This is a genomic window from Lentzea kentuckyensis (assembly GCF_002150765.1).
Taxonomy (GTDB): Bacteria; Actinomycetota; Actinomycetes; order Mycobacteriales; family Pseudonocardiaceae; genus Lentzea; species Lentzea kentuckyensis.
This window is the reverse complement of record NZ_MUYM01000002.1, coordinates 1-43,876: the sequence shown is the minus strand read 5'-3', so window position 1 is coordinate 43,876 and position 43,876 is coordinate 1. Positions and strand designations below refer to the sequence as shown.

Here is a 43,876-nt window from a genome sequence, read left to right as displayed (position 1 = left end):
GTCGCGGAAGTCCGTCCCTCCGGACCCGACAAAACGCCACCTTTCCGGGACGCGCCACTAGGCTGGGCGGCATGCCGGACCGACTGTCAGCGCTGGACGCCTCGTTCCTGTACCTGGAGGACTCCACGACGCCGATGCACGTCGGCGGCGTCGCCGTGTTCCGCCGGCCCAAGGCCGGCTTCGACTACGACAAGCTCGTCGACCTCATCGAGCAACGCCTCAGCCTCGTGCCGCGCTACCGGCAGAAGGTCGTGCACGTCCCCGGCCGCATCGCGCGCCCGGTCTGGGTCGACGACCCGGACTTCGACGTCACCTACCACGTGCGCCGCAGCGCCCTGCCCAAGCCGGGCAACCAGACGCAGCTGCACGACCTGATCGCGCGGCTGATGTCGCGACCGCTGGACCACTCCCGCCCGCTGTGGGAGATCTACCTGGTCGAGGGCCTCGACAAGAACCAGTCCGCGGTCATCACCAAGACCCACCAGGCCATGATCGACGGCATCGGGTCGCTGGAGATCGGCCAGGTCATGCTGGACGTGTCACCGTCGCCGCGGACGAACGTCGAGAACCTCTGGATGCCGCAGCCGGAGCCCAGTTCGCTGCAGCTCGTGGCCGACGCCGTCACCGACATCGTGCAGCGTCCCGGCGAGCTCGTGGAGAACGTCCGCAGCGCCGCACTCGACACCGTCAACACGGTCGAGAAGGTCTTCAACGCGTTCGGCGTGCTCGCCTCGGCCGTCCGCACCGCCGCGACGCCCGCGCCCGGCACACCACTGAACGTCCGCATCACCTCGCCCCAGCGCCGGTTCGCCGTCGCGCGCGCCCAGCTCGACGACCTGCGCGCCATCCGCAAGACCCACGGCGGCACGGTCAACGACGTGGTGCTCGCCGCGTTGAGCGGCGCGATGAGGAACTGGCTGCTCAGCCGTGGCGAGAACGTCACCGGCAGCACCACGATCCGGGCGATGGCACCGCTGAGCGTGCGCGACGCCGACCCGGACTCCGGCAACAACGTCAGCGCGTACCTGGTGGACCTCCCGGTCGGCGAACCGAACCCGGTCGTGCGGCTGCATCACGTGAGCCACGCGATGCGCGCGCACAAGGAATCCGGCCAGTCCGTCGCCGCCGACGCACTGGTGAAGGTCTCCGGCTTCGCACCGCCCACGCTGCACGCACTGGGCGCGCGCGCCGCGTCGTCGTTCTCGCGCCGCCTGTTCAACGTGATTGTCACGAACGTTCCCGGCCCGCAGGTGCCTTTGTACGCGGCAGGGGCGAGAATGACCGAGATCTTCCCGGTCGTCCCGCTCGCCAAGAACCAGGCGCTGGCCATCGGGGTGACGTCGTACGACGGCGGTGTTTACTTCGGGCTGAACGGCGACCGCGACGCCATGTCCGATGTGGACGTTCTCGCGACCATGGTCGAGGAGTCGGTGGAGGAACTGATGGGGACGGCGAGCGCCTGATGAGGGTCTACATCCCGGCCACCGTGCCGATGCTGCGCACGTTCGTGGACAGCGGCGAACTGACCCCGATCGGAGGCACGGCCTTCGCGCTGACCCCGGCGCTGCGCGAGTCCTACGCGGCCGGTGACACCGAAGAGCTGGAGTACGCCGCGATGCTGGACGCCGCACGGGCGTCCCTGCGGCTGCTGGCGGGCGACGAGAAGGCCGAACCGCGCCGCGCGGTGATCGCCGTCGACATGGACGACGTGACGCTGCGTCCGGACCTCGACTTCTCGGTGGTGAAGGTCGCCGGCACGTTCACGCTCAAGGACGTCGCGTCCGTGCACCTCGACACGGCCGAGGCGGAGGAGGACGTGCGCGCGGCCGCGGACGTCGTGGACGCCGCGGACCTGGGCGATCCGGACGCGGAGTTCGCGCTGGGCAGCGCGGAGGACCACGAACTGGCCTGGTACGCGGCACAGGAACTCGCGTTCGTGCTCGAACTCCTCTAGCCCCCGCATCAAAGGCCCCGCACAACACCCCGTCCCGCCCCTGTTGCCGGTGGGCACGCGGGGACCCTTCGTGCGCTCGGAGAGAACGAAAGCTCCCCGCGTGCACAAAAATGGGGCTGATGGGGTACCTGTGAGTGGATGGGCACCCCTAGTCGCGACGCTGGTCGAAGACCTCGGGCAGCTGCGTGAAACCGGCTGCCCGGTAGGTCGCGACGGCGCCCACGTTCGAGCTCGGCGTGCAGACGAGTGCGCTCGACGAGCCGAGCTCCCGCAAAGCGCGAGCGGCGGCGATGGTGATCGCCTTGCCGTACCCGCGACCGCGGTGGTCCCTGTGCACTCCCATCGGTTCGAGCAGTCCGGGCCTGCCAGGACCGGCTGACCACACCGTCACCGCCGCGGCCGCGTCGTCGCCCTCGAACGCGACCAGGCACCGGGCGTCGGCGTACGGCGATCCGGTGGCCATCGCGTGCCAGCGTTCGTCGATGAACGTCGACTTCTCGAACGACGCCCGGATCACCGCGGCGTGCAGGTGCGCCCGCTCCGGCCCGATCACCTCGATCCGCACGCCGGGATCCGGCACCGGCTCCGCGAGGTCGAGGCGCAGCGGCGTCCACGGCTCGTCGGACTGCCATCCCCGTTCGAACATCAGCTCCTGAAACCGCGTGCCTCTGGGAGATTCGACGTAGACCGTCCCCGCGGGCAGCACGCCGCGCTCGGGGTCCGTGATGTCCTCGACCAGCTGCCGGGCGAGTTCCTCGTCGTGGCGGGCATCCGGCGCGATCGTGAACCGCAACAGGTTCGGGCCGTCCAGCAGTCCGACGGCGAGCGTCCGCCCGTTCCGGCGCCAGGTCCGCACGGCCGCGGCCGTCGCTTCGGCACCGAACCGGCAGAACCAGCCGACATCTCCCGGATGCAGCTGGAAAGGCGAGCCGTCGTGCTGCCACTCCCGCAGCACGCGCACGGCTTCGTCCAACCCGGTGACATCCGGAGTTCCCAGCATCACATGCCTTCCGCGGGCTCCCAGAGCTCGATCCGGTTCCCCTCCGGATCGACGCACCACCCGAACCGCCCGAACTCCGAGTCCTCGGTGTCCGGCAGCACCTCGACCCCGCGCGCCCGCAGCTTCGCCATCAACGACGGCAGGTCGTCGACGCGCAGGTTCAGCATGGTGCGCTGGTGGGGTTCGCCGATGTACTCCGTGTCCTGAGCGAACAACGCCATCGTCGTCGTGCCCGGCCGATCGGAGGTCGCGGTGTCGAGCCAGTGGAAGGTGACAGCGCCCTTTTCGCTCATCGGCACGCCGAGATTGTCGCGGTACCAGGCGGCCAGGCGCGCGGGATCTCGGGAACGCAGGAAAACCCCGCCGATGCCAGTCACCCGCGCCACCCGACGGACCCTACTACCGCGTGCCACGATGGGGGAATGGACGCCGTAACGTCTGCACCCGAACCGGTCAACGAGCCCGTGCACACATACGCTCCTGGTAGCGCCGAACGCGCGAGTCTCCAGCAACGCATCGCGGAACTCGAGGGAACCACCCACGAGTTGACGATGACCATCGGCGGTCAGCAGCGCATGGGCGGCGGCGACCGCATCGACGTGGTGCAGCCACACGATCACCGGCACGTGCTCGGGGTGACGGCGCAGGCCACCAACTCGGACGTCGCGGACGCCATGCGCGCGGCCCAGCACGCCGCGCCAGGCTGGCAGGAGCTGCCCTTCGACGAACGGGCCGCGGTGCTGCTGCGGGCGGCCGACCTGCTCGCCGGGCCGTGGCGCGACACGCTCAACGCCGCCACGATCCTCGGGCAGTCGAAGTCCGTTCAGCAGGCCGAGATCGACGCGGCGTGCGAGCTGATCGACTTTCTCCGGTTCAACGTCCACTTCGGCCGGCGGATCCTCGAAGAGCAGCCGGTCTCGTCCCAGGGCGTGTGGAACCGGATGGACCACCGGCCGCTGGACGGGTTCGTCGTGGCGATCACGCCGTTCAACTTCACCGCCATCGCCGGCAACCTGCCGCTGGCGCCCGCGTTGATGGGCAACACCGTGCTGTGGAAGCCGTCGCCGACACAGCAGCTGGCCGCGCACTTCACCATGCGGCTGCTCGAAGAGGCCGGGCTGCCGCCAGGCGTGATCAACCTCGTCACCGGCGACGGCCACGCGGTGAGCCAGGTGGCGTTGCGGGACAGGTTCTTCGCCGGTCTGCACTTCACCGGCTCCACGCGCACTTTCAAGGCGCTGTGGCAGACCATGGCGGGCAACCTCGACAACTACCGCGGTTACCCGCGTGTCGTCGGCGAGACCGGCGGCAAGGACTTCGTGCTGGCCCACGCCTCCGCCGACCCCAACGCGCTCGTCACCGGTCTCGTCCGCGGTGCTTTCGAGTACCAGGGCCAGAAGTGCAGTGCCGCCTCACGCGCGTACGTCGCGCGTTCGTTGTGGGACGGCGGGGTTCGCGAACGTCTGCTCGACGTCACGAAGTCGTTGTCCTACGGCGATGTCACGGACCTGTCGGCGTTCGGTGGCGCCGTGATCGACCATCGAGCGTTCGCCAAGCACGAGGAAGCACTGCTGATGGCGTCCGCGTCCACTTCGGTCGAAGTGCTGGCCGGCGGCTCGTGTGACGACTCGGTGGGCTACTTCGTCGACCCGACCGTGCTGCTCGGCACCGACCCGCACCACGACATCTTCACCACCGAGTACTTCGGCCCGATCCTCGCCGTGCACGTCTACGAGGACGCGGACTTCCCGAAGATCATGGAGACCATCGACACCTCCACCCCGTACGCGTTGACCGGCGCCGTCTTCGCGCGCGACCGCGTGGCCGTCGAACAGGCGCACAAAGCCCTGCGGTTCGCGGCGGGCAACTTCTACGTCAACGACAAGCCGACGGGCGCCGTGGTCGGGCAACAGCCGTTCGGCGGCTCGCGCGGTTCCGGCACCAACGACAAGGCGGGCTCGATCTACAACCTGCAGCGCTGGACCAGTCCGCGCGCCATCAAGGAAACCCTGGTACCGCCGACCGATCACAAGTACCCGCACATGGGTTAGCTATTTGCTCCAGCTGAAAACAACGGGTCGCCGGTCCGTTGAGTGGATCACAGACTGGCGTGGAAATCGCTACTTCGAAATCCTCGAACACGAGTCACCCACCAGATCGTGTTGGAGGAAAATCATGCGCAAAACCAGGCGAATCGTGATGGCGGCCATTGCCGGGTTGTTCGGGCTGAGCGCCATCGTGGCCACGACGTCGGCATCCGCCGCGCCCGCGCAGGAACAGGCTCAGGCGGTCGGATTCCTCATCCCGGCCGACATGAACAACCGATGTCTGACCGTCGCCCAGGGCAACACGGGCAACGGCGCCGGCGTGATGATGCTGGACTGCACCGGCTCGTCCGCGCAGAGGTGGAGCTGGTCCGGCGGGAACCTGAAGAGCGACGTCAGCGGGAAGTGCCTGGACGTGGCGTTCGGCAACGGTGACAACGGCGCCATGCTGAACATGTTCGACTGCAACGGCGACTGGAACGCGCAGCGCTGGTACTGGAACGGTGGTGAACTCCGCAACCGCATCAACAACAAGTGCCTGACCATTCCTGCTGCGAACTGGTGGCAGGGCGCGTCGGTGACGCTGTGGGACTGCGTCAACGGCCGTGACCAGAAGTGGCACACCTCGTAACTGATTTCCTGGTATCCGGCCGCGGAATTGTTTCCGCGGCCGGATCCCGGTCGTTCACGAGGAAGTCCGGGGTTTCCAGCCGGTGGTCTCGATGAGCTTCGTGCTCACCACCCGCTGCGACCGCGAGAACACCTCGAACGACGCGACGAACCTGCCCAGGAAGGCCGGCAGCCGCGTGATTCCCACGTCCCGCTTCAAGACCGGCGTCCCGACGTTGTAGATCCCGGGAGGCGCGTCCAGCACCGCGACGGCCGCTGCCGCCGCGTCACCGGGGTGCACGACCGACATCCAGCCGTCGCCGATGAGCACCGGCGGCGACTGCGCCTCGCCGCCGCTCAACAACCCGATGCGCAGGAACGTCCCGCCGGGATGCGCCAGGACGTTGTGCTGCGCCGTGACCGAGCTCGCGATGTGACCGACGGGCTTGAGCGGCGCGCTCTCGTCGAGCTCCCGGTCACCGCCGTCCGCGTAGACGAACGAGATGCCCTCCTGCACGATCCGCGCCACACCGGCCTTCGTCGCGGCCTCGACCAGCGCGGCACTGCCCTCGGCGCGGATGCGGTCGTTCTCCGCCCACGCGCTGGCCAGGACGGCCCTGGCGCTGAGCGGGATGCGGGTGGCGAGGTTGATGACGGCGTCGTAGCCGGTCAGCGCGGTGGCGAGCTGCCCGGCGTCGAACATCGAGGTCGTCCGCCGGTCCAGCACCCCGACCTCGTGTCCGGCCGCCCGCAGCAGCGGCACCGCTTCCCGTCCGAGCACACCCGTCGCACCGATCACGAACACGTTCATGACAGGTGGACGAGACAGCGCGTCAGGTTGTGACAAGCCTCTTGAACGCGCGCTGGGCCTTGCCCTGCGCGATCGAGGCGACCTGGTCGACGTTGCCGTTCCGCAGGTTGGCGATCACCTTGAACGACTCGGTCGCGTTGACCGCCACGAGCGTGGTGCACTCGACGACGCCGGAGCCGGTGCCACAGGACGACGCCGCCGAGTGGCCGTCGCCGACGAGCATCTCCATGGAGTTCTCCGGCCGCACGTAGGCGTCCCCGAACACGACCACGACGACCAGGTCCGTCTCGGCGCCCGTTCCCTCCCGGAACGCGCAGGACCGCGCCATGTCCGGGTACGGCTGCGGCGTGCCGGTCAACGGCGAGTCGAAGTCCGCGGCGGTCAGCATCAGGCACGGGTCCGCGATGAGCTTGCGCGGTGTGTCGATGCGCGGCGACGTCGTGGTGACCGTCGTCGTTGTAGTCGTCATCTCACTCGCGGTGCTCGGTGCGGACGTGACCGGTGCAGTGGCGCAGCCGCTGAGCACGAGCAGCAGCGGCAGCAAACGCTTCATGAGGCCCTCGGCATCCGGGCGAGCACGTCGGTGATCAGCGACTGGGTGTTGAGCAGCAACCGGGATTCTCTTCCGTCCTTCTGCCCCAACGACACCGTGAGGGAGTGCTCCGGTGCCACGGCAGCCCATGCGGTGCACACGAACTGTGCCGCGTCGCCGCCGCACGAGAACCACACGTTGTGGCCCTCGATCAGCCCTTGGTGGCCGTTGGGGTTTGCGGCTTTCTCCGCGTCGTAGGCACGCGGCAGCACGCCGACGAGCACGACGAGGTCCTCGGGGCCACCGGTGCCGAACGTGGCCGCACACGTGCCCGGGATCTGCGGGTAAGGCGCGGGCGGGACGGAGAACGGGCCGTACTTGTACTTCGTGAGGTCCTGCTCGGTGAAGAGCGCGCACGGGTCGACCGACGTGACGTTTCGCGGTGTGTCGATGCGCGGCGACGTCGTGGTGACCGTCGTCGTGGTCGTCGGCGCCGTTGGGCTGGTCGGGCTCGGCGATGTGGCTTGTGGCTGCGCGGTGCACGAGGCCAGGGCCACCACCAGCCCGAACGCCCCCAGAAGTCTGATCACGCCAGAAGTGTGACTGATGGGTGCAATCTCATTCGGCGTGGTCGTCCAGTCCGGCCTTGGAGGCCAGCAGCCGCCGCAGCGACGTCAGCCGGCCCGGCGCGTCCGGCACCAGTTCGTCCAGCATGCAGCCGGGATCCTCGGGCGCGCCCAGGTGGCCGCAGCCGGGCGGGCACTCCTCGGCAGCCTCGGCGAAGTCCGGGAACGCCTTCACGATGTCGTCCGGCGTGATGTGCGCGAGGCCGAACGAGCGGATGCCGGGCGTGTCCACGACCCAGCCGCCGCCGGGCAGGCGCAGCGCCACGGCCTGGGTCGAGGTGTGCCGGCCCTTGCCGACGCCGGACACCACGCCCACCGCGCGGTTCGCGTCCGGCACCAGTTTGTTGACCAGGGTGGACTTGCCGACGCCGGAGTGGCCGATCAGGCACGACACCGTGTCCGCCAGCCGCGCGCGCAGGACGGCGGGTTCTTCGTCGAACCGCGTGACGATCACCGGCACGTCGAGTTCGGTGTAGAGGGCCAGCAACGAGTCGGCGGACGCGAGGTCCGACTTCGTCAGGCACAGCACCGGTTCCAGGCCGCCGGCGTACGCGGCGACCAGGCACCGGTCGATGAAACCCGTGCGCGGCGGGGGATCGGCCAGCGCCACCACCATGATGAGCTGGGAGGCGTTCGCGACGACGACGCGTTCGAACGGATCGGTGTCGTCCGCGGTCCGGCGCAGCACCGAGGTCCGTTCCCCGACGCGCACGATGCGGGCCAGCGTGTCCGGCTGGCCCGACGTGTCACCGACGATGCCGACCTGGTCGCCCACCACCACGGGCGTGCGGCCCAGTTCGCGCGCACGCATCGCGGTGACGACGACACCGGACTCCAACGCGCACGTCCAGCGGCCGCGGTCCACGCCGATCACCATCGCGCTCTCGGCGTCGGCGTGTTCGGGCCGTCTCTTGCTGCGCGGCCGCGTCCCCTTGCCGGGGCGCACGCGCACGTCGGACTCGTCGAGCTTGCGCCAGTCCTGCTTGCTCACTTCTACGCGCCCCCGGTGAGCATGGCGTTCCACATCCCGGGGAAGTCGGGAATCGTCTTCGTCGTCGAACCGATGTCGTCGACCGAGACACCCGGCACCACCAGCCCGATGATCGCGCCCGCCGTCGCCATCCGGTGGTCGGCGTAGGCCTTCCACACGCCACCGCGCAACGGCGCCGGCTCGATGATCAGCCCGTCCTCGGTCTCGGAAGCGTTGCCGCCCAAGCCGTTGATCTCGTTCACCAGGGCCGCGATCCGGTCGGTCTCGTGGCCGCGGATGTGCGCGACACCGCGGATGACGGTCCGGCCCTCGGCCAGCGCCGCCAGCGCCGCCACCGTCGGCGTCAGCTCGCTCTCGTCGCGCAGGTCGATGTCCAAACCGGACAGTCGGGCCGGCCCGCGCACGGTCAGGCCGCGCTCGGTCACCTCGACCGTGCACCCCATGCGCTCCAGGATGCCGCGCACCGAGTCGCCGGGCTGGGTGGTCGAAGCGGGCCAGTGCGGAATCGTCACCTCGCCACCGGTCACCGCGGCCGCCGCCAGGAACACCGTCGCGTTCGACAGGTCCGGCTCCACGTGCCAGGTGCGGGCGGCGATCGGGCCGGGTTCGACGTGCCACAGGTTCGCCTCGGTCTCCACCCGCACGCCCACCGAACGCAGCGTCTGGACCGTCATGTCGATGTGCGGCAACGAAGGCACGGGCTTGCCGTCGTGCCGCACCGTCACGCCCTTCTCGTACCGGGCGGCGGACAGCAGCAGTCCGGAGACGAACTGCGACGAGCCCGAGGCGTCGATCGTCACCTCACCGCCGGCCAGCGATCCCGTGCCGCGCAACGTGAACGGCAGCGAGTCGCCCTCCACGTCCGCGCCCAGCGAACGCAACGCGTCCAGCACGGTCGCCATCGGCCGCGTGCGGGCGTGCGGGTCGCCGTCGAACCTGATCTCGCCGTCGGCCAGCGCGGCGGCGGGCGGCAGGAACCGCATGACCGTGCCCGCGAGACCGCAGTCGATGTCGGCCGGCCCGCGCAACGCACCGGGGGTCACGTCCCAGCCGCCGTCCTCCCGATCGGCGACGCCGACACCGAGAGACGACAGCGCGGCGGCCATCAGCACCGTGTCGCGGCTGCGCAACGGTGCGTGCACCGTGGAGGGTCCGTCGGCCAGCGCCGCGAGGACCAGAACGCGGTTCGTGATCGACTTCGAGCCGGGCACCGGCACCGTCGAGTGGACTGGACCGGGTGCGCTGGGGGCTGACCAGTGCTGAGTCATGGATGAATGATCCCGCATCGTCGGTGGCGTGGCTCGCACAGGTGTTCCCGACGTGCGACGATGACGACTTCGGAGGTGATCGGTTTTGTGCGGTAGGTACGCCTCCACCAAGGACCCGGCGCTGCTGGCGGCCGAGTTCGACGCGGTGGACGGAACCGGCGACGAGGCGCCAGGGGCGGACTACAACATCGCTCCCACCAAGCACGTCATGGCGGTGGTCGAGCGCAAACCAGAGGACGAAGAGCTGGAACGCAGCATCCGCGTCATGCGCTGGGGTCTCGTTCCGCACTGGGCCAAGGACCTCTCCGGCGCGGCCAAGATGATCAACGCCCGCGCCGAGAGCGTGCTGACCAAGCCGGCCTACAAGCAGTCCGCGATCAAGCGTCGCTGCATCCTGCCGGCCGAGGGCTGGTACGAATGGCAGCCTGCCGAGGGGCGCAAACAGCCGTACTTCATCACCCGCGGCGATGGCGCTTCCCTGGCCATGGCGGGCATCTGGTCCGTGTGGTGGAAGGACGACGTTCCGACCGTCACGTGCGCGGTGCTCACCACGGACGCCATCGGCGTGATGACCGAGGTGCACCACCGCATGCCGTTGCTGCTGCCTCAGGACCGCTGGTCGGCGTGGCTCGACCCGACGTCCCTCGACCCCAGCGAGCTGCTGACTCCTGATCCCTCGATCGTCGAGGCGCTCGAACTGCGCCCGGTGTCGACGGCGGTGAACAGTGTGAAGAACAACAACGCCTCGTTGATGGACCGCGTCTCGTTGACCGACGACGAGAAGCCCGCACCCATGTTGTTCGAGCAGTCGTGACGACGCTGTTGGTGGACACGCCGCACGGCCCCGCGCGGGCCTCACTGCACTGTGCCCACGAACCGCGGGCGGCACTGCTGCTGGGCCACGGCGCCGGTGGGGGCGTCGAGGCCCCCGATCTGGTCGCCGCGTGCCACGCCGCCAACTCCGTCGGCGTGCACGTGGCCCTGATCGAACAGCCCTACCGCGTCGCGGGCCGTCGTGCCCCCGCACCGGCCAACCAGCTCGACACCGCCTGGCTGTCCGTCGTCGACGACCTGGGCGAGCGCTGGTTCGACGGCCTGCCCCTGGTGTTCGGCGGCCGGTCGTCCGGCGCTCGGGTGGCCTGCCGCACGAGCGTCGAAGGCCAGGCCGTCGCGGTGCTGTGCCTGGCGTTCCCCGTGCACCCGCCGGGCAAGCCGGAGAAGTCCCGGATGGCGGAGCTGGACGGCGTCGAGGTCGCGACGCTGGTCGTGCAGGGCGAGAACGACCCGTTCGGCCAGCCGGGCCAGTCCAAGCACCGCGAGGTCGTGCTGCTCAAGGGAGATCACTCGCTGAAGGCGTCGGTGGCGGACGTCGGCAGGTTCGTCGGCGAATGGCTGGACCGGGTGCTGCGTCCGCTCGACTAGCGTCGCGTTCATGAGCGACTTCGACGAGCAGGGCCGTCCGGAACCGCCGCTGGACGGCGACGAGCTCGCCACCTTGACCGGGTTCCTGGAGTTCCAGCGCGCGACCCTCGCGTGGAAGACCGATGGCCTCACCGCCGAGCAGCTCAACCAGACCACCGCGAAGTCGTCGATGACGCTCGGCGGTCTGCTCAAGCACCTCGCGTACGTCGAGCAGCAGTGGTTCCACACCGTCCTGCACGACCGCAAGCCGTTGGAGCCGTGGGGAAGCGTCGACTGGAAGGCCGACAACGACTGGGATTGGCACTCGGCCGCCCAGGACACACCTGAGCAGCTGAGGGCCCTCTGGCAGGACGACGTCGAACGCGCCCGCAAGGCCGTCGAGGAAGCCCTCGAAACCGGCGACCTCGGTCAGCTCAGCAAGCGCGCCCCGTGGCCGGACGGCAAAAAGGTGAGCCTGCGCTGGATCCTGACCCACATGGTCGAGGAGTACTCGCGGCACAACGGCCACGCCGATCTGATCCGCGAGGCGATCGACGGCCAGGTCGGTGAATAGGTTTGAAACGTTTTACAACCGATCACGGATCGACGGCGTTCCCTGCGTGTCAGGGCAACACCAGATCGAGACGTACTCGGAGAACACGTGAACATGCTCGGCAAGACCGCTGCTGTGGCACTGGCAGGTGCCGCCCTCGTGGGCGTGACGGGAGCCTCCGCGGCCCAGGCCGAAACCTCGTGGTGCACCGGCAGTGACCTGGTGATCAGCGCCCACCGAATGAACAAGCCGTCCGCGAACAAGACGGCGCACTGGATGAGGATCGCCCCCGCCGAGGGTGTCTCCTGCAAGATCGGCGGCAGCCTCAGCAACGTGCGCTTCCTCGACGCGTCGGGCCGGGACATGAACATCCCGCTGGCAGGCGGCCAGACCGGGCACTACGTCGAGGTGCCGGTCGGCGGGATCCACGAGGCCGCCGTCTACGTGGGTTCGGAGATCCAGGGGCCGACCGTGACGCCGGCATACATGATGTTCAACCTGCCCGGCCAGGGCAGCCTGGGTGATCTGAAGCTCGTCGCGTGGCCGTCCAGCATCGGCACGATCGTGCGGGTGGGAGACGTGATGGAACCGGTCAGCTAAGCGCTGATCGGCGCGACCACCGCGTTGGTGAGTCGCACCAGTTCGGCCGGCGCGATCTCCACTTCGAGGCCGCGCCGGCCGGCACTGCAGAACACCGTCTCGAACTCCGACACCGACGAGTCGATGACGACCGGCAGCCGCTTCTTCTGCCCCAGCGGTGAGATGCCACCGGCGACGTAGCCCGTCGCACGTTCGGCATCGGCGACCACCGCCATCTTGGCCTTCTTGCCCTTCAACGCAGCCGCCAGACCCTTCAGATCCAGCTGCGAAGTCACCGGGACCACTCCGACGGCGAGCTTGCCGTCGACTTCGGCCACGAGCGTCTTGAACACGCGTCCCGGCACCAGCCCGAGCGCCTCGGCCGCCTCCAGCCCGTAGGACTCGTGGCGGGGGTCGTGCTCGTACGAGTGCAAGGTGTGCGCCACCCGCTGCTTGTCCAGCAACGCTGTGGCGGGCGTCCCACGTCCGGCCATGCGGAATTACTACCAGCATGTCCGTTGTTACTGAGGACGTGGTGACGAACATGCTCGAGCGGCCCCGCGTAGAGTCAGACCCGACCCAGAACCTGTGGGAAGGGAGCGCGGTGCCCGCCACCGGCACGACGGAGACGACGGCGGAGCGAGCCGCGCGTTTCGAGCGCGACGCGATGCCGATGCTCGACCAGCTCTACTCGGCGGCCCTGCGCATGACGCGCAACCCGGCCGATGCCGAGGATCTGGTCCAGGAGACGTTCCTCAAGGCCTATTCGGCGTTCGCGTCCTTTTCGGAGGGCACGAACCTCAAGGCCTGGCTGTATCGGATCCTGACGAACACGTACATCAACGGCTACCGCAAGAAGCAGCGCCAGCCGATTCAGCAGCCGACCGACGAGATCACGGACTGGCAGCTGGCGCAGGCGGAGAGCCACACCTCGTCCGGGCTGCGCAGCGCCGAGGTCGAGGCACTCGACAACCTGCCCGACAGCGACGTCAAGGAAGCATTGCAGCGGTTGCCGGAGGAGTTCCGGATCGCGGTCTACCTCGCCGATGTCGAAGGCTTCGCGTACAAGGAGATCGCAGACATCATGGGCACCCCGATCGGCACGGTGATGTCCCGGTTGCACCGGGGCCGTCGCCAGCTCCGCGACATGCTGGCGGACGTCGCCCGCGAGCGCGGTTTCCTCCGAGGAAACAACGGAGACGCGTCATGAACTGCGGCGAACCCCACGACACCGACTGCTCAGAGGTGCTGTCCGAGGTCTGGCTGTTCCTGGACCAGGAGTGTGACCAGACTCGCCGTGCGGCACTGCAGACGCACCTCGACGAGTGCCATCCGTGCCTGGAGCAGTTCGGGCTGGAGGAGCACCTCAAGGCGTTGCTCGCGCGCAAGTGCGGGGGCGACTACGCCCCGGCCGACCTGAAGGCGCGCATCCGAGCCACGATCGTGGAGATTCGCACCGAGGACTGAGTCCTCGCGCAAGACAAAAGGCCCTGGTCACGTGTTCGTGACCAGGGCCTTTCGCAGTACTCAGGCGTTGGGGCGCTTGCCTCGGTTGGCGCCGCCCTTTTTGCGGTCGCGGCGCTTGCGAGCACGCTTCGACATGGGTGTCTCCTAGGATCAGAACTGCTTCGCCCACCATTTTCGCATGGAGGAGTTCTGAGCACGCTCACAGACCTGCTGGCCGAGCACACGAAGCTCTCCGGCGCCGCCGTCGACCACCTCCAACTGGTCGTCGCGGAGTGGCAACTCCTCTCCGACCTCTCGTTCGCGGACTTCAACATGTGGGTCCCGCTGGACGACGGCAAGTTCCTCTGCGTCGCGCAGGCCCGTCCCACCACGGCGCCGACGGCTCACCCGGAGGACGTGGTCGGCAGCGAGGTCGACACCGAGGAACACCCGCAGCTGCGCCGGGCCATCGACGAGTCGCGGATCTGCCGCGAGGAGGACCCGCGCTGGCACCTGGGCGTGCCGGTGCGGCGCGAAACCATCCCGGTGCGGCTGGGCACCCAGGTCATCGCGGTGCTGAGCCGCAGCACGAACCTGGCCGTGCCGCGGGTGCCGTCGCCGTTGGAGATCTCGTACCTCGGCAGCGCCGCCGACCTGTGCCAGATGATCGCGGACGGCACGTTCCCCGCCCCCGAACCATCGCCGGACGTGCACACCAGCCCCCGCGTCGGCGACGGCCTGATCAGGCTCGATCCGTCCGGTGCCGTGGTGTTCGCGTCGCCGAACGCACTGTCGGCGTACCACCGCATGGGCCATGCCTCGGACCTCGTGGGCGTGCACCTCGCACCGCTCACCCGCAGCCTCATCGGTGACCCGTTCGACGCCACCGAGGTCGCCCAGCGGATCAGGCAGGCGCTGGACGGCCAGCCGTCGATGCGCATGGAGGCCGAGTCACGCCGCGGCGCCGCGGTGCTGTTCCGTTCGTTGCCCCTCCGGCCACGTGGACAGGCCGCGGGCGCCATCGTGCTGTGCCGCGACGTCACCGAGGTGCGCCGGCGTGACCGCGCGTTGATGTCCAAGGACGCCACGATCCGCGAGATCCACCATCGGGTGAAGAACAACCTGCAGACCGTCGCGGCCCTGCTGAGGCTGCAAAGCCGCAGGTTGAGCAACCCGGAGGCGAAGGAGGCGCTGGCCGAGTCGGTCCGCCGTGTGACTTCCATCGCACTCGTGCACGAGACGTTGTCGATGTCCGTCGACGAGCGGGTCGATCTGGACGACGTGGTCGACAAGGTGATCCCGATGATGAGCGACGTGGCGGTCACCGAGACCCAGGTGAGCGTGCGTCGCGAGGGTGGTTTCGGGATCGTCCCCGCCGAGATCGCCACCCCGCTGGTGATGGTGCTGACCGAGCTCGTGCAGAACGCCTTCGAGCACGCCTACGCCCCTGGCCAGCGTGGAGAGGTCGTCGTGCACTCGGAGCGGTCCGCCAAATGGCTCGACGTGACGATCACCGACGACGGGAAGGGGCTTCCGCCCGGTTTCTCCCTGGAGCGCACGGATCGTCTCGGTCTGCAGATCGTTCGGACCCTCGTCGATTCCGAACTGAGGGGCTCGTTGAGCTTGCGGCGCAGGCCTCGAGGCGGTACAGAGGCGGTCCTGCGCGTACCGCTCAGAGGGCGGCGCTAAACTAACGCCGTGCACACGTGACGATCAGCCTCAGCGGTCTCACGTGGTCATGCGGGAGGGTGTGCAAACAAAAGAAGAAGCCCGACACCTGGCACGGTGTCGGGCTTCTTCTTTATGCGTTTTTCGCGGCTAACTGCCTGGTCAGGCGTTGCTGCGGGCCCGCGTGCGGGCGTTGCGGCGCTTGAGTGCGCGGCGCTCGTCTTCGCTCATCCCGCCCCAGACGCCGGCGTCCTGGCCGCTCTCGAGCGCCCACGCGAGGCAGTCGGAGACGACGGGACAACGACGGCAGACGGTCTTCGCCTCGGCGATCTGAAGCAGCGCGGGACCACTGTTCCCAACGGGGAAGAACAGCTCGGGGTCCTCGTCGCGGCAGATCGCGCGGTGGCGCCAGTCCATTGGAACTACTCCTCAGCAGTAGGCGCGCACAAGGGCACGCCGGTTGTCAGCGGTCGTTTTGGGGTGCTTGTGAATGCTTTCACGAACGGCTGGGATGTCAAGGGGTTAGCACTGACCCGGTGAGTGAACTCACCCAAAAGATCGACAGCGTTCACCTGGGGTTTCACGCTCTGCTGTCACTCGACTGCAGTACATCCCGGGTGAGTACCGAGACGGTCACGAACCGATCACGGACTGTCAAGTTGCTTATACGGCAACAGTCAACGCGTCGGGGACTGCCCGGAACTCCACCGCAGTCGTCATGCCGAGGAAATCTCCGTCGACCTGGAGGTTGGCGGGCTCCTCGCACTTCACTCTGACATAACCCACGTCGTCGCGCCGAACGAGATTCCCGCCCTTTGGATTACCGGTGGCGAGCACTTGGGCGACATAGCGCCCGACCGTGGGCACCCGCAGGGTCTTCAGGGCGCTCAGGCCGAGGCCGCCGTCGAACGACGTGCTGGGGTTGAGCTGGATGGCCTTGTCACCGAAGTACGTCCACGGGTCGGTGTTCGACACGAACACCATGCCGACGTCGTTGAACGGCGCCTCACCCGGAACTTCGACGGTGAAGTGCTGCGGCTTGCGCACGTTCTGCGCGTAGGCCTTGAGCGCGACGCTCAGATAGAGAGCAGGACTCGCGTTGCGGCCCCTGGCGCGCTTCTTCTCCACGCCGGCGACGACGTCGGCGTCCAGGCCCATACCCGCGTTGAACGTGAACCACCGGCCCTTGCCGCCCTCGACGACGTCCGAGAAGACCTGACCGAGCCCGATCCGGCGCCTGGTGCCGTGCTCGATGGCCTGCAGCAGGACGTGCGTGGCCTCGACCGGGTCGCGCGGGATGCCGAGCGCGCCCGCGAAGACGTTCGCCGAACCGCCGGGCACGACGCCGAGCATCGGCTTGTCGGGACGGGGGCCGCCGCGCAGGATGCCGTTCACGACCTCGTTCACCGTGCCGTCGCCGCCGTGGGCGATGACCAGGTCGAACCCGTCCGCGGCGGCGTTGCTCGCCGCGTCCGCCGCATGGCCGCGGTAGGAGGTCTGGATGATCTCCAGCTGCACGTCGCTGGCCAGCGCGTGCGCCAACACGTCACGGCCCGCCGGCGTTGTTGTAGTCGCCTGCGGGTTCACCACGAGAAGAGCGCGCACTACTTGAGGGTAAGACAGTGCGTGACCGTCAGCGGCGCGCATGTCCTCCCTCAGGGTGGCTCCAGCCTCACGAAAGTGGCGCAAATCTCCCTTCCGTCAGCAGTGCGTTCACCTCGCAGCCGAGTGCACCCCGGACGACCGCCGGCTCGCTGAAGGCCCCTTGATCTTCCCGCGCCCGGCGTGCTGAGTGAGCCCTCCAACCGGGTGGCCTACGATCCGTGACCAGGTACAGAACGTGAGGAAAGGTCCCGTGAACAGTGACAACCCGGTGACCCCCGCGCCACCGCGCTCGGTACGCGTCGCCGCCGTGCTCACCTTCCTGCAGGGCCTGGGCGGCATCGCGCTGGCCGGCGCGCTCGCCATCCGGGTGATCGGCGGAGCGACCCCCGCGGGCCCGATCCTCGGCGCCGCCGGTGTGCTCGTGATCTGGTTCGGCGGCGCGATCCTCGCGTCGGTCCTGTTGTTCCGTGGTCAGCACGGTGCGCGCACGCCCGTGATCGTCACGCAGCTGCTGTTGCTCGGCTGCGCCTGGTACGCGTACGGGCCGTCGGAGCAGCAACTGCTCGGCTCGTTGGGCGGCATCTACTGCGTCGTCGTCCTCGTCTTCCTGTTCACCCGCGATGGGCGTCAGTGGGCGTTGGGCCTGACCGACGTGAACGAAAGTGACAAAGCCGACTAACGGAGGGTGGTCACGGTCACACGACCGGGTGAAGCTGTGCGTGGTTGCTTAACCACTCCCTGCACTCACGAGGTGACCAACCATGCGTGTTCTGACCGCGATCGCGGGCGCCCTCCTGGCGGCGCTCACCCTCGCACCCGCGACGGCTTCGGCAGCGCCCGAGGACCCGAACATGTCGCCGATGATCATCGACGGCAGCTATGCGTCGAACTTCCCGTACGCGGCCCGTCTGTTCGTGAACGGCCGTGAGAACTGCTCGGCCACGAAGATCGCCCCTCGGTGGATCCTGACCGCCGAGCACTGCGTGGCGTCCTCCGGCACGTACACGTTCCGCGCGGGCAGCCTGGACCAGACCTCCGGCGGCCAGTTGGTGACCGGTACCCGGATCATCAAGCACCCGTCGGCAGACCTGGCGCTCGTCCAGGTCGGCACGTCGATGTCGGCGCCGTTCTCGCCGCTCGCCGGCAGCACCGACGGCGTGACCACGGGCCAGACCGTGCAGCTCTACGGCTGGGGCGCCACCTGCACCAACCAGCCGGAGATCAACTGCCAGTCGCGTTACCTGAAGGTCGCGAACACCCGCGTCACGAACCCCAACGGTTCCGACTACCGCGGTGGTCGTGCGATCTCCGTCCAGCGCATCGACGGCATCGCCGCCGGTGGTGACTCGGGCGGCCCGATGTTCGGGAACGGTCGTCAGGTCGGCGTCGCGTCCACCTCGGACCGCGCGACGCGCTCCAACTACACCCGCATCGCCACCTACCGCTCCTGGATCACCACCAACGCGGGCGTCTGACACACGGCTCGACCAGCGGTAACCCTGCGATGGCCCTCGGCTCCGGCCGGGGGCCATCACCCTGCGTGTTCACTAATGGTGGATGGACACGAACGGAGTAGCCGGTTACCGTGCCTCCAGCGTTCGCGCCGCTCGGGAGCAGGGTGAGGTGCGCAGTGCAGGACGGCCCGCAGCGGGTGACCACCAACGGCGATTCCGAACGCCCAAATGTGGCTCGCCTGTTCGACTACTACCTCGGCGGAGCACACAACTTCGCGGTCGACCGCGTGGTCGCCGAGGAGACCATCAAACGCTTTCCGGTCGCCGAAATGGCCCGCACGATCAGGTCCTTCTCCCGTCGCGTGGTGCGCCTGTGCGTGGAGGAGCTGGGCATTCGGCAGTTCCTCGACCTCGGTAGCGGCATTCCGACCGCGGGCAACGTGCACGAGGTGGCGCAGTCCATCGACCCGTCGTGCAAGGTCGTCTACGTCGACCGCGACCCGGTGACCGTCGCGCACGCCCGCACGATGCTGCGGGACAACCTCAACGCCGCCATCGTGCAGTCCGACATGTGCGATGTCGGCGCCGTGTTGCGGGACCCGGAAACGCGCCGTCTGATCGACTTCACCAAACCGACCGCCGTGCTGATGGTCGGCATCCTCCCGTACATCGTCGACGAGCCCGAGGGTGTCGTCGCGCGCTATCGCGCCGCGTTGTGCGAAGGCAGCGTTCTCGCGTTGACGCACCTCACGAGAGACGTCGAGCCAGGTCTGGTGGACCAGTTGCTCGACCTCTCGAACGAGATGGGCTCCGCGCTCGTGCCGCGGACCAAACAGGACGTCGAGGACTTCGTGGGCGGGCTGAAGCTCCTGGAGCCCGGACTGGTGCTCGCCGCCCACTGGAGAGCGGACGGCGAGCTGCCGGGTACCTCGGCCCTTGCCGACGCATCGACCTATGGCGCGGTAGGCGTCATCTAAGCACCTGGCCGAAAGTGGTATCCGAAACCTCTGGCCTCGTTGGGTGCCCACAGTGTCCTGCAAGTACCACCAACTCTTGATCGAATCGCCGTCAACTACACCCGATCTCGTCGCCGCCTGTCGAGCCGCTGCGGTGTTCTCAGCGGGAAGTGACCCCTGTTGGGTGTAGAAACACGCCTGTTGATGTTGAGTTGGTGGTACTTGCAGACGCCATGAGAGCCCAGGGCAGAGCGCCAGACGAGTAACGGACACAACTTCCGGCAGCCTGCTTAGTTGGTTTTCGCGCGAAGTGCTTGACCGGTCGTCGTCGTACTGTCCGTGACGGACGTTCCGCTGCTCTTGCGCCACTGCAGGTCGTTCGCGCCAGTGCTGCGTTCCACCTTCACGCCGTTGAGCGAGATGTTCTGCACGCTGTCGGTGGTGAACGCCGGCCGTCCGTCGTTCTTCTCGAACTCGATCGTGCTGTCGAGGAACTTCACGTCGGTCGCGTTGCGGATCCAGAACCCGAACGCCGGCCGCACGCCGAAGATGCGCGGCGGGTACTCGCCGGAGACCTCCGGCGGACTCTTCGAGGCGTCCGATTCCTTGTGGTTGCCCGGAACCGTGAGCTTCACGTGATCGAAGGTGAGGCCCGTGATCTTCGAGTCGGACCGGCCGGAGATGGTCGACGCGTACTCCGGGTCGCCGGGGATGTCGCGCGGCGCGGTCAGGTTCGTGCCGGTGATGTTCCGGTAGGTGATGTTGCGAATCTTGCCGGTGGACGGGTTGTTCGGGCAGCGGCCGCGCTTGCCGATGTGGATGAAGATCGGCGAGGCGGTCCTGGTGAGCTGGATGTTGTCGTAGACGACGTCCTCGATCACCGCGCCGTCCATCGACACCATGCCCAGGCCCGCCTTGGAGGCACCGGTGACCTTGAGGTTGCGGAACTGGATGTTCCGGAAGCTGCCGCAGGTCTCCGAGCCGAACTGGATGGCGTTGTTCTCCGTCGACTGAATCGTGGAGTCGCGGACGACGTTGTTCTCGCTCAGGAACGTCCTGCCGGTGGCGTAGTCGCTCTTGAACGCCACCGCGTCGTCGCTCGCGACGACCGTGGAGTTCGACAGCTCGATGTTGGCGCTGTTGATGAAGTTGATGCCGTCGCGGTCGTCGGGGCTGTCGACGGTGATGCGGTCGAGCTTCATCCCGTTGCAGCCGTTGGTGATGATGGCGAAGTGGCCGGCCTCCCGGAACGTCACGTCGCTGATGTTGACGTTCTTGCAGAACTTGAGCGACAGCATCTTGTCGCCCTTGCCGGCCGGGATGTTCTCACCGGTCTCCAGCTTGTTGGCGCCGTCGATGACGCCCTTGCCGGTGAAGCTGACGTTCTCGACGTTCTCGCCCCACAGCAGCGCGTTGCGGAAGTGGCTGTGCCCGAAGTCCTGGTACTTGGAGTTCGGGTTGGACTCCGGCGCGTCGATGCCGCTGCCGGACGCGACGATCCGCGCGCCCTGCTGGATGTTGATGGTGACGTTGCTCTTCAAGTGGATCGAGCGGGACAGGTACGTGCCCGGCGGGATTTCGACGATGCCGTTCCCCGCCGCGCTCGCCGCGGCGACGGCCTTGTCGATGGCGACCGAGTCGATCGCCTTGCCATCGCCCTTCGCGCCGTAGTCCTTGACGTTGAAGCTGGCCGCCTTCGCCACGCCCACCGGTGCCACGACCACCGCTAGCGCGACGAACGCGCCGGTCAGTCGACGCCTCATCGTTGAGAGGTCCTTCCTCGTCCTGCGTCGAGGGCGGCGGCAGCCCGGCGTCTGAAACGCACTGAAAACGATTTCATTCTCGACCCTAGTGAAGGCCGGGCCTGAAGTACAGGGGTGACTTCGTGGCCCGGCCTGGTCGTGCTCAGGGGGTTCAGCCCCGGTATGCGCCCTGCGGCTGGCCCGCCAGCGCGGCCGAGCCCTGGTACTGCGCGCTGCCGAAGCCGAGCAGCGGGTACCCGATGAAGCCGAGGATGAAGAGCATGAAGAAGCCGAACGCCCCGCCCTTGCCGAACGCCTTCGCGAAGTCGATCGACACGATGATCGCCATGATGAAGTTGACGAACGGGATCAGCATCAGGACGAGCCACCAGCCCGGGCGGCCGGCGACCTTCAGCCAGACGTAGATGTTGTAGAACGGGATGAGGGCCGCCCAACCGGGCTGGCCGGCCTTCGAGAACGCGGCCCACATACCGGCGATCACCAGCACGGCGAAGATGATGCTGGGAATGAAGGAACCGAAGCTGAGGCCGGTGTCCATGGTGTCAGTGGGCATGATCGGTCAAGTCCTTCCAGACTCTCGGGAATGCCGGGGATCGGCGAGCGGGGACGCTGCCAGCACCGTGGACCGGTCCTGTGTGGAATTCCCGTTTCGTGAGCCTTTCGAGACCTTCCGTCAACTTTCAGAGTGAAGAGGCCAGCGTTTGCAGCGCCTCGTCGGCCACTCGCATCACCGTCCACTCGTCCATTGGGACGGCACCGAGTTTCTTGTAGAAACCGATGCTCGGCTCGTTCCAGTTGAGGACCCACCACTGGAACCTCGTGTAGCCCTTGGCGACGCACTCCTGGGCAAGAGTTTCCAGGAGTTTCCTGCCGATTCCACTGCCGCGTTGCTCCGGCGTGACGTAGAGGTCCTCGAGGTAGATGCCGTGCACGCCGTCCCACGTCGAGAAGTTGAGGAACCACAACGCGATCCCGACGACCTCACCGTCCACTTCGGCCACATGGCCGAACAGCGCGGGACTGTCGTTGAACAGCGCGGTGTGCAGTTGCTCCGCGGTGAGATGGCACTGTTCCGGCGCCTTCTCGTACAGCGCGAGTTCGTGCACCAGCTTGACGACCGCGTCGACATCGCGCGGTTCCACCCGTCGGATCATCAGATCTCCCATGCAGGAACGTTGAGCCTGCGCACCTGCGGGTCGCCCCGCTCCTCGCCCAGCTGGCAGATGCCAGCCGGATCCAGTCCGAAGTGGACACCCTGGTCCGGCGCCAGGCCCAGCCACGCCGCGATCAGCACGCGGCTGAAGTGCCCGTGCCCCACCAGCACCACGTCGCCGCCGGGCAGGATCTTGCGCACCTCGGCGAGCACCGCGCGCGCCCGCTCCTGCACCTCCGCGTGCGTCTCGCCGCCGGGCATCGGGTGCGTCCACACCGTCCACCCCGGCACGCGCTCGCGAATCTGCGGCGTGGTGATGCCCTCGTAGTCGCCGTAGTCCCACTCGGCGAGCTCCTCGGTCGTGCCCGTGATCTCCAGCCCGGCGAGTGCCGCCGTTCTGGTGGCGCGCTGCCGCGGGCTCGTCAACACGAGCGCCGGCGCCTGGTCCGTCCCCCTCAGCCGGGCGAGCGTGGCGCCCGCCCGGCGTGCCTGCTGTTCGCCCTCGGGCGTCAGCTCGATGTCAGTGCGTCCCGTGTGCCTGCCGCTCTCGGACCATTCGGTCTGGCCGTGACGCAGCAGGTAGAGGTGGGTGCTCACCTGTTCGATCCTAGGCAGTGACGGGGACCACGTTTGGGGGAGTCCACGTTGGAGGTACCCCGCTCGCCATGACCGCCGAGCACCCCGACCACGGCGTCCCCGACGAGGTCGACCCCCAGGAGATCCGCGAGGCCTTCGGGGTTCGCGTCGCGCGCATCCGGGCGGAGCTGACCTCGACGTGGAACAAACTGAGCCAGAACGAGCGCGACGCCGACCCGAGAGCCGAGTGACCTACGGCCGTTCGAACGGCTGCTCCGAGGTCCGGTAGCGCTCGCCCGCGGTGCCGGGCCTGATCAGCACCACGAAGTCCAGCTGCTCGCCCAACGCGTCCGCGTCGATCATGTGCACGGTCACGCTCCACCGCCCCGGCGGCAACGGCACCGCGAAACCTTCGTCGTCCTCGGCGCCTCCGGTGATGTGCTCGATTCCGCTCACCCGTATGTCGGTCTCGCTCACCAGCAGGTACGGCTCGGAGCTGACGACGACGTGCCGCTGTTCGGCCTCGGTGAGCGCCGCTCCGTCGCCCCACCGCACGACGAACTCCCAGGCGCCGTCCATGCCGGTGCTGAGCGGAACCATCGAGCCGATCTCGATGTGGCGCATGATGCCCGCGTTCTCGAGCAGTTCCTCGTCCCAGCTGTCGTAGTCGACGACGTGGCTGAACGGCTTGCGGTGCCACAGCACCTGCATGCCCGCGTCGGTCGCCACGAGACCTTGTGCCTGTTCCATGCGTGTGTTCCCCAGTTGTTGGGCTGAATGGCGCAATACTCTCGTCTGCTTGTCGTTTCATTTGGCAGATTCCGTGCGCAATAGCGTGCCGTGTGCTGTGTGGCGTCGATAGAACGGAGTGGATCCATCCTTTTGAGGGGGACCCACTCATGCGCCGCACAGTTGCGCTTGTACTACCTGTTCTTCTCGCCGCAGTCCTACCAGCCGTGCCCGCCTCGGCCGCGCCGGAGCCGCCGTCGGTTCCTGGCTGGGCCGTCGCCGGGAACGTGATCCGATGGACCGCTCCCACACCGATGCCGTTGCTGGACGCGGGCGTCGAGTTCTGGGAGGGCGACAAGTTCCTGGGCCGGGCCCAGGAGTCCACGAACCTGCGCACCTTCACGTTGCAGGCCGCCCTGAAAGACCCCGCCGCGCTGCAGGTGCGTTCGGCGGGCAGGCGGCTGGACGTCACCGAGCCTTCGGTGGCCTCGCTGACCGCTCCTTCGCTGCCCACGTTGCAGCCGTCGGCGGAGGTCGATCCCGGCAAGCCGGGCCCGTACGCCACCGCGTCCGGTGAGTACAAGCTCGACTCGATCAAGCTTCCCGGGTACCCGACGGCGATCGAGATGGAAGCCGTCGTCGTCGCGCCAAAGGGGGCGCCTGGCAAACGGCCGCTGGCGCTGTTCCTGCACGGCAGGCACTTCACCTGCTACAACAAGGCGAACCCCAACCAGATCACCATCGACTGGCCGTGCCCCGACGGTCTGACCGCGGTGGCGAGCCACCGCGGTTACCTGAAGGCGCAGGAGTTGCTGGCGTCGCAGGGCTACGTGACGGTGTCGATCTCGGCCAACGGCATCAACGCCCAGGACAACCAGACCGACGACCTGGGCGCGCAGGGCCGTTCTTCGTTGGTGCGTCACCACTTGGCCTTGTGGGCCGACTGGTCCGCCGGCCGCGGTTCGGTGCCGCCGATCGTCAAGTCCGCACCCGCCGACCTGTCGAAGGTGTTGCTGGTAGGCCACTCCCGCGGCGGCGAGGGCGTCAACCGCGCCGCGACCGACAGCCTGACCCCGCCGCCCGGCGACACCGGCTTCACCGGCCCGGTGCGCTGGAACATCCGCGGCAACGTGCTGATCGGTCCCACGATCTTCGGCCACAACCCCGCGCCGGACGTTCCTTCGGTGACGTTCCTGCCCGGTTGCGACGGCGACGTGTCCGACCTGCAGGGCCAGATGTTCGTGGACCAGACCCGCGGCCTGAGCCGTGGCGACGCGTTGCACAGCGCCCTGTACATGGTCGGCGCCAACCACAACTACTTCAACAGCGAGTGGACCCCCGGCCAGGCCGAGGCGCCGGCGTTCGACGACTTCTGGCCCGGCCAGACCCCGGACCCGCTGTGCACGCCCGGCGCTCCGACGCGACTGACCGCCGACCAGCAGCAAGCCGCCGGCGCGACCTATGTGGCGGCGTCCGCCGGCCTGTTCCTGTCCCGCAACTCCTCGCTGCTGCCGCTGCTCGACGGCACAGGCGTCCGTGCCCCGTCCGCCGACCCGGCCCGCGTTCTCTCGCACGCGATCGGCGCCGCCCGCAAGCCCTTCGTCGTGCCAGACGCTTCGACGGTTGCGTCCGGTAGCGCTCGCGTGTGCCAGCAGACCTCGCGTGACACGACGGTGGCGTGCGGCGGGTCTCGTTCACCGCACTTCGTCGGCTTCCGCTTCGCCTCCTCGCAGCCCGAACGCCTGTCGGTCGCCCTTCAGTGGTCGGCCGCGGGACAGGCGGCTGTGGTTCAGCCTTCTGCGCCCGTGTCGTTGCACGGTTCGCGGGACCTGGCCCTGCGTGTCGCCGTCCCGCCGAACACGCCTGCTTCCAAGTTCGGCGTTTCGGTGACCGACCAAAGTGGACAGAAGCGTTCGCTGGGATCGGTCTCCGTGGCAGGGTTGCCCGGCACCGACCGCACGAGTTCCCTGTGGGCACAGGAGGTTCGCCTTCCGCTGCCCTCCGGCGTTGGCCAGGTTTCGTCGCTGGAACTGGTCCCCGAATCCGCTTCCGGCCAGGCGTGGCTGATCGACGCCTACGGCTGGAACAAGGGCCTGGTCCCGGTGATCCCGGCCCGACTCGGCCGCGTCGACGCCACGACGGTGGCGGTGGACGAGGGCGACTCTGGCACCCAGACGCACAACGTCGTCGTGACGGCGTCCGGCAACGGCACCCGCGTGATCCGGCTCTTCTACAACGCGCCGGACAACCAGCCGGTGACCAAGCTCGTGACGCTGAAGCCGGGCGAGCACCGCGCCGAGGTGCCGCTCTCGTTCACCGGCAACACCAAGTGGAGCGCCGACACCCGTTACCCCGTGACGGTGCAGGCGATCTCCAACGCCGTCGTGGGCTCCGCGTTCGGCGGCCTGCTGGTGCGCAACGACGACCCGGCACCCGTCATCTCGATCGCTCCGGTGGCCGACAGCGTGGTGGAGGGCGGTGTGTTGAAGTGGAAGCTGACCCTGTCCGAGGCCGCCGACGCGAGTGTCCTCTTCGCGGTGCCGCCGATCGCGCCGGCTTCGGGAACGGAACTGTCCACAACGGACGTCGACCCCGAGTGGTTCTTCGAGAACTCGGGCGAGGACGTGTTGCCGTCGCGGCCGTTGTCCTCGACGGGGATGTACCTGTGGGTGGTCATCCCGCCCGGTCAGACCTCGGTCGAGGTTCCGGTGCCGACTCTGGCCGACACCGTGGCCGAGGGGGAGGAGCAGGTGCGGTTCCGGTTCGAGGGACAGCAGCCGAGCGGGGTGGAGTTCGAGGTGACCGGCAAGGTGACTGACGCCGCGTAGTCCTTGCACGGCAAGCGAACGGTGCCGCTTCCGCCTCAGGAGGCGGCACCGTTCTGTTTCTCGATCGCCTGCGCTCGCTCACGCATGATTCGCGCTTCATCGACACGACCCATTTGCTCAAGCACGATGCTGAGATGCGTGAGATCGAGGGCCACTTCTGGATGCTTGGGCCCGTAGGCTGCTTCATCGATCGCCAGCGCTCGTTCGAACAGGGGCAGGGCCTCATCGAGATCGTCGAGATTGTGGAAGGCGAGTGCGAGATTGATCAGGGTGGTTGCGAAATAAGGGTGTTCAGGGCCGTAAGTGACTTCGGTGATGGCGAGCGCTCGTTCGAGCACGGGAAGGGCGTCGTCCAATCGGACCAGCCCAGTGCGAGCTCGGCCGACAGCATTTAGGTGAGTGATCAATCTGGGGCTACTTGACCCATGGGCAGCTTCGTCGATGACCAGCGCCCGTTCGGCCAAGGGCAGAGCTTCGGCGTAGTTACCCTGATCGCAGAGGAATCCAGCGAGGTTGCTGAGGATCCCAGCGATCTCCGGGGCTTTGTGGCCGTGGATCGCTTCGTCGATCGCGAGAGCCCGTTTGATGTGTAGCAGCGCTTCGTCAGTCCTGCCCATGGCATTTAGTGCGAATGCGAGGTTGTTCAGACGAGTGGCAACCTTTGGGTTGTCCGAGCCATGAGTGGCTTCATCTATCGACAGCGCCTGCTCGTACAGGAGGGTTGCTTCTTTGAGCCGGCCGGTTGTCTGCAGGTACCCCGCGGCACGGTCGCACAGCAACGATGTGTAATCCAAGGGGTCCTGCGCAACGTCCACAACCGCGAGAACGTGGGGGAGCAGAATGCGCCATCGTGGCCAATTCTTCGGGGCGCCGAAATCGTCGGTGTCGGGTAGATCGGTTGTGAGGAGGCTTTGCACCTCGTTGGTCGAAGGCGAGTGGTGGTCCCGTGCTCGCAGCGACTGCTGGAGGAGTCGGTGAACGATCGTGACCTCGTCGCCCATGCGCCGGACGAAGAACCAACTGACCAGCGCACCGACGGTGTCTTGCCAGCCGAGTTGGTCCTGAACGGCCTCGGCGAGGGGCGAGGGCAATTCCTCGGGATGGTTGGTGAAGAGGTCGAGCGGGACAGGTTCCGGCGCCATCCACGTGAGCAAGTTGAGGAGCTGGACCGCAGCGGGACTTTGTTCGCTCAACGCGGCCAGGGACAGATCCCACAGCGTGGTGAGCGTTTCCTTTCTGCCGATCACCTGCCCGCGCCCGATCATGTCGGCTGCTCGCTCGTGGAACAGACGCATGTAGTCGTCCACCGACATCCCGGTGCTCTCGACGTAGGCAGCAGCCTGCTCGACCGCCAGCGGCAAGTCGCCGAGCAGCTCGGCCAAGCTGTCCGCCTGCTCGTCCGAGGCGTAGGGAACTCGTCGCCGCAACAGGGAGGTGCTTTCGGCACGGTCGAGCACGTCGAGGTCCAGCACAGCGCCCAGCGCTCCGAACCCGCTGCGCCGTGTCGTGATCACGACCTGGCCCTGGCCCGAAGGCAGGTAGGGCCGCAGCGCCGACGGGTCCTCCGCGTTGTCGAAGATCAGCAACCACCGTTGAAGGCCGCGAAGGGTGTTCAGCACCTGCGCGATCGAAGAAGGATCGACGTCGAGACCGAGGGCGATGCCCAGTTCCGTGAGATGGTCCGGGATCAACGCCGGTTGTTCGGAGGGGATCCACCACACGATCTCGAAGTCGCTCGCATAGCGATGTGCGTACTCGATCGCGAGTTGGGTCTTCCCCACGCCGCCCATGCCACGCAACGAATGCACCGTGACGGTGCGGCCCGAGTTCATCGCCCTGCGGACCCGGTCGAGCGACTGGACCCGGCCGGTGAAGTTCGCGTTGCGTGTCGGCACGTTCCACACCGAGGGGAGTTGTCCGGGGAAGCTTGGCCGCGCCGGAAAGCCGGGGCGCGTCGCGGGCTTCAGCCGTCCCGTCAGCGCACCCCGGACAACGCGTTGTAGTTCGGTGCGCGCCGCGTCCTCGTTCAGCCCGAACAGATCCGCCGCGACGACTGACGCCAGGAGACCGGGCCGTTCGCAGTCCTCCACCCGCAGCACGAGCAGCTTGCGATCAGCGCCAGTCGGATCGTCCCGCCACGCGGCCTGCCATTCGACGGTCCCGTACACGGAGTCCAGGTACGCGGCGGACAGCACCGCGATGGTGCGCTCGGAATCCTGCACGCCGCGATGCATCGCGGCGACCCAGTTGGTGCCAGGCACCATGTCCCACGCCTGTACGAGCACCTCGTGGCCCGCCGCCTCCAGCTCCCAGGCGACCCACTCGGCCCAGGCCTTGTCAGCCCCCGTGTAGGACACGAAGAAGTCCGGCACCTGGAATCCCACCCCTCAAAGCGTGTGCATCAGGTCACATCGCACATCGCCAATGATGGGTTACCCCAAACGACAGAACGGCGCCGCCCCCTGCCCAGGGGAGCGGCGCCGTTCGAGAAACCGAAGAAGGGCTCAGCCCTGCTTGGTCTCCCAGAAAATCTTGTCGATCTGCGCGATCAGGTCCAGCAGGGCCTGACCGGAAGCCGGGTCCATCGACCCCTTCGTGCCGCCCGCACCCGCGGCCTTGGTGGCGCGGTTGAACAGGTCGTGCAGCTCGGGGTACTTCTCGAAGTGCGGCGGCTTGAAGTAGTCCGTCCACAGCACCCACAGGTGGTGCTTGACGAGCTCGCTGCGCTGCTCCTTGATCAGGACAGCGCGCTCCCGGAACTCCGGGTCCTCGTTGGCCTGGTACTTCTCCTGGACCGCCTTGATCGACTCGGCCTCGATGCGGGCCTGCGCCGGGTCGTAGACGCCACAGGGCAGGTCGCAGTGCGCGGTGGCTTCGACGCGCGGGCGGAGAATGCGCGACACGAGTCGCATCGTTCCTCCCAGAATCAAAAAACAGTGGATGCTCCGACAGGTAGGACCCTACTCCGGCTGACCGAAGGGTGATCGTTGAGACCGCGTCTCTCCACCGTGCTCGTGAAGGGGCCGTCGATGGTGCCTGCCCTGCGCAACGACGACATCGTGCTGGTCAGGTGGGGTGTGGAGCCCAAGGCCAACGATGTTGTGCTCGTCACGTGGGCCAGCAGGCCGGGTCAACTGTCGGTCAAGCGTGCCTCCCACCCAGTGGACGGCGGGTGGCACGTGGTGGGGGACAACCCCTTCGCGAGCACGGACTCCGAACACCTCGGACCTGCGGAGGTGCTCGGAGTCGTCAAAGCTCGACTATGGCCGAGGCCCCGGTTCAGACTTTGAGGGACGCGTACAGCGCCACGCAGTCCTCGTAGCGGGGCAGCACGCCGGCTTCGTAGGCCTCGGCCAGGGTCGGGGCGGCCGTGTCCTTCTCCGACAGCAGGAACTCGAGCTCGCGCGGCCAGGGCAGGTCCAGCGCGGGGTCCAGGGGCGTCAGGCCGTGTTCGCCGGACGGGTTGTAGACGGTGGAGCAGAGGTAGTTCATCGTCGTGTCGTCTTCCAGCGCGATCATCGCGTGGCCGAGTCCCTCGGCCAGGTAGACGGCGTTGCACTTCTCGGACGAGACGTGGATCGCCTCCCACTGGCCGAACGTGGGTGAGCCGACCCGGATGTCGATGATCATGTCGATGAACGAGCCGCGCGGGCAGAAGACGTACTTGGCCTGGGACGGCGGGACGTCCGCGTAGTGGATGCCGCGGATGGTCCCGGCGCGGGACACGCTGTGGTTCGTCTGGGCGACCTTCAGCGGGTGGCCGACCGCCTCGACGAAGGCTGCCTCCTGGTACGGCGAGACGAACACGCCGCGGTCGTCGGGAAATGTCCGAGGAGTGAACTCGAACGCGCCGTCAATTTTCAGCGAACTCGCCTGCATGCCGTCACTCTAAGGCGTCAATCTTTCTTGACCGATCGGGTGCTTCCTGCCTGCATAAACCGACCGGTCGGTGCAGAAAACCGGACGGACGTCTTGCTACATGCCCTCTGACCTGCGGAAAAAGTGTGATCCCCGCCGCAGACAGCGGACCGGGACCCTGCCACACTTCCGTCACCCGCAGCACTCGGGCGGTTCGCCGACGGAAAACTCGTGGGCGAAGTCGACCGAGTTTCAAGGCCCCGTGTACCCGGCGTGACAACGCTGGGCCGGTGCGCCGTTTGGTGATGAGCCCATGTCCGGGGCTACTACGCCGCCCGCACCGCAGGAGGGACGCCGTGACAGCAGTGAACGAAGCCCGTACCGAGAACTCCGATCCGACGCAGTTGACGGACGAGGAGATCTTCAACGCGCACCTGGGCGGGAAGCTCGAGGTCGGCGCGACCGCCTCGCTCGCTGACCCGAAAGCGCTGTCCATCGCGTACACCCCTGGTGTCGCACGAGTGAGCAAGGCCATCGCGGAGGACGCCGGACTCGCCGCGAAGTACACCTGGGCGCACCGCCTGGTCGTCGTCGTCAGCGACGGCACCGCGGTGCTCGGCCTCGGCGACATCGGCCCGAGCGCGTCGCTGCCCGTCATGGAGGGCAAGTCCGCGCTGTTCAAGACGTTCGGCGGCCTCGACTCCATCCCGCTCGTGCTCAACACCACGGACGTGGACGAGATCGTCGAGACGCTGGTCCGGCTGCGCCCGTCGTTCGGCGCGGTCAACCTGGAGGACGTCTCCGCGCCGCGCTGCTTCGAGTTGGAGCGGAAGCTGATCGAGGCGCTCGACTGCCCGGTCATGCACGACGACCAGCACGGCACGGCGGTCGTGTCGCTCGCCGCGCTCAACGGCGCGAACACGGTGCTCGGCAAGGACATCGGCGACCAGCGGGTGGTCATCTCCGGTGCGGGCGCCGCGGGCATCGCGATCGCCAAGATCCTGATCGCCGCCGGCGCCGGCGACATCACGCTGCTCGACTCGCGCGGCATCGTCCGCACGGGCCGGGCCGGCCTGAACCCGGTCAAGGAAGAGATCGCGGCGGTCACGAACTCCAGCAACCTCGACGGCGGCATCGACGTGGCTCTGCGCGGCGCGGACGTCTTCATCGGCGTGTCGTCGTCGAAGGTGTCCGAGGACCTGATCGCGAGCATGGCGGACGACTCGATCGTGTTCGCACTGTCCAACCCGGACCCCGAGGTGCACCCGGAGGTCGCCGCCCGGCACGCCGCGATCGTGGCGACCGGTCGCAGCGACTTCCCGAACCAGATCAACAACGTGCTCGCGTTCCCCGGCATTTTCCGCGGGGCGCTCGACGCGGGTGCGCGACGGATCACCGAAGGCATGAAGCTCGCGGCAGCGGATGCCATTCTCGCCGTTGCGAAAGATGATTTGGGTCCAGACCGAATTGTTCCGTCCGCACTGGACCCGCGCGTCGGTCCCGAGGTCGCCTCAGCTGTGGCGCTTGCCGCGAGTGCTGACGGCGTGGCCTGATCAAACGGCCTGATCACGGGCCTGATCCCGCTGTGTATTCGCCACCCTTATTGCATGTTCACGGGTACCGGAACCACGAACGTGGCTTTTCGTTAACCCGTGCAGGGGTGGGCGATGACGCTCTGAAGCGCTACCGTCCCTCTCCTCGGGTGTTCACTCGAGGAGAGGGTTCGTGTTTGCCGCCGTTCGGGTGCCGTTGTCGTGCCCACCCGAATTGCCGCGGGCGGCGGATACGGGAGAGGGTGGGCCGGTGCCCAAGTGGGTGGGACGCGCGACGGTGGTGAACGGCCGTGCACGGACGGCTGTGTCGAACACCGCGACGACTGGAAAGCCTCCGGTGACGTTGGACGGGCTGACGTTGCCCGACGCGCCGTCGTTGCTCGTGGACATCAAGGGTGTCGTCATGCAGGCGAACCCGGCCGCCGTGGAGCTGGCCGGCGCGCAGGGAGCCGACGACCTCGTCGGGCACCCGCTCGGTGAGCTGCTCCTCGGCAACCCGTCCGACCTGCGGCTGGCCCGCTGCGACGGCACCGAACTGCCGGTGCGCGTCGCCCGCCACGCGGTACCGGGAACCGGCCTGCAGGCCGTGCTGCTGATCGACGTCTCCGACCTCGCCTCCGCCGCGGACGCGCTGCGCGACGAACAACGCCGACTGCGCAAGGTCCAGCGGGTCGCGAACCTGGGCTCGTGGGAGTTCGATCCCGAGACCGGCCTGACCATCTGGTCGGACACCCACTACGAACTGCTCGGCGTCGAACGCGGCCAGGTCGTGCCGGGCGCGCAGGCCGTCCTCGACGTCGTGCACCCCGACGACTACCGCATGGTCGAGACGTACTGGCAGGGCCGCGAGATCACCGGCGACCCGATCGACATCGAGTACCGGATAGTGCGCCCGGACGGCCAGCTGCGGTGGATCCGCGGCGTCGCGGAGGCCCGCCTGACCGACGCGGGCCACCTGGACAAGATCACCGGCTACATCCGCGACATCACCGAGTCCAAGCGCGCGGCCACCGAGCTCGCGCAGGAACGGGCCCGGCTGCTCGAGGCGCAGCGCATCGCCCGCATCGGCAGCTGGGCGTACGAGACCGGTACGCGTGCGGTGCACCGCAGCGAAGTGCTGATGGAGATGTACGCCGAGCTCGGCATGACGCCGGACGACGACCTGCTCAGCGGCGTGCACCCGGAGGACCGGGAAGCCGTCAAGGCGCTGCGGCACCAGTTGCTGCACACCCGCGACGACCTGCCGGTCGAGGTCGAGGTGCGCAGCGAGACCGGCGACCGCGTCTACATGTGCCGCGCTCGTGCGGAGATCGACCCGTCCGGACGGATCGAGCGCTACCACGGCACCATCCAGGACGTCACCGAGGCACGCGCGCTCGAACGCCAGATGCGTGAGGACCGCCGAAGACTGGCGGACGCGCAGCAGGCCGCCCGCCTCGGCATGTGGGAGTGGAACCCGGCGACCGGCGACGTCGTGTGGTCGGACATGCTGCGCGAGCTCTTCGGCCTGCCCGCCGATCTCCCCGGCAGCTACCAGGCGTACCTCGACCTGGTGCACCCCGAGGACCGCGGCTGGGTCGACGACACGTGCCGCCAGCTGGTGGTGGACGAGGTCGCCTCGCAGTTCGAGCACCGCGTGCTGCGCCGCGACGGCTCGACGCGCATCTTCCGATGCCACGGCATGATCGTCCACGATCCGCACGGCAAGCAGCTCGCCGTCGGCACCGCCCAGGACGTCACCGAACAGCGCGCCGCCGAAGCCCGCATGAAGCGTTCCTCGCAGCGCTTCACCGACCTCGTCTCGGTCACGCCGGTCGGCATCGGCCTGTTCGACGAGGCCGAGCGCCTGGTCGACGCCAACGACGCGTTGTGCGACCTCCTCGGCATGGAGCTGGAGCAGCTTCGCGGCGTCACCGCCGAGCAGCTCACCCACCCCGAGGACACCTCACCCGGCCTGCAGTGGGCCGCCGAGCGCACGCAGAAGATCCCGCAGCGCATCCTCGTGCGCCCCGACGGCGAAAAGGTCTACTGCGAGCTGCACATCGCGCTGTCCGTGCAGGACGACGGCCGCCGGTTCTGGCTGATCGTGTTCCTGGACATCACCGAACGCCGCCGCGCCGCCGAGGCGTTGCGGCACCAGGCCACCCACGACGAGCTGACCGGCCTCCCGAACCGCGCGCTGGTGAAGGAGATCCTCGGCAAGGTGCTGGACGGTCCCGGCCGGTCCAAGGTCGCCGTGCTGTTCTGCGACATCGACAACTTCAAGCGCGTCAACGACTCCCTCGGCCACGACGCCGGCGACGAGCTGCTGGTGGCGTTGGCGAGGCGCCTGGAGGGCGGCCTGCCGGAGGGCTGCACGGCGGCCAGGCTGTCCGGCGACGAGTACGTGATCATCTCCGAGGACATCGACTCCGTGGGCGGCGTGGACGCGCTGGCCACCCGTGTCGCTTCGTTGCTGCGCACGGCCGTCCCGGTGCACGGGCAGCTGGTCCGGGTCTCGGCCTCGATCGGCGCGGCCGTGCCGAACGGATCGCGGGCCAACGGCGCCGACCTGTTGCGGTTCGCCGACGCCGCGATGTTCGAGGCGAAGCGCAACGGCGCCGGGCGCGTGTCGCTGGCCTCGGCCGCGTTGATCGCCTCCGCCGACCGACAGGTGCATCTCGAAGGCCAGCTGCGGGACGCGTTGCAGCACGACGGCCTGGCGTTGCACTACCAGCCGGTCGTCGGCGTCGACGGCGCCGTGCTGACGGCCGAGGCCCTGGTGCGCTGGCCGCACCCGGACCGCGGTCTGCTGCCGCCGGACGTGTTCCTGCCGGTCGCCGAGCAGGGCGACCTCATGCGCGAGCTGGACCGCTGGGTCCTGCGCACCGCGTTGAAGGAGGCCGCGACCTGGCCCGCGCCCGACGGTCGGCCGGTGTCGGTGGCGGTGAACCTGGCCGGTCTGGTGCCGGGCGATCCCGAGTTCGTCGACATCGTGTCGAACGCGATCCTGGAGTCCGGCGTGCCCTGGGAACGGGTGGTGCTGGAGCTGGTCGAGACGGCGTTCGTCGACCTGCCGTCGCGCGTCCGGCAGTCGATGGACGAGCTGGTGCAGCGCGGCGTGCAGTTCGCGGTGGACGACTTCGGCACCGGCTACTCGTCGCTGGCCCGGCTGAAGGACCTGCCGGCGCAGATCATCAAGGTGGACCGGCGGTTCGTTTCCGGCGTGGGCAACGACTCCTCGGACTTCGCCGTCGCCCGTGCCGTCGTCGACATGGCTCGAGCGATGGGACGCAAGTGCGTGGCCGAGGGCGTGGAGACGGCGACGCAGTTCCACGTGCTGCGCGGCGTCGGCGTGGACGCGTATCAGGGTTGGCTGTTCTCACGGCCGGTGCCGCCGAAGGAGTTCCGCGCGGTGCTGGCGTTGGGACCGCTGCACATCCCTCGTGCCGGATGACCTGAAATCTTGTCCATGAACGGCGCTTTTGTGGACCTGGAGTCCACAAAAGCGCCGTTCATGGACAGCTCGCGGGCTTACGAGCACGCGTGCTCAGGCGGGCGCTTCCAGGTACTTGGCGCTGTCCTCCGCCGCCGTCAGCACCGCCGCGATCCGGTGCTTCGGCAGGTCGATCAACCGCAGCTCCAGGTCCTCGTCCGCGATCCCGGCGGCGTCGACGATCTCCCGCGCCTGGTTCTTGGTCAGCAACCCGGACGACCCGCCGATCAACGCCTCCCGCCACACGTTGCGCAGCTTCCCGTGCGCCTTCAGCAGAATCTCGCGCACCACCCGCTCGCCGACCGACAGCGTCCCGGCCAGAACCTGATCGGCGACAACGATCGTGGTCTTGCCATCTGGGTTGTTGCGCAGGAATTTCAACGCGAACCGCGTCCGCACGAGGGACTGCAGCTCCTGCTGCCCCGCCGCCGACGAGACCGCGGGGTGGTTGTTCGGCACCAGGCAGGCCAGCCGCGCCGGTGAGGAAGCCAGGAGCGTCCGGAGCAGCCACGGCCCCGGATCCGCAGACAGGTCAACGGCCAGCGAGGCCGCACCCTTCCCGACGGGCTCGGCCCAGCCGGCGGCACGGGGCTTCGGCGGCGGCGAGGATTCGGGACGGGGAGCCAGTTCCGACAAGGCGGACAAAGCTTCCTTCGAAGGCCCGGACGACTCGACGGACTGCGCGCCGTGCGTGTAGATCCGCGTGCCACCGGACACCGCGCGACGACCGGTCGGGCGGCACACGTACAGATCGGCGGCGGACCCGATGGCCTGCGCGCCGTCGAACCGGTGGAACGCGGGCAGGATCGCCTCGAAGACCAGGCCGAGCTTCTGCAGTTCCTGCTGCACCTTCAACCCCAGCGCGGGGGTCCGGTCGGAGAAGCCGTAGGCCAGCAGCAGGCGACCGGCGGCGATGTCCGCCAGCGCCTCGACCGCGCGGCCGGCGAACAGGCCCATGCCCTCGGGCGTGTAGGGCGGGTCGCTGAAAACCAGGTCGACGGATTCGAGAACCGAGGCGGGCAGCCCGAACCGCATGTCGCAGTGCAACGTCCGGATGTCCAGCCCCCGCGCCTGGGCGCGCGAGTCGATGAACTCCAGCAGGCGCTCGTCGAGGTCCACCACCGTGATCGACACGTGCGGGTTGACCGCGGCCACGGCCAGCGAGGTCAGGTCGTGATCGCCGAGGCACAGCAAACGCTTGCCTGCCAGGTCGTACGTGGAGTCCAGCCACACCGCGCGGTTCAGCGCCGTCTCGGCGGTGGCCTGCACGTGGTCCAACGAGGACAAAGGCGGCGGCACGTCGGCGATGTCCACGAGGATCTGCCGCAGCACGTCGGTGTGATCGCGGACGCCAGGAACCCCGAACTCCGACCGGTAGGACGACACCGCTCCAGGCGCGATGCGGTAACGATCGCCTGAAGATTCGACGTCGTCGCCCAGGGCTTTCAGCAGGTCCTGGACCGTGCGGCGGGGCACGGCCGGCAGGCGCACGAGTTCGGCGAGCGGATGCCAGTCCTCGCTGAGCAGGGACAGCACCTCGCGGAGCTTGCGGGCGTGCACGCCGCGCTCCGTCACCAACTGGCGAACCTGGTCGATCGTCACAAGCGGTAAACCATACGGCCTGTCACATCCTGGAACGCTGTGCCGGGGTACGCCGAACGAGTTAAGGTCACAGGGATCTGCATCCAGGGCGGTCCGAATCGGGGAGACCGTCACGACCGGAGGGATCCGAAGGGTGATCGAGTTCCGGGCCGTCACCAAGCGGTTCGAGGACGGGACCATCGCTGTCGACGAGCTCGACCTCGCGGTCGAGGCGGGCACCATCACGGTGTTCGTGGGTCCTTCCGGCTGCGGCAAGACGACGTCGCTGCGCATGGTCAACCGCATGATCGACCCCACGTCGGGCACGATCCTCGTGGACGGCAAGGACGTCCTGACCGTCGATCCGCCGACGCTGCGGCGCGGCATCGGCTACGTGATCCAGCAGGCGGGGCTCTTCCCGCACCGGACCGTGCTGGACAACGTCGCGACGGTGCCGCTGCTGTCCGGTTGGGACAGACGAAAGGCCCGCACCCGTGCCGCGGAGCTGCTGGAGATCGTCGGGCTCGACCCGGCGTTCGGCAAGCGCTACCCGGCTCAGCTTTCCGGCGGGCAGCAGCAACGCGTGGGCGTCGCCCGTGCGCTCGCGGCCGACCCGCCGGTGTTGCTGATGGACGAACCGTTCAGCGCCGTCGACCCGGTCGTGCGCGAGGACCTGCAGAACGAACTCCTTCGCCTGCAAGCGGAACTCGACAAGACGATCGTGTTCGTCACGCACGACATCGACGAAGCTTTGAAACTCGGCGAGCGCGTCGCGGTGTTCCAGACGGGCGGGCACCTCGCGCAGTACGCGAAGCCGGCGGAGCTGCTGAGTGCGCCCGCCAACGACTTCGTGGCCTCGTTCGTCGGCAGGGACCGCGGCTACCGCACGCTGACGTTCCTGCACGCGGACGTGCCCGTGCACCCCATCACCACGGCGAAGCTCGGCGAGCGCGTCACCGTCACGGACTGGACGCTCGTCGTCGACGAGCACGATCGGCCGAAGGGCTGGCTGTCCGGAGTGGACGGTGAGGTCGAGGTCACCGAGAAGGACCTCGTCGCCGGTGGATCGCTGTACGACGGCACGAGCCTGCGCGGTGCGCTGGACGCGGCGCTCAGCTCGCCGTCCGCGCTCGGCGTGATGGTCGACGGCAACGGCTCGGTGGCCGGGGTGGTCAGGGCCGACGACGTGATCAAGGCGCTCGCGAAGGCCCGCGCGGCGGGTGAGGTCCCGAAGTGACCTGGATTTTCGAGAACTGGGAAAGGTTCTGGGAAGTCACCGCGGTGCACCTGCGGCTCTCCGTCGTGCCGGTGCTGATCGGGTTCGCGCTCTCCATCCCGCTGGGGTGGTGGGCGAGCCGGTCGCAGACGGCGCGGGCGGTGCTCTTTCCGCTGGCGAACATCCTGTTCACGATCCCGTCCATCGCGCTGATCGTGATCACTCCGGTGCTGATCGGCGTGAAGATCCTCGACGAGATCAACGTCATCGTGCCGCTGGTGATCTACACGATCGCGCTGATGGTCCGCTCGGTCGCCGACGCGTTGTCTGCGGTGCCGGGCAACGTGATCGCCGCCGCGAACGCCATGGGTTATCGGCCGTTGCGCCGGTTCCTCACCGTCGACTTCCCGCTGGCGTTGCCGGTCACGATCGCGGGCCTGCGGGTCGCGACCGTGTCGAACATCAGCATGGTGAGCGTCGGCGCGCTCGTCGGGCTCGGCGGTTACGGCCAGCTCTTCACCGAGGGCTACCAGACCGACCACACCGAGAAGGTCCTCGCGGGTCTCATCGGGACGGTCGTGCTGGCGGTGCTCGCGGACGGCCTGCTGTTGCTGATCGGACGGCTGCTCACGCCGTGGGCACGGGCGGGGAGGTGAGCTGATGGGCAACTGGCTCTTCGATCCCGCGCACTGGTCCGGCCCGACCGGGATCCCGGTGCGGCTGCTGGAACATCTCGGTTACACGTTGCTCACCCTGGTGATCGCCGCGGTGATCGCGATCCCGCTCGGCGCGTTCGTCGGGCACACCGGCAAGGGCGGGTTCCTGGTCGTCGGGCTTTCCAACGCGCTGAGGGCGTTGCCGACGACGGCCGTGCTGATCCTCGTGGTGTTGTGGGCGGGCCTCGGCGACTTCCCGGTGTACGTCGCGCTCGTGCTGCTCGCGATCCCGCCGATCATGGCGGGCACCTACGCCGGCATCCGCGCGGTCGACCCGGTGACGGTCGACGCGGCACGGGGCGTCGGCATGCGCGAGTCGGGCGTGTTGCTCCAGGTGGAGATCCCGAACGCACTCCCGTTGATCTACGGCGGTTTCCGCGGCGCCGCACTGCAAGTGGTCGCGACCGCCACCATCGCCGCCTACACCGGCGCCGGTGGCCTCGGCAGGCTCGTCTTCGACGGCCTCGCCCTGCAGGAGTTCGGACAGATGCTCGCCGGCGCGGTGCTCGTGGCACTGCTCGCCGTTCTCGTCGACCTGGGGTTCGCCGGCCTGCAACGGCTGACGGTCTCGCCAGGGCTGCGTCCAGTGGGAACCGGAGGAAGAAGATGAAGCGCATCGCGACGGCTGTCGCTCTAGGCGCGGTCATGGTCCTGTCGGCGTGCGGCGGTGATCCGCTGACCGGCGGCAACAACAACCCGGCCCCGACGGACACCATCGTCGTGGGATCCGGCAACTTCCCGGAGTCGCGCCTGCTCGCCGAAATCTACGCGGAAGCGTTGTCGGGCAAGGGCGTCAAGGTCTCCAAGAAGCTGAACATCGGCAACCGCGAGCTGTACTACAAGGGTGTGCAGGACGGCTCGATAGACCTGATCCCCGAGTACACGGGCGTGCTTCTCAAGTACATCAACAAGGACGCGACCGAGGTCGGCTCCGACGAGGTGTACGCGGCGCTGAAGAAGGCCCTGCCGCAGGGCCTCATCGTGCTCGACAAGGCGTCCGCCGAGGACAAGGACGCGGTCGTCGTCACCAAGCAGATCGCCGCGCAGTACAGCCTCAAGTCGATCGACGACCTCGTGCCGTACTGCAAGGACCTGGTCTTCGGCGGCCCGCCGGAGTTCCAGAACCGCCCTGACGGCCTGCCCGGCCTGAAGGCCAAGTACAACTGCGAGTTCAAGCAGTTCAAGGCGCTCGACGTCGGCGGCCCGCTGACCGTCGCCGGTCTGAAGGACAACACGGTGCAGGCCGCCGACCTCTTCACGACCGACTACGCGATCAAGGCCAACGAGTTCGTGGTGCTGGAAGACCCGAAGAACGTCTTCGCCGCGCAGAACGTGTTGCCGCTCATCAACGAGAAGAAGGCGTCGCAGCAGGTGCGCGACACCCTCAACGCCATCTCGAAGAAGCTCGACACGAAGACCTTGCTGGACCTGAACCAGAAGCTCGCGTCGCCGGACAAGCCGGAGCCCGAGAAGATCGCCAAGGAATGGCTCGCGAGCGCGGGCATCTGACCTGACGAACGGGCGGGGCGGGCACCTCCGGGTGTCCGTCCCGTTGTCGTTTCACAGCTTCAGGCCGGCCACGCGGGCACCTCCGCGATCGGCGCGTTGACCATGATCATGTCGCCGATCGTGACGTAACCGATCGAGTGGTTGACCCGTGCCATGTGGACGTTCGCGGCGCTGGTGCCGGTGGTGATCTCCGTGAGCGCCGGCCTGTCCTCCCGCACCCAGCGGATCATGTGGGCCTTGGCGCACCGGCCGAGCCCGCACCCGCGATGGGCCGGAACCACGGAGGTCTCCCGCTGGAACGCCCGGCGGGGACGTTCGCTGTGCAGTTCGAGCTCGGTCATGCCGGCCACCTCGCCGGTGGCCTCGTGCACGGCGACCACGACGCGTTGCTCGGCACCGCGGTTCAGGAAGTCCTGCTCGGCGTTCCGCGTCAGTTCGGGCGTCCAACGCGGGGACTGCGAGGCCTGCTCGCCATTCGGTGCGTCGTGGATCGCATTGCGTGCGCGGGAGTACGACTCGATCAGGTCGTCAGGTGCGTGGCTGGTCCACCGCACGAGCCGGTAGCCGGGTGGGATCGGGACGTCCCAGAGCGTGCTGTCCACGTCGGCGAACATCAGCCGCTGGATGATCACGGAGTTGGTGATCCGGAACCCGCGACCAGCCGCCCACCTGGCGCCGTCGCCGTCCTTGGTGAGCTGCCAGCCCTCGATCTCGGTGCGGCCGCGGGCCTCGACCTCGGACAGCAGTTCGCGCAGGATCGTGCTGCCGACGCCCCGGCGCCGGACCCGCGGGTGTACCACGATCTCGAGCAGCGCCGCGTGGTCCCAGGGAAAGTTGAGCTCGGCGAACCCGGCGATCTCACTGTCCAGGCGGGCCGACCACCGGTGTGCCGGCCCCAGCCCCTGGAACGGCGTCCTCAGCCGGAACAGGACTTCCTCGTAGGTCGGTGCGGTCCACTGCGGCCGGTCGTCGGCGTACCTGGCGCACATCACCTCGTGATAGGCGCGGAGCTCGGCCTCGGACGCGCTCGCCGGATCGAACCTCTCGACTGTTACCCCCATGCACGTCATGCAACCAGGCTGTGACGCTCCGCCCAAGCGGCGATCTCGGCCGCGATCTCCTTCGGCCGGTCCTCCATCGCGTGATGCCCGGCCTCACCAACGGGAACGACGTCCAGCGCGGCGATGTTCTCCTCGCACCAGGTGCGCAACTGCGGCCCGATGAGCAACGTCGGTGAGCCTTCGAAGGTCAGCAACAGCTTCGGCACGTCCGAGGTCGCCAGCCAGCTGTCGTAAGCCTCGATCCGCGGCACCAGCTCCGCGGGCTCGCCGTCGAACGGCATCTGCCGCGCCCACGCGAGCACCGGCCGTCGACTCGAAGCATCGGGGAACGGCGTCAGGTGGGCGGCCATGTCCTCGTCCGAGACGGGCGTGAGCACGGCGCCGGTGTACGCCTGGCGCACGAACCCGTCGTCCTCCAGCACCTCAGTGACGCGGAACCTGCGCAGTCGTTCCTGTGCGGGCAACGGCAGTTCGGAACCGGACATCGGTTTCACGATCGTCTCGAAGAAGACGACACCGGCCACGCGCGAGGGATGCCGGCACGCCCAGTCGAACGCCAGCGCGCCGCCCCAGTCGTGGCCGACCAGCACCACGCGGTCGAGATCCAGCGCGTCGAACCACGCGTCGAGGTACCGGGCGTGGTCGGCGAACGAGTAGGCGATGTCCGGCTTGCCCGAGCGGCCCATGCCGATCAGGTCCGGCGCCAAGCCGCCTAACTGGGGCAGCACGTTGCGCCACGAGTGAGACGAGCCGGGATTGCCGTGCAGGAACACGAACGGCGAGGAGCCGGCCGACAAGTAGTGCATGGTCGAGTCGAGAACAGGAACAACGGGCATGACGGAACTTCCTTAGACGGTATGGAGTGACCGCTCGGGTTTCGGGTGGTTGCGGGCCGGGGCCTCGCTCACGCTTGTTCGTGGGTTGCCGGGCAGGAGTGGCCTGCTCGGCCTATCCGACAGGCGTGGGAGGCCCCGGTGTTTACCGAGCGTACGAGCGTGGGGCTGGACGTGCACGCGCGATCGGTCGCGGCAGCGGCGATCGACGGCGTCACCGGCGAGCTCGTTCAAGCGAAACTGACCCCGTCACATGATCACATCCGGTCCTGGCTGGCGGCGGTGCCCGGCCCGGTGGCGGTGGCCTACGAGGCCGGACCGACCGGGTTCGGTCTGTATCGGGCCTTGAGCCAGGCGGGGATCCGCTGTGTGGTTGCCGCGCCGTCGAAGTTGCAGCGGCCCTCGGGCGACCGGGTCAAGACCGACGCCAAGGATGCGGTGCATCTGGCTCGTCTGCTGCGACTGGACGAGATCACTCCGGTCACGGTGCCGACGCCTGATCAGGAGGCGGCACGGGATCTGGTCCGGGCGCGGGAAGACTGCCGTGGTGATCTGATGCGGGCCCGGCATCGGCTGTCGAAACTGTTGCTGCGCCACGGGATCGTCTACTTCGGCGGGCAGGCCTGGACCGGTGCGCACGACGCGTGGCTGCGCCGCCAGAGCTTCACCAGCCCGGTGGTGCGGATGGCGTTCGAGTCCGACTACGACGCCGTGCTCACGGTCAAAGCACGCCGCGATCGGCTCGACAAGGCGATCGCGGTCATGGCTGCCGGCAGCGAGTTCACCGGATGCGTGCGGCGGCTGGGCTGCTTGCGTGGTGTCTCGACGTTGACCGGGTTCGCCCTGGCGGTCGAGATCGGCGACTGGCACCGGTTCACCGGCAGGACCATCGGAGCGTTCGTTGGCCTGGTGCCCAGCGAGAGCTCCTCGGGGCCGTCGCGGGTTCAGGGTTCGATCACCAAAACCGGCAACACCCACGCGCGGCGGCTGCTGGTGGAAGCGGCCTGGCACCACCGCCCCCGCTACCGGCCCGGCACGACGCTGCGCGACCGATGGGAACTCGCTCCGCCCGCGGCCAGGGCCCGCGGCGATGCCGGCAACCGCCGGTTGCACGACCGCTGGGTCGGTTTCAGTCTGCGCCGCAAACGCCCGGTGGTCGCCAACGTCGCTATTGCCCGTGAGCTGGCCGGCTGGTGCTGGTCGCTGGCGGTGATGGACGACTGACCACAAGCCCCCAACCCGCTTCGCCGCAACCGTTGTGGTGGTGACAGCAGCGCGTGGAGCGATCCGCGACTCGACTATGAGCAGCCGACCCGACATCGGCGACGCTCGATGTTAGACACGCGGCCCGCTCCTGCCGAACAACCCGTCCTGCGGTAACCAACCCGCGAATATCAGTCTGACCGCGCGTCGCCAACGACACGCTCACCCCGCCACAAACACCGCGACGAAGCACGAGGCGCCCGCCGGGAACAATCCTCGCGGGCGCCTCACCTTGCCCCTTGACAAGAGACCACTACATATCAG

Annotated in this window: 46 protein-coding genes; 24 read left to right on the top strand and 22 right to left on the bottom strand. The window is 68.1% G+C overall.

Annotated elements, in window-relative coordinates; translation table 11 throughout:
• Positions 1–71 precede the first annotated feature (71 nt).
• Both B0F77_RS01020 and B0F77_RS01015 read left to right on the top strand, forming a co-directional pair.
• A complete protein-coding gene (locus B0F77_RS01020; RefSeq protein WP_086660819.1) occupies positions 72–1,463 on the top strand; it encodes a WS/DGAT/MGAT family O-acyltransferase in 1,392 nt (463 codons plus the stop codon).
• Positions 1,463–1,954 (top strand): DUF6912 family protein, encoded by a 492-nt coding sequence (locus B0F77_RS01015; RefSeq protein WP_086660818.1) that lies wholly within the window; start codon positions 1,463–1,465, stop codon positions 1,952–1,954. The genes B0F77_RS01020 and B0F77_RS01015 overlap by 1 nt, the downstream gene beginning before the upstream one ends.
• 148 nt (positions 1,955–2,102) lie before the next feature.
• Here B0F77_RS01015 and B0F77_RS01010 read toward each other — a convergent pair whose 3' ends face one another.
• Both B0F77_RS01010 and B0F77_RS01005 read right to left on the bottom strand, forming a co-directional pair.
• Positions 2,103–2,954 carry a GNAT family N-acetyltransferase gene (locus tag B0F77_RS01010; protein ID WP_086660984.1) on the bottom strand — a complete coding sequence of 284 codons (852 nt, stop codon included), beginning with the start codon at positions 2,952–2,954 and terminating at the stop codon, positions 2,103–2,105.
• Entirely contained in the window at positions 2,954–3,340 is a 387-nt protein-coding gene (locus B0F77_RS01005) for a VOC family protein (RefSeq protein WP_169730867.1), read from the bottom strand. The genes B0F77_RS01010 and B0F77_RS01005 overlap by 1 nt, the downstream gene beginning before the upstream one ends.
• 36 nt (positions 3,341–3,376) lie before the next feature.
• On the opposite strand from B0F77_RS01005, the gene pruA reads away from it, so the two are divergent.
• On the top strand, positions 3,377–5,005 hold the full coding sequence (gene pruA, locus B0F77_RS01000) for an L-glutamate gamma-semialdehyde dehydrogenase (protein ID WP_086660817.1): 1,629 nt from the start codon (positions 3,377–3,379) through the stop codon (positions 5,003–5,005).
• 124 nt (positions 5,006–5,129) lie between these two features.
• Entirely contained in the window at positions 5,130–5,630 is a 501-nt protein-coding gene (locus B0F77_RS00995) for an RICIN domain-containing protein (protein ID WP_086660816.1), read from the top strand.
• 54 nt (positions 5,631–5,684) lie between these two features.
• Here the strand turns inward: B0F77_RS00995 and B0F77_RS00990 are convergent, their stop codons facing one another.
• Genes B0F77_RS00990 through aroA form a run of 5 tightly spaced genes read right to left on the bottom strand, consistent with a single transcriptional unit; the run spans position 5,685 to position 9,836 of the window.
• On the bottom strand, positions 5,685–6,419 hold the full coding sequence (locus B0F77_RS00990; RefSeq protein WP_086660815.1) for an NAD-dependent epimerase/dehydratase family protein: 735 nt from the start codon (positions 6,417–6,419) through the stop codon (positions 5,685–5,687).
• Between the two features lie 22 nt (positions 6,420–6,441).
• The gene (locus tag B0F77_RS00985) at positions 6,442–6,972 is read right to left on the bottom strand and encodes a hypothetical protein (RefSeq protein ID WP_086660814.1); all 531 of its coding nucleotides are present in this window, start codon (positions 6,970–6,972) and stop codon (positions 6,442–6,444) included.
• Positions 6,969–7,541, bottom strand: coding sequence for a hypothetical protein (locus tag B0F77_RS00980; RefSeq protein ID WP_086660813.1), 573 nt, complete (start codon positions 7,539–7,541; stop codon positions 6,969–6,971). Before B0F77_RS00980 ends, B0F77_RS00985 begins: the two co-directional genes overlap by 4 nt.
• 28 nt (positions 7,542–7,569) lie before the next feature.
• Positions 7,570–8,568 carry a ribosome small subunit-dependent GTPase A gene (gene rsgA, locus B0F77_RS00975; RefSeq protein ID WP_086660812.1) on the bottom strand — a complete coding sequence of 333 codons (999 nt, stop codon included), beginning with the start codon at positions 8,566–8,568 and terminating at the stop codon, positions 7,570–7,572.
• Positions 8,569–8,570: 2 nt separating this feature from the next.
• Positions 8,571–9,836 carry a 3-phosphoshikimate 1-carboxyvinyltransferase gene (gene aroA, locus B0F77_RS00970; protein ID WP_086660811.1) on the bottom strand — a complete coding sequence of 422 codons (1,266 nt, stop codon included), beginning with the start codon at positions 9,834–9,836 and terminating at the stop codon, positions 8,571–8,573.
• A gap of 85 nt (positions 9,837–9,921) precedes the next feature.
• On the opposite strand from aroA, the gene B0F77_RS00965 reads away from it, so the two are divergent.
• From B0F77_RS00965 to B0F77_RS00950, 4 genes are all read left to right on the top strand, one after another.
• Positions 9,922–10,650, top strand: coding sequence for an SOS response-associated peptidase (locus B0F77_RS00965; protein ID WP_086660810.1), 729 nt, complete (start codon positions 9,922–9,924; stop codon positions 10,648–10,650).
• Entirely contained in the window at positions 10,647–11,258 is a 612-nt protein-coding gene (locus tag B0F77_RS00960; RefSeq protein WP_086660809.1) for an alpha/beta hydrolase family protein, read from the top strand. The genes B0F77_RS00965 and B0F77_RS00960 overlap by 4 nt, the downstream gene beginning before the upstream one ends.
• A 10-nt stretch (positions 11,259–11,268) precedes the next feature.
• A complete protein-coding gene (locus tag B0F77_RS00955) occupies positions 11,269–11,811 on the top strand; it encodes a DinB family protein (protein WP_086660808.1) in 543 nt (180 codons plus the stop codon).
• Positions 11,812–11,898: 87 nt separating this feature from the next.
• Positions 11,899–12,390 carry a hypothetical protein gene (locus tag B0F77_RS00950; protein WP_086660807.1) on the top strand — a complete coding sequence of 164 codons (492 nt, stop codon included), beginning with the start codon at positions 11,899–11,901 and terminating at the stop codon, positions 12,388–12,390.
• Here the strand turns inward: B0F77_RS00950 and ybaK are convergent.
• Complete coding sequence (gene ybaK / locus B0F77_RS00945) at positions 12,387–12,863, bottom strand: Cys-tRNA(Pro) deacylase (RefSeq protein WP_086660806.1); 477 nt, start codon at positions 12,861–12,863, stop codon at positions 12,387–12,389. The genes B0F77_RS00950 and ybaK overlap by 4 nt on opposite strands.
• Before the next feature lie 50 nt (positions 12,864–12,913).
• Between ybaK and B0F77_RS00940 the strand changes: the two genes are divergently transcribed.
• Together B0F77_RS00940 and rsrA are read left to right on the top strand one after the other, a co-directional pair.
• The gene (locus B0F77_RS00940; protein ID WP_245847769.1) at positions 12,914–13,579 is read left to right on the top strand and encodes a sigma-70 family RNA polymerase sigma factor; all 666 of its coding nucleotides are present in this window, start codon (positions 12,914–12,916) and stop codon (positions 13,577–13,579) included.
• Positions 13,576–13,836: a mycothiol system anti-sigma-R factor gene (gene rsrA / locus B0F77_RS00935; RefSeq protein WP_086660805.1), complete on the top strand. Its 261-nt coding sequence runs from the start codon at positions 13,576–13,578 to the stop codon at positions 13,834–13,836. The genes B0F77_RS00940 and rsrA overlap by 4 nt, the downstream gene beginning before the upstream one ends.
• 60 nt (positions 13,837–13,896) lie before the next feature.
• On the opposite strand, the gene B0F77_RS50805 is transcribed toward rsrA, so the two are convergent.
• Positions 13,897–13,971, bottom strand: a complete 75-nt coding sequence (locus B0F77_RS50805; RefSeq protein WP_369809028.1) for a 50S ribosomal protein bL37 — start codon at positions 13,969–13,971, stop codon at positions 13,897–13,899.
• A gap of 54 nt (positions 13,972–14,025) precedes the next feature.
• On the opposite strand from B0F77_RS50805, the gene B0F77_RS00930 reads away from it, so the two are divergent.
• Complete coding sequence (locus B0F77_RS00930; RefSeq protein WP_086660804.1) at positions 14,026–15,504, top strand: sensor histidine kinase; 1,479 nt, start codon at positions 14,026–14,028, stop codon at positions 15,502–15,504.
• A 141-nt stretch (positions 15,505–15,645) separates the two neighbouring features.
• Here B0F77_RS00930 and B0F77_RS00925 read toward each other — a convergent pair whose 3' ends face one another.
• The gene (locus B0F77_RS00925; protein WP_015104912.1) at positions 15,646–15,900 is read right to left on the bottom strand and encodes a WhiB family transcriptional regulator; all 255 of its coding nucleotides are present in this window, start codon (positions 15,898–15,900) and stop codon (positions 15,646–15,648) included.
• Between the two features lie 246 nt (positions 15,901–16,146).
• Positions 16,147–17,088, bottom strand: coding sequence for a diacylglycerol/lipid kinase family protein (locus B0F77_RS00920; RefSeq protein ID WP_086660803.1), 942 nt, complete (start codon positions 17,086–17,088; stop codon positions 16,147–16,149).
• A 250-nt stretch (positions 17,089–17,338) separates the two neighbouring features.
• Between B0F77_RS00920 and B0F77_RS00915 the strand changes: the two genes are divergently transcribed.
• The 3 genes from B0F77_RS00915 to B0F77_RS00905 all read left to right on the top strand — a co-directional run bounded on the left by B0F77_RS00915 (position 17,339) and on the right by B0F77_RS00905 (position 19,519).
• Positions 17,339–17,767: a hypothetical protein gene (locus B0F77_RS00915; RefSeq protein ID WP_086660802.1), complete on the top strand. Its 429-nt coding sequence runs from the start codon at positions 17,339–17,341 to the stop codon at positions 17,765–17,767.
• A gap of 82 nt (positions 17,768–17,849) precedes the next feature.
• Entirely contained in the window at positions 17,850–18,563 is a 714-nt protein-coding gene (locus B0F77_RS00910) for a S1 family peptidase (RefSeq protein ID WP_086660801.1), read from the top strand.
• A gap of 143 nt (positions 18,564–18,706) precedes the next feature.
• Complete coding sequence (locus tag B0F77_RS00905; RefSeq protein WP_086660800.1) at positions 18,707–19,519, top strand: SAM-dependent methyltransferase; 813 nt, start codon at positions 18,707–18,709, stop codon at positions 19,517–19,519.
• A 269-nt stretch (positions 19,520–19,788) separates the two neighbouring features.
• Here the strand turns inward: B0F77_RS00905 and B0F77_RS00900 are convergent, their stop codons facing one another.
• From B0F77_RS00900 to B0F77_RS00885, 4 genes are all read right to left on the bottom strand, one after another.
• A complete protein-coding gene (locus B0F77_RS00900) occupies positions 19,789–21,261 on the bottom strand; it encodes a glycoside hydrolase family 28 protein (RefSeq protein WP_086660799.1) in 1,473 nt (490 codons plus the stop codon).
• Between the two features lie 151 nt (positions 21,262–21,412).
• Positions 21,413–21,814: a DUF5684 domain-containing protein gene (locus tag B0F77_RS00895; protein ID WP_211293614.1), complete on the bottom strand. Its 402-nt coding sequence runs from the start codon at positions 21,812–21,814 to the stop codon at positions 21,413–21,415.
• A gap of 127 nt (positions 21,815–21,941) precedes the next feature.
• Positions 21,942–22,415, bottom strand: a complete 474-nt coding sequence (locus tag B0F77_RS00890) for a GNAT family N-acetyltransferase (RefSeq protein WP_245847750.1) — start codon at positions 22,413–22,415, stop codon at positions 21,942–21,944.
• The gene (locus B0F77_RS00885; protein WP_086660796.1) at positions 22,415–23,011 is read right to left on the bottom strand and encodes a histidine phosphatase family protein; all 597 of its coding nucleotides are present in this window, start codon (positions 23,009–23,011) and stop codon (positions 22,415–22,417) included. The genes B0F77_RS00890 and B0F77_RS00885 overlap by 1 nt, the downstream gene beginning before the upstream one ends.
• A 68-nt stretch (positions 23,012–23,079) precedes the next feature.
• Here B0F77_RS00885 and B0F77_RS47620 point away from each other — a divergent pair, with 68 nt between their 5' ends.
• On the top strand, positions 23,080–23,241 hold the full coding sequence (locus B0F77_RS47620) for a hypothetical protein (RefSeq protein ID WP_158102554.1): 162 nt from the start codon (positions 23,080–23,082) through the stop codon (positions 23,239–23,241).
• A gap of 1 nt (position 23,242) precedes the next feature.
• On the opposite strand, the gene B0F77_RS00880 is transcribed toward B0F77_RS47620, so the two are convergent.
• A complete protein-coding gene (locus tag B0F77_RS00880; RefSeq protein WP_086660795.1) occupies positions 23,243–23,740 on the bottom strand; it encodes a hypothetical protein in 498 nt (165 codons plus the stop codon).
• A 149-nt stretch (positions 23,741–23,889) separates the two neighbouring features.
• Between B0F77_RS00880 and B0F77_RS00875 the strand changes: the two genes are divergently transcribed.
• Positions 23,890–26,547 (top strand): alpha/beta hydrolase family protein, encoded by a 2,658-nt coding sequence (locus B0F77_RS00875; protein ID WP_086660794.1) that lies wholly within the window; start codon positions 23,890–23,892, stop codon positions 26,545–26,547.
• 35 nt (positions 26,548–26,582) lie between these two features.
• Here the strand turns inward: B0F77_RS00875 and fxsT are convergent, their stop codons facing one another.
• Positions 26,583–28,931, bottom strand: a complete 2,349-nt coding sequence (fxsT, locus tag B0F77_RS00870; RefSeq protein ID WP_086660793.1) for an FxSxx-COOH system tetratricopeptide repeat protein — start codon at positions 28,929–28,931, stop codon at positions 26,583–26,585.
• 120 nt (positions 28,932–29,051) lie between these two features.
• Positions 29,052–29,459: a superoxide dismutase, Ni gene (sodN, locus tag B0F77_RS00865; protein WP_045312164.1), complete on the bottom strand. Its 408-nt coding sequence runs from the start codon at positions 29,457–29,459 to the stop codon at positions 29,052–29,054.
• Positions 29,460–29,534: 75 nt separating this feature from the next.
• Here sodN and B0F77_RS00860 point away from each other — a divergent pair, with 75 nt between their 5' ends.
• Positions 29,535–29,837 carry a S24 family peptidase gene (locus B0F77_RS00860; protein WP_281252454.1) on the top strand — a complete coding sequence of 101 codons (303 nt, stop codon included), beginning with the start codon at positions 29,535–29,537 and terminating at the stop codon, positions 29,835–29,837.
• Here the strand turns inward: B0F77_RS00860 and B0F77_RS00855 are convergent.
• Positions 29,827–30,426, bottom strand: coding sequence for a dTDP-4-dehydrorhamnose 3,5-epimerase family protein (locus B0F77_RS00855; protein WP_086660792.1), 600 nt, complete (start codon positions 30,424–30,426; stop codon positions 29,827–29,829). The genes B0F77_RS00860 and B0F77_RS00855 overlap by 11 nt on opposite strands.
• A 335-nt stretch (positions 30,427–30,761) precedes the next feature.
• Between B0F77_RS00855 and B0F77_RS00850 the strand changes: the two genes are divergently transcribed.
• Together B0F77_RS00850 and B0F77_RS00845 are read left to right on the top strand one after the other, a co-directional pair.
• A complete protein-coding gene (locus B0F77_RS00850) occupies positions 30,762–31,958 on the top strand; it encodes an NAD(P)-dependent malic enzyme (RefSeq protein WP_425435598.1) in 1,197 nt (398 codons plus the stop codon).
• 250 nt (positions 31,959–32,208) lie between these two features.
• Complete coding sequence (locus B0F77_RS00845; protein ID WP_245847749.1) at positions 32,209–35,394, top strand: sensor domain-containing protein; 3,186 nt, start codon at positions 32,209–32,211, stop codon at positions 35,392–35,394.
• 93 nt (positions 35,395–35,487) lie between these two features.
• Here the strand turns inward: B0F77_RS00845 and B0F77_RS00840 are convergent, their stop codons facing one another.
• Positions 35,488–37,035 carry a bis-aminopropyl spermidine synthase family protein gene (locus B0F77_RS00840; protein WP_245847748.1) on the bottom strand — a complete coding sequence of 516 codons (1,548 nt, stop codon included), beginning with the start codon at positions 37,033–37,035 and terminating at the stop codon, positions 35,488–35,490.
• A 133-nt stretch (positions 37,036–37,168) separates the two neighbouring features.
• On the opposite strand from B0F77_RS00840, the gene B0F77_RS00835 reads away from it, so the two are divergent.
• The 4 genes from B0F77_RS00835 to B0F77_RS00820 are packed head-to-tail and all read left to right on the top strand — an operon-like array spanning position 37,169 to position 40,455.
• A complete protein-coding gene (locus B0F77_RS00835; protein ID WP_086660979.1) occupies positions 37,169–38,251 on the top strand; it encodes an ABC transporter ATP-binding protein in 1,083 nt (360 codons plus the stop codon).
• Entirely contained in the window at positions 38,248–38,886 is a 639-nt protein-coding gene (locus B0F77_RS00830; RefSeq protein ID WP_086660790.1) for an ABC transporter permease, read from the top strand. The genes B0F77_RS00835 and B0F77_RS00830 overlap by 4 nt, the downstream gene beginning before the upstream one ends.
• 4 nt (positions 38,887–38,890) lie before the next feature.
• Entirely contained in the window at positions 38,891–39,556 is a 666-nt protein-coding gene (locus B0F77_RS00825; protein ID WP_086660789.1) for an ABC transporter permease, read from the top strand.
• Positions 39,553–40,455 carry an ABC transporter substrate-binding protein gene (locus B0F77_RS00820; protein ID WP_086660788.1) on the top strand — a complete coding sequence of 301 codons (903 nt, stop codon included), beginning with the start codon at positions 39,553–39,555 and terminating at the stop codon, positions 40,453–40,455. The genes B0F77_RS00825 and B0F77_RS00820 overlap by 4 nt, the downstream gene beginning before the upstream one ends.
• A 59-nt stretch (positions 40,456–40,514) precedes the next feature.
• On the opposite strand, the gene B0F77_RS00815 is transcribed toward B0F77_RS00820, so the two are convergent.
• Together B0F77_RS00815 and B0F77_RS00810 are read right to left on the bottom strand one after the other, a co-directional pair.
• Positions 40,515–41,516 carry a GNAT family N-acetyltransferase gene (locus B0F77_RS00815; RefSeq protein WP_158102553.1) on the bottom strand — a complete coding sequence of 334 codons (1,002 nt, stop codon included), beginning with the start codon at positions 41,514–41,516 and terminating at the stop codon, positions 40,515–40,517.
• A gap of 5 nt (positions 41,517–41,521) precedes the next feature.
• On the bottom strand, positions 41,522–42,352 hold the full coding sequence (locus B0F77_RS00810; protein ID WP_086660786.1) for a haloalkane dehalogenase: 831 nt from the start codon (positions 42,350–42,352) through the stop codon (positions 41,522–41,524).
• A gap of 138 nt (positions 42,353–42,490) precedes the next feature.
• On the opposite strand from B0F77_RS00810, the gene B0F77_RS00805 reads away from it, so the two are divergent.
• Complete coding sequence (locus B0F77_RS00805; protein WP_086660785.1) at positions 42,491–43,573, top strand: IS110 family RNA-guided transposase; 1,083 nt, start codon at positions 42,491–42,493, stop codon at positions 43,571–43,573.
• Positions 43,574–43,876: the final 303 nt, after the last annotated feature.

What these genes read in the sequence shown, in the direction of transcription:
- B0F77_RS01020 (WP_086660819.1), top strand. Translation starts at nt 72, where the DNA reads ATGCCGGACCGACTGTCAGCGCTGGACGCCTCGTTCCTGTACCTGGAG.
- B0F77_RS01015 (WP_086660818.1), top strand. Translation starts at nt 1,463, where the DNA reads ATGAGGGTCTACATCCCGGCCACCGTGCCGATGCTGCGCACGTTCGTG.
- B0F77_RS01010 (WP_086660984.1), bottom strand. Translation starts at nt 2,954, where the DNA reads ATGCTGGGAACTCCGGATGTCACCGGGTTGGACGAAGCCGTGCGCGTG.
- pruA (WP_086660817.1), top strand. Translation starts at nt 3,377, where the DNA reads ATGGACGCCGTAACGTCTGCACCCGAACCGGTCAACGAGCCCGTGCAC.
- B0F77_RS00995 (WP_086660816.1), top strand. Translation starts at nt 5,130, where the DNA reads ATGCGCAAAACCAGGCGAATCGTGATGGCGGCCATTGCCGGGTTGTTC.
- B0F77_RS00990 (WP_086660815.1), bottom strand. Translation starts at nt 6,419, where the DNA reads ATGAACGTGTTCGTGATCGGTGCGACGGGTGTGCTCGGACGGGAAGCG.
- B0F77_RS00985 (WP_086660814.1), bottom strand. Translation starts at nt 6,972, where the DNA reads ATGAAGCGTTTGCTGCCGCTGCTGCTCGTGCTCAGCGGCTGCGCCACT.
- aroA (WP_086660811.1), bottom strand. Translation starts at nt 9,836, where the DNA reads ATGACTCAGCACTGGTCAGCCCCCAGCGCACCCGGTCCAGTCCACTCG.
- B0F77_RS00955 (WP_086660808.1), top strand. Translation starts at nt 11,269, where the DNA reads ATGAGCGACTTCGACGAGCAGGGCCGTCCGGAACCGCCGCTGGACGGC.
- ybaK (WP_086660806.1), bottom strand. Translation starts at nt 12,863, where the DNA reads ATGGCCGGACGTGGGACGCCCGCCACAGCGTTGCTGGACAAGCAGCGG.
- B0F77_RS00940 (WP_245847769.1), top strand. Translation starts at nt 12,914, where the DNA reads ATGCTCGAGCGGCCCCGCGTAGAGTCAGACCCGACCCAGAACCTGTGG.
- rsrA (WP_086660805.1), top strand. Translation starts at nt 13,576, where the DNA reads ATGAACTGCGGCGAACCCCACGACACCGACTGCTCAGAGGTGCTGTCC.
- B0F77_RS00925 (WP_015104912.1), bottom strand. Translation starts at nt 15,900, where the DNA reads ATGGACTGGCGCCACCGCGCGATCTGCCGCGACGAGGACCCCGAGCTG.
- B0F77_RS00910 (WP_086660801.1), top strand. Translation starts at nt 17,850, where the DNA reads ATGCGTGTTCTGACCGCGATCGCGGGCGCCCTCCTGGCGGCGCTCACC.
- B0F77_RS00900 (WP_086660799.1), bottom strand. Translation starts at nt 21,261, where the DNA reads ATGAGGCGTCGACTGACCGGCGCGTTCGTCGCGCTAGCGGTGGTCGTG.
- B0F77_RS00895 (WP_211293614.1), bottom strand. Translation starts at nt 21,814, where the DNA reads ATGCCCACTGACACCATGGACACCGGCCTCAGCTTCGGTTCCTTCATT.
- B0F77_RS00890 (WP_245847750.1), bottom strand. Translation starts at nt 22,415, where the DNA reads ATGATCCGACGGGTGGAACCGCGCGATGTCGACGCGGTCGTCAAGCTG.
- B0F77_RS47620 (WP_158102554.1), top strand. Translation starts at nt 23,080, where the DNA reads ATGACCGCCGAGCACCCCGACCACGGCGTCCCCGACGAGGTCGACCCC.
- B0F77_RS00880 (WP_086660795.1), bottom strand. Translation starts at nt 23,740, where the DNA reads ATGGAACAGGCACAAGGTCTCGTGGCGACCGACGCGGGCATGCAGGTG.
- B0F77_RS00875 (WP_086660794.1), top strand. Translation starts at nt 23,890, where the DNA reads ATGCGCCGCACAGTTGCGCTTGTACTACCTGTTCTTCTCGCCGCAGTC.
- sodN (WP_045312164.1), bottom strand. Translation starts at nt 29,459, where the DNA reads ATGCGACTCGTGTCGCGCATTCTCCGCCCGCGCGTCGAAGCCACCGCG.
- B0F77_RS00855 (WP_086660792.1), bottom strand. Translation starts at nt 30,426, where the DNA reads ATGCAGGCGAGTTCGCTGAAAATTGACGGCGCGTTCGAGTTCACTCCT.
- B0F77_RS00825 (WP_086660789.1), top strand. Translation starts at nt 38,891, where the DNA reads ATGGGCAACTGGCTCTTCGATCCCGCGCACTGGTCCGGCCCGACCGGG.
- B0F77_RS00820 (WP_086660788.1), top strand. Translation starts at nt 39,553, where the DNA reads ATGAAGCGCATCGCGACGGCTGTCGCTCTAGGCGCGGTCATGGTCCTG.
- B0F77_RS00815 (WP_158102553.1), bottom strand. Translation starts at nt 41,516, where the DNA reads ATGGGGGTAACAGTCGAGAGGTTCGATCCGGCGAGCGCGTCCGAGGCC.
- B0F77_RS00810 (WP_086660786.1), bottom strand. Translation starts at nt 42,352, where the DNA reads ATGCCCGTTGTTCCTGTTCTCGACTCGACCATGCACTACTTGTCGGCC.